Annotated in this window: 71 protein-coding genes, 1 tRNA gene and 2 other annotated features (2 of these 74 cut by a window edge); of the genes, 71 read left to right on the top strand and 1 reads right to left on the bottom strand. The window is 36.7% G+C overall.

All coding sequences use genetic code 11. The annotated features are described in order from the left end of the window. The 7 genes from EB239_RS14030 to radA form a co-directional block, all read left to right on the top strand. Positions 1 to 131, top strand: partial view of a UvrB/UvrC motif-containing protein gene (locus EB239_RS14030; RefSeq protein ID WP_003868421.1) — the 3' end only. It extends 385 nt beyond the left edge of the window; the window shows 131 of its 516 coding nt (coding positions 386-516); its start codon lies beyond the left edge, outside the window; it ends in the stop codon at positions 129 to 131. Positions 132 to 140: 9 nt separating this feature from the next. Then, positions 141 to 1160, top strand: a complete 1020-nt coding sequence (locus EB239_RS14025; protein WP_003870697.1) for a protein arginine kinase — start codon at positions 141 to 143, stop codon at positions 1158 to 1160. Positions 1161 to 1172: 12 nt separating this feature from the next. Continuing rightward, positions 1173 to 3623: an ATP-dependent Clp protease ATP-binding subunit gene (locus tag EB239_RS14020; RefSeq protein ID WP_003870696.1), complete on the top strand. Its 2451-nt coding sequence runs from the start codon at positions 1173 to 1175 to the stop codon at positions 3621 to 3623. A gap of 444 nt (positions 3624 to 4067) precedes the next feature. Continuing rightward, positions 4068 to 5480: a group II intron reverse transcriptase/maturase gene (gene ltrA / locus EB239_RS14010; RefSeq protein WP_129545166.1), complete on the top strand. Its 1413-nt coding sequence runs from the start codon at positions 4068 to 4070 to the stop codon at positions 5478 to 5480. Between the two features lie 127 nt (positions 5481 to 5607). Continuing rightward, complete coding sequence (locus EB239_RS14005) at positions 5608 to 6072, top strand: metal-dependent transcriptional regulator (protein WP_003870694.1); 465 nt, start codon at positions 5608 to 5610, stop codon at positions 6070 to 6072. Positions 6073 to 6167: 95 nt separating this feature from the next. Next, the gene (locus tag EB239_RS14000) at positions 6168 to 7433 is read left to right on the top strand and encodes an Nramp family divalent metal transporter (protein WP_003870693.1); all 1266 of its coding nucleotides are present in this window, start codon (positions 6168 to 6170) and stop codon (positions 7431 to 7433) included. Between the two features lie 46 nt (positions 7434 to 7479). Continuing rightward, positions 7480 to 8841: a DNA repair protein RadA gene (radA, locus tag EB239_RS13995; RefSeq protein ID WP_003870692.1), complete on the top strand. Its 1362-nt coding sequence runs from the start codon at positions 7480 to 7482 to the stop codon at positions 8839 to 8841. 26 nt (positions 8842 to 8867) lie between these two features. On the opposite strand, the gene EB239_RS13990 is transcribed toward radA, so the two are convergent. Then, a complete protein-coding gene (locus EB239_RS13990; RefSeq protein WP_003870691.1) occupies positions 8868 to 9263 on the bottom strand; it encodes a nucleoside triphosphate pyrophosphohydrolase family protein in 396 nt (131 codons plus the stop codon). A 282-nt stretch (positions 9264 to 9545) separates the two neighbouring features. Here EB239_RS13990 and EB239_RS13985 point away from each other — a divergent pair, with 282 nt between their 5' ends. The 64 genes from EB239_RS13985 to truA form a co-directional block, all read left to right on the top strand. Beyond that, on the top strand, positions 9546 to 10649 hold the full coding sequence (locus EB239_RS13985) for a PIN/TRAM domain-containing protein (protein WP_003868426.1): 1104 nt from the start codon (positions 9546 to 9548) through the stop codon (positions 10647 to 10649). A gap of 82 nt (positions 10650 to 10731) precedes the next feature. Continuing rightward, positions 10732 to 11415: a 2-C-methyl-D-erythritol 4-phosphate cytidylyltransferase gene (gene ispD, locus EB239_RS13980; protein WP_003868427.1), complete on the top strand. Its 684-nt coding sequence runs from the start codon at positions 10732 to 10734 to the stop codon at positions 11413 to 11415. Positions 11416 to 11481: 66 nt separating this feature from the next. Further along, positions 11482 to 12726, top strand: coding sequence for a lipase family alpha/beta hydrolase (locus tag EB239_RS13975; protein WP_003870690.1), 1245 nt, complete (start codon positions 11482 to 11484; stop codon positions 12724 to 12726). Then, on the top strand, positions 12719 to 13216 hold the full coding sequence (ispF, locus tag EB239_RS13970) for a 2-C-methyl-D-erythritol 2,4-cyclodiphosphate synthase (protein ID WP_003870689.1): 498 nt from the start codon (positions 12719 to 12721) through the stop codon (positions 13214 to 13216). Before EB239_RS13975 ends, ispF begins: the two co-directional genes overlap by 8 nt. A gap of 44 nt (positions 13217 to 13260) precedes the next feature. Beyond that, positions 13261 to 14973, top strand: a complete 1713-nt coding sequence (locus tag EB239_RS13965; protein ID WP_003870688.1) for a proline--tRNA ligase — start codon at positions 13261 to 13263, stop codon at positions 14971 to 14973. Between the two features lie 93 nt (positions 14974 to 15066). Further along, a complete protein-coding gene (locus tag EB239_RS13960) occupies positions 15067 to 15306 on the top strand; it encodes a hypothetical protein (protein WP_003870687.1) in 240 nt (79 codons plus the stop codon). A 376-nt stretch (positions 15307 to 15682) separates the two neighbouring features. Next, complete coding sequence (gltX, locus tag EB239_RS13955) at positions 15683 to 17140, top strand: glutamate--tRNA ligase (protein WP_003870686.1); 1458 nt, start codon at positions 15683 to 15685, stop codon at positions 17138 to 17140. Beyond that, positions 17138 to 17353: a binding site (T-box leader), on the top strand. Its footprint overlaps the gene before it by 3 nt. Positions 17354 to 17387: 34 nt before the next feature. Then, entirely contained in the window at positions 17388 to 18053 is a 666-nt protein-coding gene (gene cysE / locus EB239_RS13950; protein WP_003870685.1) for a serine O-acetyltransferase, read from the top strand. Continuing rightward, positions 18040 to 19440, top strand: coding sequence for a cysteine--tRNA ligase (cysS, locus tag EB239_RS13945; protein WP_003870684.1), 1401 nt, complete (start codon positions 18040 to 18042; stop codon positions 19438 to 19440). Before cysE ends, cysS begins: the two co-directional genes overlap by 14 nt. Further along, positions 19425 to 19853: a Mini-ribonuclease 3 gene (locus EB239_RS13940; RefSeq protein ID WP_003870683.1), complete on the top strand. Its 429-nt coding sequence runs from the start codon at positions 19425 to 19427 to the stop codon at positions 19851 to 19853. Before cysS ends, EB239_RS13940 begins: the two co-directional genes overlap by 16 nt. A gap of 9 nt (positions 19854 to 19862) precedes the next feature. Continuing rightward, positions 19863 to 20606 (top strand): 23S rRNA (guanosine(2251)-2'-O)-methyltransferase RlmB, encoded by a 744-nt coding sequence (gene rlmB / locus EB239_RS13935; protein ID WP_003870682.1) that lies wholly within the window; start codon positions 19863 to 19865, stop codon positions 20604 to 20606. Continuing rightward, on the top strand, positions 20606 to 21112 hold the full coding sequence (locus EB239_RS13930; protein ID WP_003870681.1) for an NYN domain-containing protein: 507 nt from the start codon (positions 20606 to 20608) through the stop codon (positions 21110 to 21112). Before rlmB ends, EB239_RS13930 begins: the two co-directional genes overlap by 1 nt. Positions 21113 to 21193: 81 nt before the next feature. Beyond that, positions 21194 to 21838 (top strand): RNA polymerase sporulation sigma factor SigH, encoded by a 645-nt coding sequence (gene sigH, locus EB239_RS13925; RefSeq protein WP_003870680.1) that lies wholly within the window; start codon positions 21194 to 21196, stop codon positions 21836 to 21838. A gap of 61 nt (positions 21839 to 21899) precedes the next feature. Further along, positions 21900 to 21975: transfer RNA gene (locus EB239_RS13920), tRNA-Thr, on the top strand. A gap of 133 nt (positions 21976 to 22108) precedes the next feature. Continuing rightward, positions 22109 to 23311, top strand: coding sequence for an elongation factor Tu (gene tuf, locus EB239_RS13915; RefSeq protein ID WP_003870265.1), 1203 nt, complete (start codon positions 22109 to 22111; stop codon positions 23309 to 23311). A gap of 184 nt (positions 23312 to 23495) precedes the next feature. Next, entirely contained in the window at positions 23496 to 23645 is a 150-nt protein-coding gene (rpmG, locus tag EB239_RS13910; RefSeq protein ID WP_004402360.1) for a 50S ribosomal protein L33, read from the top strand. A gap of 29 nt (positions 23646 to 23674) precedes the next feature. Continuing rightward, the gene (gene secE / locus EB239_RS13905) at positions 23675 to 23872 is read left to right on the top strand and encodes a preprotein translocase subunit SecE (RefSeq protein ID WP_003870275.1); all 198 of its coding nucleotides are present in this window, start codon (positions 23675 to 23677) and stop codon (positions 23870 to 23872) included. A 32-nt stretch (positions 23873 to 23904) separates the two neighbouring features. Continuing rightward, on the top strand, positions 23905 to 24429 hold the full coding sequence (gene nusG, locus EB239_RS13900; RefSeq protein WP_003868694.1) for a transcription termination/antitermination protein NusG: 525 nt from the start codon (positions 23905 to 23907) through the stop codon (positions 24427 to 24429). A gap of 46 nt (positions 24430 to 24475) precedes the next feature. Beyond that, complete coding sequence (gene rplK / locus EB239_RS13895) at positions 24476 to 24898, top strand: 50S ribosomal protein L11 (protein WP_003868695.1); 423 nt, start codon at positions 24476 to 24478, stop codon at positions 24896 to 24898. 46 nt (positions 24899 to 24944) lie between these two features. Continuing rightward, on the top strand, positions 24945 to 25637 hold the full coding sequence (rplA, locus tag EB239_RS13890; RefSeq protein ID WP_003870273.1) for a 50S ribosomal protein L1: 693 nt from the start codon (positions 24945 to 24947) through the stop codon (positions 25635 to 25637). Positions 25638 to 25684: 47 nt separating this feature from the next. Then, positions 25685 to 25807 (top strand) — a sequence feature (ribosomal protein L10 leader region). Between the two features lie 13 nt (positions 25808 to 25820). Further along, positions 25821 to 26354, top strand: a complete 534-nt coding sequence (gene rplJ, locus EB239_RS13885; RefSeq protein WP_003870272.1) for a 50S ribosomal protein L10 — start codon at positions 25821 to 25823, stop codon at positions 26352 to 26354. 37 nt (positions 26355 to 26391) lie between these two features. Continuing rightward, a complete protein-coding gene (gene rplL, locus EB239_RS13880) occupies positions 26392 to 26769 on the top strand; it encodes a 50S ribosomal protein L7/L12 (protein WP_003870271.1) in 378 nt (125 codons plus the stop codon). A 226-nt stretch (positions 26770 to 26995) separates the two neighbouring features. Further along, the gene (gene rpoB / locus EB239_RS13875) at positions 26996 to 30715 is read left to right on the top strand and encodes a DNA-directed RNA polymerase subunit beta (RefSeq protein ID WP_003870270.1); all 3720 of its coding nucleotides are present in this window, start codon (positions 26996 to 26998) and stop codon (positions 30713 to 30715) included. A 42-nt stretch (positions 30716 to 30757) separates the two neighbouring features. Continuing rightward, the gene (rpoC, locus tag EB239_RS13870) at positions 30758 to 34312 is read left to right on the top strand and encodes a DNA-directed RNA polymerase subunit beta' (RefSeq protein WP_003870269.1); all 3555 of its coding nucleotides are present in this window, start codon (positions 30758 to 30760) and stop codon (positions 34310 to 34312) included. 95 nt (positions 34313 to 34407) lie between these two features. Next, positions 34408 to 34662, top strand: coding sequence for a ribosomal L7Ae/L30e/S12e/Gadd45 family protein (locus tag EB239_RS13865; RefSeq protein ID WP_003870268.1), 255 nt, complete (start codon positions 34408 to 34410; stop codon positions 34660 to 34662). Between the two features lie 54 nt (positions 34663 to 34716). Next, on the top strand, positions 34717 to 35091 hold the full coding sequence (gene rpsL / locus EB239_RS13860; RefSeq protein WP_003868702.1) for a 30S ribosomal protein S12: 375 nt from the start codon (positions 34717 to 34719) through the stop codon (positions 35089 to 35091). 78 nt (positions 35092 to 35169) lie between these two features. After that, positions 35170 to 35640, top strand: coding sequence for a 30S ribosomal protein S7 (gene rpsG / locus EB239_RS13855; RefSeq protein WP_003870267.1), 471 nt, complete (start codon positions 35170 to 35172; stop codon positions 35638 to 35640). A gap of 51 nt (positions 35641 to 35691) precedes the next feature. After that, the gene (gene fusA / locus EB239_RS13850; RefSeq protein ID WP_003870266.1) at positions 35692 to 37761 is read left to right on the top strand and encodes an elongation factor G; all 2070 of its coding nucleotides are present in this window, start codon (positions 35692 to 35694) and stop codon (positions 37759 to 37761) included. Positions 37762 to 37775: 14 nt separating this feature from the next. Next, positions 37776 to 38978: an elongation factor Tu gene (gene tuf / locus EB239_RS13845; RefSeq protein ID WP_003870265.1), complete on the top strand. Its 1203-nt coding sequence runs from the start codon at positions 37776 to 37778 to the stop codon at positions 38976 to 38978. Between the two features lie 191 nt (positions 38979 to 39169). Continuing rightward, a complete protein-coding gene (rpsJ, locus tag EB239_RS13840) occupies positions 39170 to 39478 on the top strand; it encodes a 30S ribosomal protein S10 (RefSeq protein ID WP_003868559.1) in 309 nt (102 codons plus the stop codon). An 84-nt stretch (positions 39479 to 39562) separates the two neighbouring features. Then, entirely contained in the window at positions 39563 to 40195 is a 633-nt protein-coding gene (gene rplC, locus EB239_RS13835) for a 50S ribosomal protein L3 (protein WP_003870264.1), read from the top strand. Positions 40196 to 40212: 17 nt separating this feature from the next. Then, the gene (rplD, locus tag EB239_RS13830; protein WP_003868561.1) at positions 40213 to 40833 is read left to right on the top strand and encodes a 50S ribosomal protein L4; all 621 of its coding nucleotides are present in this window, start codon (positions 40213 to 40215) and stop codon (positions 40831 to 40833) included. Further along, positions 40833 to 41126 carry a 50S ribosomal protein L23 gene (gene rplW, locus EB239_RS13825; protein ID WP_003870263.1) on the top strand — a complete coding sequence of 98 codons (294 nt, stop codon included), beginning with the start codon at positions 40833 to 40835 and terminating at the stop codon, positions 41124 to 41126. The genes rplD and rplW overlap by 1 nt, the downstream gene beginning before the upstream one ends. 24 nt (positions 41127 to 41150) lie before the next feature. Continuing rightward, complete coding sequence (rplB, locus tag EB239_RS13820; RefSeq protein WP_003870262.1) at positions 41151 to 41978, top strand: 50S ribosomal protein L2; 828 nt, start codon at positions 41151 to 41153, stop codon at positions 41976 to 41978. A 22-nt stretch (positions 41979 to 42000) separates the two neighbouring features. Continuing rightward, positions 42001 to 42282, top strand: a complete 282-nt coding sequence (rpsS, locus tag EB239_RS13815) for a 30S ribosomal protein S19 (protein ID WP_003868564.1) — start codon at positions 42001 to 42003, stop codon at positions 42280 to 42282. A gap of 17 nt (positions 42283 to 42299) precedes the next feature. Further along, the gene (rplV, locus tag EB239_RS13810; RefSeq protein WP_003868565.1) at positions 42300 to 42635 is read left to right on the top strand and encodes a 50S ribosomal protein L22; all 336 of its coding nucleotides are present in this window, start codon (positions 42300 to 42302) and stop codon (positions 42633 to 42635) included. A 13-nt stretch (positions 42636 to 42648) separates the two neighbouring features. Further along, entirely contained in the window at positions 42649 to 43314 is a 666-nt protein-coding gene (gene rpsC, locus EB239_RS13805) for a 30S ribosomal protein S3 (protein ID WP_003870261.1), read from the top strand. A gap of 3 nt (positions 43315 to 43317) precedes the next feature. Further along, the gene (gene rplP, locus EB239_RS13800; RefSeq protein ID WP_003870260.1) at positions 43318 to 43752 is read left to right on the top strand and encodes a 50S ribosomal protein L16; all 435 of its coding nucleotides are present in this window, start codon (positions 43318 to 43320) and stop codon (positions 43750 to 43752) included. Continuing rightward, a complete protein-coding gene (rpmC, locus tag EB239_RS13795) occupies positions 43742 to 43951 on the top strand; it encodes a 50S ribosomal protein L29 (protein WP_003870259.1) in 210 nt (69 codons plus the stop codon). The genes rplP and rpmC overlap by 11 nt, the downstream gene beginning before the upstream one ends. Before the next feature lie 17 nt (positions 43952 to 43968). Beyond that, positions 43969 to 44223 carry a 30S ribosomal protein S17 gene (gene rpsQ, locus EB239_RS13790; protein ID WP_003870258.1) on the top strand — a complete coding sequence of 85 codons (255 nt, stop codon included), beginning with the start codon at positions 43969 to 43971 and terminating at the stop codon, positions 44221 to 44223. A gap of 21 nt (positions 44224 to 44244) precedes the next feature. Next, positions 44245 to 44613, top strand: a complete 369-nt coding sequence (rplN, locus tag EB239_RS13785) for a 50S ribosomal protein L14 (protein WP_003868570.1) — start codon at positions 44245 to 44247, stop codon at positions 44611 to 44613. Between the two features lie 12 nt (positions 44614 to 44625). Next, positions 44626 to 44949 (top strand): 50S ribosomal protein L24, encoded by a 324-nt coding sequence (rplX, locus tag EB239_RS13780; RefSeq protein ID WP_003870257.1) that lies wholly within the window; start codon positions 44626 to 44628, stop codon positions 44947 to 44949. Between the two features lie 24 nt (positions 44950 to 44973). Further along, on the top strand, positions 44974 to 45513 hold the full coding sequence (rplE, locus tag EB239_RS13775) for a 50S ribosomal protein L5 (RefSeq protein WP_003870256.1): 540 nt from the start codon (positions 44974 to 44976) through the stop codon (positions 45511 to 45513). A 16-nt stretch (positions 45514 to 45529) separates the two neighbouring features. Continuing rightward, positions 45530 to 45715 (top strand): type Z 30S ribosomal protein S14, encoded by a 186-nt coding sequence (locus EB239_RS13770; RefSeq protein WP_003868573.1) that lies wholly within the window; start codon positions 45530 to 45532, stop codon positions 45713 to 45715. An 18-nt stretch (positions 45716 to 45733) separates the two neighbouring features. After that, positions 45734 to 46132 carry a 30S ribosomal protein S8 gene (rpsH, locus tag EB239_RS13765; RefSeq protein ID WP_003868574.1) on the top strand — a complete coding sequence of 133 codons (399 nt, stop codon included), beginning with the start codon at positions 45734 to 45736 and terminating at the stop codon, positions 46130 to 46132. Between the two features lie 22 nt (positions 46133 to 46154). Beyond that, the gene (gene rplF / locus EB239_RS13760) at positions 46155 to 46697 is read left to right on the top strand and encodes a 50S ribosomal protein L6 (RefSeq protein ID WP_003870255.1); all 543 of its coding nucleotides are present in this window, start codon (positions 46155 to 46157) and stop codon (positions 46695 to 46697) included. Between the two features lie 11 nt (positions 46698 to 46708). Further along, positions 46709 to 47074, top strand: a complete 366-nt coding sequence (rplR, locus tag EB239_RS13755) for a 50S ribosomal protein L18 (protein WP_012268641.1) — start codon at positions 46709 to 46711, stop codon at positions 47072 to 47074. A gap of 15 nt (positions 47075 to 47089) precedes the next feature. Continuing rightward, positions 47090 to 47593: a 30S ribosomal protein S5 gene (rpsE, locus tag EB239_RS13750; RefSeq protein ID WP_003870254.1), complete on the top strand. Its 504-nt coding sequence runs from the start codon at positions 47090 to 47092 to the stop codon at positions 47591 to 47593. Between the two features lie 27 nt (positions 47594 to 47620). Next, entirely contained in the window at positions 47621 to 48064 is a 444-nt protein-coding gene (gene rplO, locus EB239_RS13745) for a 50S ribosomal protein L15 (protein WP_003870253.1), read from the top strand. Between the two features lies 1 nt (position 48065). Next, a complete protein-coding gene (gene secY, locus EB239_RS13740; RefSeq protein ID WP_003870252.1) occupies positions 48066 to 49322 on the top strand; it encodes a preprotein translocase subunit SecY in 1257 nt (418 codons plus the stop codon). 13 nt (positions 49323 to 49335) lie between these two features. Then, a complete protein-coding gene (locus tag EB239_RS13735; RefSeq protein WP_003870251.1) occupies positions 49336 to 49989 on the top strand; it encodes an adenylate kinase in 654 nt (217 codons plus the stop codon). After that, positions 49986 to 50732 carry a type I methionyl aminopeptidase gene (gene map, locus EB239_RS13730; RefSeq protein WP_003870250.1) on the top strand — a complete coding sequence of 249 codons (747 nt, stop codon included), beginning with the start codon at positions 49986 to 49988 and terminating at the stop codon, positions 50730 to 50732. Before EB239_RS13735 ends, map begins: the two co-directional genes overlap by 4 nt. A gap of 15 nt (positions 50733 to 50747) precedes the next feature. Beyond that, positions 50748 to 51014: a KOW domain-containing RNA-binding protein gene (locus tag EB239_RS13725; RefSeq protein WP_003870249.1), complete on the top strand. Its 267-nt coding sequence runs from the start codon at positions 50748 to 50750 to the stop codon at positions 51012 to 51014. 24 nt (positions 51015 to 51038) lie between these two features. Next, positions 51039 to 51257 carry a translation initiation factor IF-1 gene (infA, locus tag EB239_RS13720; RefSeq protein WP_003870248.1) on the top strand — a complete coding sequence of 73 codons (219 nt, stop codon included), beginning with the start codon at positions 51039 to 51041 and terminating at the stop codon, positions 51255 to 51257. Between the two features lie 15 nt (positions 51258 to 51272). Next, positions 51273 to 51386 carry a 50S ribosomal protein L36 gene (gene rpmJ / locus EB239_RS13715; protein WP_003373491.1) on the top strand — a complete coding sequence of 38 codons (114 nt, stop codon included), beginning with the start codon at positions 51273 to 51275 and terminating at the stop codon, positions 51384 to 51386. Between the two features lie 11 nt (positions 51387 to 51397). Then, positions 51398 to 51766 carry a 30S ribosomal protein S13 gene (rpsM, locus tag EB239_RS13710; protein WP_003868584.1) on the top strand — a complete coding sequence of 123 codons (369 nt, stop codon included), beginning with the start codon at positions 51398 to 51400 and terminating at the stop codon, positions 51764 to 51766. 18 nt (positions 51767 to 51784) lie between these two features. Further along, positions 51785 to 52177 (top strand): 30S ribosomal protein S11, encoded by a 393-nt coding sequence (gene rpsK, locus EB239_RS13705; RefSeq protein ID WP_003870247.1) that lies wholly within the window; start codon positions 51785 to 51787, stop codon positions 52175 to 52177. 12 nt (positions 52178 to 52189) lie between these two features. Further along, positions 52190 to 52810: a 30S ribosomal protein S4 gene (gene rpsD / locus EB239_RS13700; protein WP_003870246.1), complete on the top strand. Its 621-nt coding sequence runs from the start codon at positions 52190 to 52192 to the stop codon at positions 52808 to 52810. A gap of 47 nt (positions 52811 to 52857) precedes the next feature. Beyond that, positions 52858 to 53805 carry a DNA-directed RNA polymerase subunit alpha gene (locus EB239_RS13695; RefSeq protein ID WP_003870245.1) on the top strand — a complete coding sequence of 316 codons (948 nt, stop codon included), beginning with the start codon at positions 52858 to 52860 and terminating at the stop codon, positions 53803 to 53805. 13 nt (positions 53806 to 53818) lie between these two features. After that, positions 53819 to 54157, top strand: coding sequence for a 50S ribosomal protein L17 (rplQ, locus tag EB239_RS13690; RefSeq protein WP_003868588.1), 339 nt, complete (start codon positions 53819 to 53821; stop codon positions 54155 to 54157). 82 nt (positions 54158 to 54239) lie between these two features. Beyond that, positions 54240 to 55073, top strand: coding sequence for an energy-coupling factor transporter ATPase (locus EB239_RS13685; protein WP_003870244.1), 834 nt, complete (start codon positions 54240 to 54242; stop codon positions 55071 to 55073). After that, positions 55064 to 55924 (top strand): energy-coupling factor transporter ATPase, encoded by an 861-nt coding sequence (locus tag EB239_RS13680; RefSeq protein ID WP_003870243.1) that lies wholly within the window; start codon positions 55064 to 55066, stop codon positions 55922 to 55924. Before EB239_RS13685 ends, EB239_RS13680 begins: the two co-directional genes overlap by 10 nt. Continuing rightward, complete coding sequence (locus EB239_RS13675) at positions 55917 to 56723, top strand: energy-coupling factor transporter transmembrane component T family protein (RefSeq protein ID WP_003870242.1); 807 nt, start codon at positions 55917 to 55919, stop codon at positions 56721 to 56723. Before EB239_RS13680 ends, EB239_RS13675 begins: the two co-directional genes overlap by 8 nt. Positions 56724 to 56725: 2 nt before the next feature. Then, positions 56726 to 56845, top strand: partial view of a tRNA pseudouridine(38-40) synthase TruA gene (truA, locus tag EB239_RS13670; protein WP_003870241.1) — the start only. It continues 615 nt past the right edge of the window; the window shows 120 of its 735 coding nt (coding positions 1-120); it begins with the start codon at positions 56726 to 56728; its stop codon lies off the right edge, out of view.

Here is a 56845-nt window from a genome sequence, read left to right as displayed (position 1 = left end):
AAATGAGAGTAAAAAGAGAAATTGAGGAGTTGAAATATCAATTGGAAAAAGCTATTAAAGAAGAAGCTTATGAAAAAGCAGCAGAATTAAGGGATAAAATCAGAGAATTGGAGAAAGAATTAGGAAAGTAGGTGACCGAAATGCTACAGTACGATAAAGATGTGGTATTGTCCAGTAGAATTAGACTTGCTCGGAATATAAAAGATATTCCTTTCCCTACTATTATGACAGAAGAGCAGGGACGAAAGGTTATAGATTTGGTTAGAAAGGCTATATTGGGTAGTAATACTATTTTATCTACCCAATTTGTAGAATATGATATGAAGAAATTGACTCCTATTGACAGGCAATCACTTGTAGAAAAGCACCTTATAAGCCCTGACCTTTCACAGAATACAAAGAGTGGTTATGCTCTTATAAAAGATGACAATACAGTGAGTATAATGGTCAATGAAGAGGATCATCTTAGAATACAATGTATATTAGAAGGATTAAGGCTTAATGAAAGCTGGGATACTGCCGATAAAATTGACGATTTGATTGAAGAAACTATCGACTATGCCTATGATGAAAAGATAGGTTATTTGACTTCTTGTCCTACTAACGTAGGAACAGGGATACGAGCCTCAGTCATGGTTCATCTTCCAGCTCTTACTATCACTGGGCAAATAAGCAATATTTTAAACTCTGTTTCTAAAATAGGTATGGCAGTGAGAGGGATATACGGTGAAGGTACTCAAGCTTTAGGAGATATTTATCAAATTTCTAATCAAGTCACTCTTGGCCAAAGCGAAAGAGAAATAATTGAAAATATTGAAGGAGTAGCAAGACAAATTATCTCTAGCGAAAGAAAAGCTAGAGAGGATTTATACAAAAAACAAAGAATTCAAATAGAAGATAGAGTAGGAAGGGCTTTTGGAATTTTATCTCATGCAAAAGTGATGTCTACAAAGGAATACATGACTTTAATGTCTGACGTGAGATTAGGAACAATTTTAGGAATATTAGATGTGGATATAAATAAAATTGATGTTCTCACTACACATATACAACCAGCTAATTTACAAAAAATTTATGGCATTCAATTAGACCCCTATGAGAGAGATGTTAAAAGGGCAGAATATGTAGTAAGTCAAATAAACAAAAAAGATAATTTATAGGAGGTGTTTGTTATGGCGATGTTTGGAAGATTTACAGAAAGAGCTCAAAAAGCTCTTTATTTGGCTCAAGAGGAAGCGAGGTCTTTTTATCATAACTATGTAGGGACAGAACACATTTTATTAGGATTGTTAAAAGAAGATGAAGGAATTGCAGCAAGAGTTTTAAAAAAACTGGGAGTAACTTATGAAACTACAAGAGAGAAGGTATTGTCTTTGATTGGAATGGGAAATATTCCAGGAGACGTCGTAGGTTATACCCCTCGGGCAAAAAGAGTACTAGAGCTAAGTCTTAGTGAGGCAAGGAGATTTAATACCAGCTATGTAGGGACAGAGCATATTTTGTTAGGACTTTTAAGAGAAGGCGAAGGAGTTGCTGTAAGAATTTTAATGGAACAAGGTATAGATTTCAATAGGGTGAGAGAGGAGATTGTAAAAATGCTTAATGAAGAGCCTGCAGGAGGACCTGCAAAGGCTGCAAAAGTTAAAAATACCAATACACCTACTTTAAATCAATTTGGAAGAGATTTAACTGAGCTTGCAAGAGACGGCAAACTTGACCCTGTAATAGGAAGAGAAAAAGAGATTGAAAGAGTTATACAAATCTTAAGCAGAAGGACAAAGAATAACCCTGTCCTAATAGGTGAACCGGGTGTCGGTAAAACTGCTATTGTAGAAGGTCTTGCGCAAAAGATTGTAGAAGGAGAAATTCCTGAAATTTTGAAAGATAAAAGAGTTGTAACTTTAGACATGGCTTCTATGGTAGCAGGTACAAAGTACAGAGGCGAATTTGAAGATAGGTTAAAAACAGTATTAAATGAGGTTATAAAGGCAGGAAATGTGATACTATTTATAGATGAGATGCACACTTTGATAGGAGCAGGTGCAGCAGAGGGTGCAATAGATGCATCAAATATTCTAAAACCGGCACTTGCAAGAGGTGAAATTCAAGTAGTTGGAGCTACTACTTTGGATGAGTACAGAAAATATGTAGAAAGAGACCCTGCATTAGAGAGACGATTCCAACCAATAATTGTAGATGAACCAACTGTGGAGGAGACTATTGAGATATTAAAGGGCTTGAGAGATAAGTATGAAGCCCATCATAGGGTTAAAATTACTGACGAAGCTTTAGAAGCAGCAGCTAGACTTTCTCACAGATATATTGCAGATAGATTTTTACCTGATAAAGCTATAGACTTAATAGATGAAGCAGCTTCTCGCGTAAGACTAAAGACAGTGACAGCTCCTCCAGAGATAAAAGAACTGGAAGATAAAATCAATGACCTTATAAAAGAGAAGGAAGAAGCGATAAGAACTCAAGAATACGAAAAAGCTGCAAAAATAAGAGATGAAGAACAAAAATTGAGAGAAGAATTAGAAAAATTAAAAGCTAAATGGCAACAAAATTCTCTTTCTAATGAAAAAAGTGTAGGACCTGAAGAAATCGCACAAGTCGTATCTCTGTGGACAGGAATACCTGTTAAAAAGTTAGCTGAAGAGGAATCAGAGAGATTGCTCCACTTAGAGGAGGTATTGCATGAAAGAGTTATAGGACAAGATGAAGCAGTAGAAGCAGTGGCAAGAGCTATAAGAAGGGCAAGAGTAGGCTTAAAAGATCCAAAAAGGCCAATAGGTTCATTTATCTTCTTGGGTCCTACTGGTGTTGGTAAAACAGAACTTACAAAGGCTTTGGCAGAAGCTCTTTTTGGTGACGAAAATGCTATGATTAGGCTTGATATGTCAGAATACATGGAAAGACACACTGTATCTAAACTTATCGGTTCACCTCCAGGATATGTAGGATTTGAAGAAGGAGGACAATTAACAGAAAAAGTAAGAAGAAAGCCCTATTCAGTAATCTTGCTGGATGAAATTGAAAAAGCGCATCCTGACGTGTTTAACATTCTCCTTCAAATATTAGAAGATGGACGACTCACAGATTCAAAAGGTAGAACTGTGGACTTTAAAAATACAGTTATAATCATGACATCAAATGTGGGAGCAGAACTTTTGAAAAAGCAATCTACCTTAGGATTTATGCCTCAAGAAAAAGAAGACAAAGCCTCTTATGACAAAATAAAAGAAACATTGATGGCAGAGTTGAGAAAGACCTTTAGACCTGAATTCTTAAATAGGGTGGATGAGATAATTGTATTTCATCAACTCTCAAAAGAAGATATTGAAAAGATTGCTGATATAATGATTAAAGAATTGAATAATAGACTAAAAGAGAACAACATTAAACTGGAGTTTACTCCTGAAGCCAAAGAGGAAATTATCAAACAAGGATATGACCCCAACTACGGTGCAAGGCCTTTAAGAAGAGTTATACAAAGAATTGTAGAGAATCAATTATCAGAATTGATGTTGCAAGGGGAAGTCAAACCAGGAGATGAACTTATTGTAACTGCTAAAGATGGTAAAATAGACTTTGTAAAAAAAGATGCTGTGCAAAAGGCTTAGCCTCGTGCTAAGTCTTTTTTTTATGTGCGCCCGGCATGGGCGATAACTAGGCGGTGAAAGTCCGCTGTGGGCTTGGTAGTGGGAACCACTAGCCAAGAGCAAGGGTGTCCATCGTGAGGTGGAATCTGAAGGAAGCTTAAGGCAAAATCTCGGTCTGATGAACAAGAACCAGATAAGAGGCTGAATTGGGATGGATGAGTTTGCGTAACAAAACGAAGTCCAACACTACCCGAATCCCATACAGTAAATCTGGCAGATATATGAGATGAAAGTTATCGTTCTTACCCGGGGAGGTCTCAAGGATAAGTCATGGAAGTAAAATCTGAAGTGACAACCCATGCAGTGATGTATGGCTGAACCTTGAGAAGTCAGCAGAGGTCATAGTACTTATCTAGACATGAATAGATAAGGAAGGACCGAACGTTAGGAGGTTTTGGAAATCTTATGGACTCGAAAGATATGCAGAGACTGCAGACAACTCAACAAAGAGGCTATCCGTTGAATAGAGAAATGGAATTTCAAAAGACAACGGAAGTGCATAGTATATCATCGGCGTCGGAAGATGGAAGAAACGAGGTACAAAGATATACCGGCAAGATGCTTGAAATGATAGTAGAACGAGGGAACATGGAAGCAGCATACAAGCGCGTTGTTGCAAATAAAGGAAGCCATGGAGTCGATGGGATGGGAGTAGATGAACTTCTACCGTATCTCAAAGAAAACTGGGCAACCATAAAACAACAACTGCTGGAGGGGAAATACAAACCACAACCAGTGCGAAGAGTAGAAATTCCCAAACCAGATGGAGGAGTAAGACTACTAGGAATACCTACAGTACTAGACAGACTAATACAACAAGCAATAGCCCAAATACTAAATAAAGTCTACAACCATACATTTTCTGATAGCAGTTATGGATTCAGACCAGGACGCAGTGCAAAAGACGCAATAAAAGCCGCAGAAGCATACATAAATGAAGGATACACATGGGTTGTAGATATGGACTTAGAAAAATTCTTTGACAGAGTAAACCACGACATAATAATGTCCAAACTAGAAAAGCGGATAGGGGACAAAAGAGTACTAAAGTTAATACGAAGATACCTAGAATCAGGAGTAATGATAAACGGAATCAAAGTATCAACAGAAGAAGGGACACCCCAAGGAGGGCCATTAAGTCCCCTATTAGCAAACATAATGTTGGACGAACTAGACAAAGAACTTGAGAAACGAGGGCATAAATTCTGCCGATATGCAGATGACTGCAACATATATGTAAAAAGCAGGTCTGCAGGAAACAGAGTAATGAGAAGCATAAAGAAATTCATAGAAAGCAAATTAAAACTAAAAGTCAACGAAGCAAAAAGTGCTGTAGATAGACCATGGAGAAGAAAATTTCTTGGATTTTCATTCTATACAAAAGAAAACGAAGTAAGAATAAGAATCCATGAAAAATCCATCAAAAGGTTTAAGGAAAAAGTAAGAGAAATAACCAATCGGAACAAGGGAATAAGCATGGAAAACAGAATAAAAAGACTAAATCAAATAACAACAGGATGGGTCAACTATTTTGGATTAGCAGACGCGAAAAGCATAATGAAAACCCTTGACGAATGGATAAGGCGAAGACTAAGGGCATGTATATGGAAACAATGGAAGAAGATAAAAACGAAGCATGATAACTTAGTAAAACTAGGAGTAGAAGAACAAAAAGCCTGGGAATACGCCAATACAAGGAAAGGTGACTTAAGAATATCCAATAGCCCAATCCTAAATAAGACTCTTACAAATAAATACTTTGAAAGCATAGGTTATAAGAGTTTATCCCAAAGATATCTAATTGTACACAATTCCTAATGAACCGCCGTATACCGAACGGTACGTACGGTGGTGTGAGAGGACGCTGAATAAAATAATTATTCAGCTCCTACTCGATTTAAAGATAATATATATGCTATTGAAGGATTAAAAAAGGTGTGAGCATATGGAAAAAGATAGGTTTTATACTGTAAGAGGTTACCAAATTCATTCCCAGGAGAGGAAACATCTTACATCAGCTATGGAAGACTATATAGAAATGATTTATAGGGAAAGTCTAAAAAACCCATATATCCGTGTAAATCTTCTCTCTGAACTTTTAAATGTAAAAGCCCCTTCAACTACTAAAATGCTTCAAAGGTTAAAGGAATTAGGATTTGTGGAGTATGAAAAATATGGAGTGATAGGTTTAACAGAAAAGGGCAAAGAAATGGGTAAGTTTTTATTGGATAGGCATTCTACTGTGGAGGAATTTTTAAAAAATTTAGGGGTTAAGGAGGGATTGTTAGAGCAAACAGAATTAATTGAACACAATATATCTATTGAAACGCTAGAAAAAATGAGAAAATTTAATAGGTTTTTGGAGGAAAATCCAGAAATAAAAGAAAAGTATCAGAAAAATAACCCGTAAATGCGGGTTGTTTTTTTATGTAACAGGACAAAAAAGAAACACATATTTTAAATAAGGCAAATAAATTTAGCTTTGTCTAAAATGGGGGGATTTATTTGGAAAATCGTGAGTCCATCATAGCGACTAAAAAATTTTTTTCTCTCCGTGAGACCTTTAAAAAAGTTTTAAAATATTTTGGACCAGCTTTTGTGGTAAGTGTTGCCTATGTTGATCCTGGAAATTTTGCCACGAATATAAGTGGGGGTTCTATATTTAACTACCATTTAATATGGGTGGTACTTTGTAGCAATATTATGGCCATATTTTTGCAAAATATGTCTGCAAAATTAGGAATTGCAACGGGACGCAATTTACCGGAAATGTGTAATTTGATTTTTAAAAGGAAAGTTAATTGGCTTTTGTGGATAGCAGCAGAATTGGCGGCTATGGCTACAGATTTGGCGGAGTTTTTAGGTGGTACTTTAGGATTGTATTTGCTTTTTCACATTCCTCTTATGTATGCAGGCCTTTTGACAGGAGTGATCACATTTATCATTGTTTACTTAGAAAAATATGGTCAAAAGATAGTTGAAATAGTGATTTTTGCTTTAGTTGCTATTATTAGCCTTTCTTATGCTTTTGAGCTTTTTTTGGCAAAACCAGATTGGGGAAAAGTGATGTATCATACTATAATTCCTTCTATACCAAGTGGAGAAGCTATGCTAATAGCTGTGGGAATATTAGGGGCGACAGTAATGCCTCATGTGATTTATTTGCATTCCCAGTTAGTTCAATATAGAAATACAGGAAATACATTAGAAGAAAAGAAGGAACATTTGAGGATGGAAAAGATAGATATTTTAGTAGCAATGAATATAGCATTTATAATAAATGCGGCTATGTTAATAGTGTCAGCAGCTGTTTTTTATAAAAACGGCATGGTGGTTGAGTCTATTGAAGAGGCTCACATGTCTTTAAAACCATTGTTAGGGTCTTTGTCCAGTTGGGCTTTTGGCATTGCACTTTTGGCTTCTGGTTTGTCATCATCTGCAGTAGGTACAATGGCAGGGCAGACTATAATGAAAGGTTTCGTAGGGTTAAATATTCCACTAAATGTAAGAAGACTTATAACCATGATGCCAGCACTAATAATTATTTTATTAGGTATTGACCCTTTGAAAACCCTTATCATAAGCCAAGTAATTTTAAGTTTTGAACTTCCTATGGCTATAATACCAATGCTTTTAATTACTTCTCAGAAAAAGTTTATGGGAGAATTTGTAAACACACCCATTGAAAAAGTCATTGGCATAATTGTGGCTTCTGTTATAATCTTTTTAAATGGGCTGCTTCTGTATTTCACTTTTATGGGAGAGGTTTAAAAGTGTGATATAATTAAAAGAGAATTTTGCGAAAGATGGTGGAGGTATGGCCAAATCAACTACAAAATTTGTGTGTAGAGAGTGTGGCTTTGAAAGCAGTAAATGGATGGGAAGATGTCCTAATTGTGACAGCTGGAATTCTTTTGAGGAAGAAACGATAGAGGATTCAAAAAATTTTAGGAAAAATAAAGATAGATCGCAAATATTTCTTCTCGAAGATGTAACTTTTTCAGAAGAAGAAAGAATAAAGACAGGGATTGAAGAGTTTGACAGGGTTTTAGGTGGCGGAATTGTAAAAGGTTCTCTTGTTTTAATAGGTGGTGACCCAGGAATTGGGAAGTCTACTTTGCTATTACAAGTAGCAGGTAATATTTCTGATAACAGAAAGGTACTTTATGTGTCAGGAGAGGAATCAATTCAACAGATTAAACTGAGGGCAGATAGAATTTTGAAAGAAAAGCAACAAATATATCTCTTGTGCGAAACAAATATAGAAGAGATAGAGAGAAAAATTGATGAGAATAAGCCGGATTTTGTTATTATTGATTCTATACAGACAATGTACACTGAGGAAAGTGAGACAATACCAGGAAGTGTGTCTCAGGTAAGGCAAGTGACTCAAAGGCTGATGGAGATTGCAAAACAAAAAGACATAAGTATTTTTTTGATAGGACATGTTACAAAAGAAGGGGCAATAGCAGGCCCTAAAGTTTTGGAACATATGGTAGACACAGTTTTGTATTTTGAAGGGGATAGGACCCAGTCTTTTAGGATATTGCGGGCTGTAAAAAACCGTTTTGGCGCAACTCACGAAATAGGAGTTTTTGATATGGAGGAGGATGGGCTTTGTGAGATAAGCAATCCTTCTGAATTTATTCTCTCAAATAAGCCGAAAGATGTTTCAGGGACTGCTGTTGTATGTTCTATTCAAGGGACGAGGCCAATTTTAATGGAAGTGCAGTCTTTGATATGTAAGACTACTTTTGGAGTGCCGCGAAGAATGGCCACTGGATTTGACTACAATCGTTTTATATTGCTTTTGGCAGTTATAGAAAAAAGACTGGGCATAAATCTTTCGCAATTTGATGCATATGTAAATGTGGCTGGAGGAATGAAAATTCAAGAGCCAGCTGCTGACCTTGGAATAATTGCTTCATCTCTTTCTGGATATTTTAATATACCTATTCCTGAAGATGTTTGTTTTATAGGAGAGGTGGGATTGACGGGAGAAGTGAGAGGAGTCAGCAATATAGATAAACGAATAGGTGAAGCACAAAAGATGGGATTTTCTCAAGTTTTTATTCCTGAGATGAAAACAAAAGAAATAAAAAAGTTTGAGAATATAAAAATTATTAAGGTAAGAGATATAAAAGAAATTATGGATTTTTTAAGAAAGATAAAACAATAAGCGTCTTCCTAAGGAAGACGCTTATTTTATAACATGTTAAATATGCCTAAAGTGTTTAACTCTTTGTGTTTTTTTAGGAGTATGTCGTAAAAATTAAGTCCTAAAACATTACACAAAGCGATTATGTAAAAGATATTGTTACCTATTTCTGCTTCTATAACTTCTTTACAGTTTTCACAGAGTTGGCCCTCAAGATGGGTTTTGAAATATTTGTGGGCCTCTTCCAAAGTTGCATCCGGGGGAGTTTCTTGTTTGCTAGCATTTATCCTTATGCAACCGCACTCGGTTACTGATTTAGCAACAGCTCTATTTATGCGGGCACTGCTCTCTTGTATTTTTGTCATTATATCCATAATACTTCTATGGCGCAGAAGGTATTCATCTACTGTGTTTTGAAGGTCGTCTACAATAATATCCTTCATTTTTTTGTCCACTCCCGTTCTATGAGTTTTTAAGATTTCTCTTGCTTTTATTATAGACTTAAACCATTACCATGTCAATATTTAGAATGGCATTTAAATACATTATATAGCATTAATGTAATTTTAATCTTTTGTTAAATTGACAATCCATCTACATAAGTAGTATACTGTAATTAACAACCACTTTATACGTGTAAAAATTGTGAAATATTTTTAATTATTCCCCCAAACTGCTTATAATAATGTGAAAAATAGCCAATAATAGAGATAGGAGGTGAAAAAGTGTTGTATAAAATTATAAGAAGTGGAATTGGATTACTGGGAATGGCGGCGGGTTTTGAATTGACAAAGCTTTTGCTAGATCTTGTAAAAGACCAGAACTTTGTGCCTATACAGTTAAATTATTTTTCAACAGTGATAGCTTATATTATAGGTACTTTAATAGGTGGAATCATATTTTATGTCATTTCTCCTAAATTTATAAAGTGGGGGAAAGACTTTGAACAGTGGTTGGAAGCAAAACTTCAGAATATGCCGATTGATGAAATTTTAATAGGAGCATTTGGGTTAATAGTAGGGCTTATTGTGGCTAATTTACTAAGCGCGCCTCTCTATTCTATTTTTATTGTAGGTAAAGTAGTGCCAATTCTTTTGAATTTATTTTTGGGGTATTTAGGCATTAGAATTTCTTTAAAGAAAAAAGAAGATATTTTAAATGTGTTTTCCTTTATGAAAAAATTGGGACCGCAAAAGACTGTTAAAAACGAGTATAGTGGAATCCCAAAAATTTTGGATACCAGTGTAATTATAGATGGCAGGATATTTGACATATGTAAGACAGGCTTTATTGAAGGACCTTTAATAATTCCGGCTTTTGTATTAGAGGAATTAAGACATATTGCGGATTCTTCTGATTCTTTAAAGAGAAATAGGGGTAGACGAGGACTGGATGTTTTAAATAAAATACAGAATGAGTTAAATATCAAAGTGGAAATTGTAGATAAGGAAATTGATGCGGCAGAAGTAGATACAAAACTTTTGAAACTTGCCCAAATGCTAAAAGGCAAAATAATAACTAATGATTATAATTTAAACAAAGTAGCGGAATTTCACAGGGTCCCTGTTTTGAATATAAATGAACTTTCCAATGCGGTAAAACCAATTGTTCTTCCTGGAGAAGAAATGGTGGTGCAAGTTATTAAAGATGGCAAAGAGGCCGGGCAGGGAGTTGCTTATTTGGACGATGGCACGATGATTGTTGTAGACGGTGGTAAAAAATTCATAGGTAATACTATAGAAGTGCTTGTTACTAGTGTTTTGCAAACTGCCGCAGGGAGGATGATATTTGCAAAGCCCAAACAAGCAGAACAAGAAAAGGCTATATGAAAAAACGCAGGGAAACCTGTGTTTTTTTGTGGGGAAATGATATAATTGGAGTGTGCATTATTTTACTTGTGAGGTAGAGAAAATGAATGCAAGTGCAGTTGTAGTGGCGGCAGGTAAAGGCATTAGAATGGGGCACACAGTAAATAAAGTATACCTTACTATAGCAGGTAAACCAGTTTTGTATTATTCTCTCAAAGCCTTTGATGAAATTGATTGGATTAAGGAAATTGTTGTTGTTGTATCAAAGGAAGAAATGGAATATTGCCAAGAAAATGTAGTAAAAAAGTATATTTTCAAAAAACCAATTAAATTAGTAGAAGGAGGTAGTGAAAGGCAGTATTCTGTTTATAATGGAATTACAAATACAAAGGAAGATTGCGAAATTATAGCAATTCATGATGGAGCAAGGCCTTTAATTGAGAAAGAAACAGTTATAAAAGCTTTAAAAGAAGCTTATTTGCATAAAGCAGTAGCATTGGGAGTACCTGTCAAAGACACTATAAAAGTAGTTGATGGGAAAAATTTTATTTTAAATACCCCTGATAGAAAATATTTATGGGCAATTCAAACCCCTCAGGTATTTGAAAGGAATTTGATTATTAAAGCTCATCAAAAGGCACTGGAGGATGGTTTTTTGGGGACAGATGACACAGTATTAGTGGAGAGATTGGGTTATAAGGTAAAAGTAGTTGAAGGGGACTATAGAAATATAAAGATAACTACGCCCGAGGATTTGATTGTAGCAGAGGCTTTTTTAAAAAAATAACGTTTTTCGCGAATCCTCATATAATTTAATAGAGAATTTTCTATTAAATTGTATGAGGGTGATTTTATGGATAACCCTGTAGTTTTTGTACACGGGATGTTTGGTTCTATTTTTACTCCAACTCCTTTAGGGAAAATATGGAGTTTTGGTCCTGCGGCTTATGCTTATAATCCTTTTATAGAAAATTTGGGCAAATTAGGCTTAGTAGAAGGGAAAAATCTATTTATATGTTATTATGAATGGTGGAAAAGTGTGCCGAATTCTGTTGATACCCTTAAACTGACTATTGAAGAGGCAAAAGCTAAGACTGGCAGCCATAAAGTAGATTTGATATGCCATAGCATGGGAGGACTTTTGGCGAGAAGTTATATTCAAAGCGATAAATATCAATTTGATGTGGATAGATTGATATTTTTAGCTACTCCCCATTTTGGAGCGGCAAATGCTTATTATGGTTGGGAAGGGGGTACTGTAGCCCCAGAGGATGATGATTTTATAAACATGCTCTTTAAAGGGTTTTTGTGGATTTTTTCAAAAATAAAAGGAGAGAGTGATGCCATAACTGTTATTAGAAAATATATCCCCTCTGTGAAAGACTTAATGCCTTCTCGCGAATATGGGAATTATATTTTTATGTATCCTACTCGATATGATAAAATTTTGTTTAAAAATATTGAGTATATGAAAGTTATAAATGAATTTTTGAATAGTTTAAATGAGCAAGTAGGAGTTTTATACGACAGAGTCAAGAAAATCTATGTTTTTTCAGGAGATGGAATATATACTAATAAGTTTATTCAAGTAGAAAAACCAGTAAGTGAGATAGTATGGCCAGATGGCAAGCCAGTAGGTGTAATAAGGGACGATAAAGGGGACGGTACAGTCCTTAAAAAGAGCGCGTTAGGGGTAGAAGGAGAAAAATTTATTGTAAAAACAGGTCATATTGGGATTTTAAATGATTCTATTCCTTATTTGCAACAAATATTGGGTGTTAAAGAAAGGCCACAAGTTTCTATTTTAGAAAAAGTTGTATCATATTTGAGCATGATAACAGACAAAAAAATTGTGGTGCTGGACAGAAGTAAAAATGCTACAAGTTATGATATCTTGGGAAAATACACATGGCATCTAAATTTAAAACCTGAAGGAGAATATCGCATTTCTGTAAGAGAGCCTTTTGTTTCGGAGGTATATATTGAGACTAATAAGGGGAATTTTGTAAGAAAGATTAAAACATCTCGCTTTGCAAGAGGTGTAAGCATGAGTTTAGAAGTTGATAAAGAAGGGAATTTTAGAGTAAAGGATGGTTGAAGTGAGAGTAGGGTTGGGATATGACGTCCACAAGTTTGAAAAAGGAAGAAAGTTAATACTGGGGGGAGTAGAAATTCCCCATGATAAAGGTTTGGCAGGCCATTCTGATGCAGATGTTTTGATACACGCCTTAATTGATGCTATTTTAGGAGCAGCTGGTTTAGGGGATATAGGGGAGCACTTTCCTGATACGGAGATAGCCTATAAAGATATTGATAGTAGCCTTTTATTAAAAAAAGTGTTGGCAATAATAGAGAATAAATTCAGAGTAAATAATGTGGATTGTATTATTGTAGCGCAAAGGCCTAAGTTATTTCCTTATAAAGAGCAAATAAGAATAAAATTATCGGAATTATTAAAAATTGAGAAAGAAAGAATAAATGTAAAAGCAAAAACAGAGGAAGGATTAGGTTTTACAGGTAGACAAGAGGGAATAAAAGCCTATGTTATTGTCAGTTTAGAAGAATTAGGTGTTGACATAAAAAAGTAGGTAAAATAAAATTTACTTAAAATTATGTACTTAGGAGGATGAAGATGAGACTATCGCAGCTGTTAGTTCCGACTTTAAGAGAAATTCCTGCTGAAGCTGAAATTCCCAGCCATATTTTAATGTTAAAGGCTGCATTGATGAGGAAATTGGCTTCAGGGGTATATATTTACTTGCCATTAGGACAAAGGGTACTTAGAAAAGTGGAGCAAATTGTAAGAGAAGAGATGGACAGAGCTGGCAGTCAAGAGGTATTAATGTCTGCTCTTATTCCAGCAGAACTTTTGAAAGAAAGTGGAAGATGGGATGTATTTGGCCCTGAGATGTTTAAGCTAAAAGATAGAAATGAAAGGGACTTTTGCTTAGGGCCTACACACGAAGAGGTTTTTACAGACCTTATTAGAAATGAAGTGAAGTCTTATAGGCAGCTTCCTCTTATTTTATATCAAATTCAAACTAAGTTTAGAGATGAAAGGCGCCCGAGATTTGGCGTCATGAGAAGTAGAGAATTTATAATGAAGGACGCTTACAGCTTTGATGTGGATTGGGAAGGGTTGGATAAGTCCTTTAATAAAATGTATGAGGCTTACTGCCGAATATTTGATAGATGTGGACTTAAATATTTGGTCGTAGAAGCTGATTCAGGTGCTATGGGAGGAAAAGACTCAAAAGAGTTTATGGTAATTTCTGGTGTAGGGGAAGCAGTAATAGCTTACTGTGACAATTGTGGTTATGCTGCAAATGAGGAAAAGGCAGAATGCCTTATCAACCAAGAAATAGATGAAGAGATGTTGCCAAAAGAAAAAGTATATACACCAAATGTTAGAACAATTGAAGAGTTGGTTAATTTTTTGGGAATTACTCCTGATAAATTTGTAAAAACTCTTATATACAAGGCAAAGGACAACGTTATAGCAGCATTAGTTCGTGGAGATAGAGACTTAAACGAAACAAAGCTTTTAAATATTTTAGGAATAAGAGAAGAGGAATTAGAATTGGCAGATGCATCAATAGTTGAAAAGGTTACAGGAGCAAAAGTGGGATTTGCAGGACCTATAGGATTAAAAGGAGAAGTAATGATAATAGTAGATAATGAGATTCCGCAAATGAGGAATTTTATAGTAGGAGCAAATGAGACAGATTATCATATTAAAAATGTCAACTATGGTAGAGACTTTAAAGCTGATGTTGTGGCAGATATCAAGAATGTTATTGAAGGAGATAAGTGCCCAAGGTGTGGTTCACTGCTTAAAATTGACAGAGGTATAGAAGTAGGACATATTTTTAAGTTGGGGACAAAGTACAGTGATGCATTAGGAGCTAAGTATGTAGATGAAGAGGGAAATGAAAAGCCAATTATAATGGGCTGCTATGGAATAGGAATTAATAGAACGGTTGCTGCTATTATAGAGCAACACCATGATGAGAAAGGTATTATATGGCCTATGAGTGTTGCACCTTATCATGTGATTATAGTACCTGTGAATGTTTCTAATGAAGCTCAAAATCGAGTAGCCGAAGATATATATGCTGCTTTGCAAAAAGAGGGAATAGAGGTTTTAATAGATGATAGAGATTTGAGAGCTGGTGTCAAATTTAATGACGCCGATTTGTTAGGAATACCTATAAGGATTACAGTAGGGAAAAAAGTAGATGATGGAATAGTGGAAATAAAATTGAGAGAAAAAGAAGAAGCAGAAGAGGTAAAAATTTCTGATGTTGTAGAAAAGGTGAAAAATATTATAAAAGAGAAGATGTGAGGGGTTCCTTGAAAGGAATCCCTTATTTTGCATAAAGAAAGTTTGTATGTGAAAAAATATTTGTCAAAAGGTTGATAAAAAGGAGGGACTCTTGTGAATATTTATATAATGGGTATTAGTGTGGAGAAAAGGAGCGAATTTGGCCCAAAAGTTCAAGAAGTTTTGACAAAGCACGGAGACCAGATAATTGCAAGGTTTGGAATACATGATTCACAAAATGGCAGCGGTTTCATTACTTTGAATGTAAGAGGAGAACAAAAATTTATGGAGGAATTGGCGGAGGAATTAAGTGCTATTCCTACAGTGAAGGTAAAATACATGAATTTAAAATAAAGTTTTTTAAAGCTGACGTTTTGCACCACTTGCTCCGGTGACCTCACAGGCTAAACTAACGCTCGACCTCAGACTCCGGCGGGGTTCCTACGTCAGGTGGCTTCCATGCCTCAGGTGCCCGCCTCCGGCCCCGCCTTCATCTTTCGGTCTCGCTAAGTTTCCCGGCACTCAAATAAACATGTTATATAATCACAAAGCAAAGTAATAGCAAGTTTATTTGAGTGCCGGGCAGTCAAGTCGCGCGCTTTGCGCAAAACGTCACCTAATCTACAAAATTTTACACACACAATTGTCACTTCATCTTTTAAAAAGCGCAAAATTTGTTATAATTAAATCTAGTATAAAGTATTAACTAAAAAAGGATGGAGTGACACACATGAGCAATTTGAGGGTTAGATTTGCGCCAAGCCCAACTGGAGCTATTCATATAGGGAATATAAGAACTGCTTTATTTAATTATCTTTTTTCTAGAAGTGAAGGGGCTACTTTTGTTTTAAGGATTGAAGACACGGACTTAGAAAGGTCTTCAAAAGAGTTTGAAGAATTAATCTTTAAAGAATTAGAGTGGTTAGGTATAGAATGGGACGAAGGGCCAGACAAACCAGGTCCCTATGGTCCTTATAGGCAAAGTGAAAGACTTGAAATTTATCATAAATTTGCCCAGAAACTTATTGAAGAAAAAAAGGCATATAGATGCTATTGCACTCCGGAGGAATTAGAAGAAGATAGAAGAAATGCAGTAGAAAGAGGAGATATACCTCGTTATTCTGGAAGGTGTAGGTATCTTACAAAGGAGCAAGAAGAGGCCTTTATAAGAGAGGGAAGAAAACCTGTAATAAGGTTTATTATTCCTGACGATGAAGTTATAGAGTTTGAAGACATGATAAAAGGAAAAATTACAATAAAAAGTGATACTTTAGGCGGGGACATGGTAATTGTCAAATCAGACGGAATGCCTACTTACAATTTTGCAGTTGTAATAGATGACGCTCTTATGAAGATTACCCATGTCATAAGAGGAGAAGACCATATATACAATACTCCGAAGCAGATACTCATTTACAAGGCTTTAGGATTTGAAATTCCTAAGTTTGCCCATGCGCCTTTAATATTGGGACCAGATAGGACTAAACTTTCTAAAAGGCATGGGAATACTTATATAGGCCAGTATAGAGAATTGGGATATTTGCCAGAAGCTATGTTTAACTTTTTATCTCTTTTAAGTTGGTCACCGGAGGATAATGTAGAAATCATGTCAAAAGAAGAAATAATAAAGAAATTTAATTTCAGAAGGATTCACAGTGCTAATCCTGTTTTTGACATTGAAAAGCTTAATTGGATGAATCAACAATATATACAAAAAAGTTCTATTGAGAGAATTGTTGATTTGGCTATTCCTCATTTAAAAGCGGCAGGATACATTGACGAAATAGATGATGTGATGTATAATTGGCTAAAGGATGTAATATTCCTTTACAAAGATGGACTCCAATATGTGGCTCAAATTACTGAGAAAGCTAAGATGTTTTTCGTAGAAGAAGTTGAGTATACTGATGAAACGATGAAAATATTGAATAGTCCAAATAGTAAAACTGTACTAGAAGCAGTTAAAAAAGCCATAGAGGAAGCTGATGAAATAACAGAGGAATATGTTAAAGATTTGCTTAAAAAATTGCAAAAAGAAACGAATGTAAAAGGGAAAGAATTTTTCATGCCAATCAGAGTAGCAGTAACAGGAGAAGACCATGGACCTGAATTGGTGAAGATTATTCCTCTTTTGGGGAAGGATAAAGTGATAAATAGGCTTAAAAAAGCGATAAATTTAATAAAGTAAAAAGCGATGAGGAGAAGAGTATTGTAACATAAGCCTTCAGAGAAGAGCTACCATAGGCTGCGAGTAGCTCGAGGATATGTTATAAGAAGTGCATCTCCGAGCTGTATCCCTGAACTTTGAGTAGGGGGTTACCGGCCTTTGCCGTTATCTAAAATGAGTGGAGTTTAAAACTCAAGCAGAGTGGAACCACGGGAGTCCCCCCTCGTCTCTGAGATGAGGGGGGTAAATTTTTAAGGAGGTGTTTGGTATGTTTAAAACTTTAAAAGAAGACATCCAAGTTATTTTTGAAAGAGACCCTGCTGCCAAAAGCGTGCTGGAGGTTATATTATGTTATCCCGGGCTCCACGCTATAATACTACACAGAATTGCCCACTATTTGCATAAAAAAGGTTTAATTTTAATTCCCCGGCTTATTTCGCAGTTTAATAGATTTCTCACAGGGATTGAAATACATCCCGGTGCTAAGATAGGTAGGAGATTTTTTATCGATCACGGTATGGGAGTTGTAATAGGGGAGACTACAGAGATTGGTGACAATGTGACAATATATCAAGGGGTAACTTTAGGAGGTACAGGAAAGGAAAAAGGTAAAAGACATCCTACTATAAAAGATAATGTGGTTATAGGAAGTGGTGCGAAAGTATTAGGCCCTATAGTAGTAGGAGAAAATTCTAAAATTGGTGCGGGTGCAGTTGTTTTAAAAGATGTACCACCTAATAGCACAGTAGTCGGAGTACCTGCTCGCTGTGTAAAAAAAGATAATATACGTATAGCTTCTCCATATGTGGTGGATTTAGAGCATGGTAAACTTCCTGACCCTGTGGAAGAGGAATTGCAAAAATTAAGAAAGAGGATTGAAAGGTTAGAGCAAATTTTAATTGAAAGGAAGGAAGAGAAAGATGAAGCTGTATAATACTCTTTCAAGGACAAAAGAAGAATTGGAACCTTTAAATGATAAGATAGTGAACATGTATGTTTGTGGACCTACTGTATATAATTACATCCACATAGGAAATGCGAGGGCTTTTATTGTATTTGATACGGTGAGAAGATATTTAGAATATAAAGGTTATAAAGTAAATTACGTTCAAAATTTTACTGATATTGACGATAAAATAATTAAAAGAGCCCAAGAAGAAAATGTTACTACAAAAGAAGTAGCGGAAAAATATATAGACGAATATTTTAAAGATGCAGATAATTTGGGTATAAAAAGAGCAACAGTTCATCCTAAAGCTACAGAGCATATAGAAGATATAATCGAATTTATAAAGATTTTAATCGACAAAGGATATGCTTATGTGGTAAATGGAAATGTTTATTTTGAAACTGCGAAATTTAAGGATTACGGGAAGCTTTCTCACAAAAATATAGAAGAATTGCAGGCAGGCGCAAGAATTGAGATAAATGAAGAAAAGAAAAATCCATTGGATTTTGTTCTCTGGAAAGCTCAAAAGCCCGGTGAACCTGCGTGGGACAGTCCATGGGGAAAGGGAAGGCCAGGATGGCATATAGAATGCTCTGTTATGTCTACGAAATATTTGGGCAAAACTTTAGATATCCATGCTGGTGGTCCTGATTTGGTCTTTCCTCATCATGAGAACGAAATTGCTCAGAGTGAAACAGCATATGAACAACCATTTTCTAAATATTGGATGCATATAGGGTATTTAAATATAAATAATGAAAAAATGTCAAAATCTAAAGGGAATTTCTTTACAGTAAGAGAAATAACAGAGAAATACAATCCTGAAGTTTTAAGACTTTTTATGCTTATGGCTCACTACAGAAGCCCCATTAATTTTAGTTTAGATTTAATGGAGCAGGCAAATTCTGCTTATGAAAGATTGTTAAATGCAGTGGCCAATTTAAAACATTTGGCCAATGTGTGCAAGGATGGGGGATTAAACGAAGAAGAGAAGAAGTTGATGGAAAAGTTTGAAGAATATAAAAAAGAATTTGAAGAGGCAATGGATGACGATTTTAACACTGCGGATGCCATATCAGTTTTGTTTGAAATGGCAAAAACCTCCAATGCAAATCTCAGTAGAAATTCTTCAAAGAAATTGGTAGAATATATTTTAGATATGTTTTTAAAACTCTCAGAAGTTTTAGGACTTTCTTACAGAGGCGTGGAGACTGAGCTCAATGACGAAGAAATACTTGCATTAATAGAAGAAAGGCAAAAAGCAAGAAAAGAAAAGAATTGGAAGTTAGCTGATGAAATAAGAGATAGACTGAGAGAAAAGGGAATAATTTTGGAAGATACGCCAGAGGGAGTAAGATGGAAAAGAGTATGATGGGGTTTTTAGAAAATTCAGAGTTGCTTACGAAGAAGGGGGTGTTAAGTTTATCCCCCCTTGTTTTAGCTTTTATTGGAGATGCTGTGTATAGCTTATACATTCGCACCATGATTGCAGCAAAAGAAAATCGGTCTGTTAATTTTTTGCACAAAGAGACAGTTAAGTATGTAAAAGCTAAATCTCAGGCAGAATCTGTAAAAAGAATTTATGATTTTCTCACAGAAGAGGAAAAAGACGTAGTTAGAAGAGGAAGAAATGTAAAGTCTAATACTATGCCTAAAGGAGTAGAAGTACAGGCCTATAGGTATGCTACGGGATTTGAAGCTTTGCTAGGTTATTTATATCTTGCAGGAGAATTTGAAAGATTAAAAAACATTCTTGAGCTTTCTGTACAAGTTATTGAAGAATAGGTGATGATTATGGAAGAGCAGAATGTAATTCTTGGTAGAAATCCAGTAATCGAAGCTATAAAAAGTGGGAAGGAAATTGAAAAAATATACATTTCTAAAACAGCAGGAGGAAATATTTCAAAGATAATAAATCTTGCCAAAGAAGCAGGTATTGTAGTTTCTACTACTGATAATGATATTTTAAGTAAATTAGCCGGTAGTCAAAATCACCAAGGGGTCGTGGCTGTAGGTGCTGTATATAAATACTTCGATGTAGATAACCTTTTGGAATATGCTGAACAAAGGAAAGAAAAGCCTTTTTTGTTGATATTAGATGAGATAACAGACCCTCACAATTTGGGTGCGATTATAAGAAGCGCAGAGGCTTTTGGAGTCCATGGGATAATAATTCCAAAAAGGCGGGCTGTAGGAGTAAATGCTACTGTTGTAAAAACTTCTGCCGGAGCAGTAGAACATATGAGAATAGCAAAAGTATCAAATATTAACAATACAATACGAGGTTTAAAAGAAAGAGGCTTATGGATTGTTGGAACAGATGTAAATGCGGGAAAAAGTTTTGAAGAGCTGGATTATGATTTTCCTCTTGCTATTGTAATTGGCAGTGAAGGAAAAGGGGTTTCTAAATTGGTTTTACAAAATTGCGATTTTGTGGTTAAGATACCGATGAAAGGTAAAATAAATTCTTTAAATGCTTCTGTAGCAGCCTCCATTTTGATTTATCAGGTAGTATCAAAAAGAAAAGGTAAGGCGTGATGTCCTTGTACATGTTGGTAGACGGCTATAATGTAATAAACAACTGGCAGATACTAAAAGAAGAAGCGCAAAAAAATTTGGAAGATGCGCGGGACAAGTTAATAGATATGTTGGCTGATTTTAAAGGATATTCGGGGATAAATATAATATTAGTTTTTGATGCAATGTATGTAAAAGGAAGTCTAGAAAAACATGAAGAAATCAATGGTATTGAGGTTGTTTACACAAAAGAAGGAGAATCGGCAGATCACTTTATAGAGTTAAAAGTAGTAGAATTAGCGAAAAAAGAACAGGTTGTTGTGGTAAGTTCCGATTGGACTGTGCAGCAGGTGGTTTTAGCTCATGGTGCAATAAGAATGTCTGCAAAAGAACTTTATGAAGAAATGAATAGATATATTGAAAGACATAAAAAAAGCTATGTGAATACAGTTTATAAAGACAATTTGGAAGAGCGACTTGATAATGAAATAGTAAAAAAACTGCGCAAAATGGCAGAAAACAGTTAAAATTAGCTTGACTACCTTTACCAATATAATGTATAATTATAACGTATAAAGTTGCCGGAATAATAAATGGGGGCGGTATTGGTGAAATCTGGGGCGCAGCAGGATTACTATCAACCATATGACCAAATGGAAGAGGAGGAGGTCGTTTTTAGAGCTCAAAAAGGAGACGAAGTTGCTTTAGAGTACCTTATTGAAAGGTATAAAAGTTTTGTAAAAGCAAAAGCTCGTGCTTATTTTTTAGTAGGTGCCGATAAGGAAGACATTATTCAAGAAGGAATGATAGGCCTTTATAAAGCAATTCGAGATTACAAAAGTGACAAGCTCACCTCTTTCAAAGCTTTTGCGGAATTATGTGTGACTCGTCAAATTATTACTGCAATTAAAACCGCAACAAGACAGAAACATATACCGCTTAATTCTTATGTTTCCCTCAATAAGCCCATCTTTGATGAAGAATCTGATAGGACTCTTATGGACGTTGTTTCTACCCAATGCGTTGCCGACCCTGAAGAGTTAATAATAAGCAAAGAGGAATACGTTAACATTGAGAGCAAGATGGAAGAATTATTGAGTGGATTAGAGTGGGAGGTCTTGGTATCATATTTGGATGGTAAATCATATCAAGAAATTGCTGAAGATTTAAACAGGCATGTTAAATCTATAGACAATGCTTTACAGCGTGTAAAAAGAAAATTAGAAAGATATCTTGAAATGAGAAACAGCTAACTATTGACATTTAGAAGACTTTATAGTAAAATCAAAAATCGGAGTCGTGATATTCCCTTTTGCCCACGTAGCTCAGTAGGCAGAGCGTCGCCTTGGTAAGGCGGAGGTCACCGGTTCGATCCCGGTCGCGGGCTCCAATTTTGTTATTGATGTTTTTTTTTATCATAGAAGTTGTGCTTTTTAATCCTATTAATGTATAAAGGGTTACTTTTATGACACAATTTTAAGAAACACCAGGACAAGTTTATTGAAGTAAAGGAGGAAAAGAGGATGGCGAAGCAAAAATTTGAGAGGAAGAAGCCCCACGTAAACGTAGGGACGATAGGTCACGTAGACCATGGTAAGACGACGTTGACAGCAGCGATAACGATGGTATTATCGAAGGCAGGAATGGCAGAGGCGAAGGGATATGACGAGATAGACAAGGCGCCGGAGGAGAGAGCAAGGGGAATAACGATAAACACGACTCACGTAGAATATGAGACAGAGAAGAGGCACTATGCGCACGTAGACTGTCCAGGACATGCTGACTATGTAAAGAACATGATAACAGGGGCAGCACAGATGGACGGGGCGATATTAGTAGTATCAGCAGCAGACGGACCGATGCCACAGACGAGGGAACACATATTATTGGCGAGGCAGGTAGGAGTGCCATATATAGTAGTATTTTTAAACAAGGCAGACATGGTAGACGATCCAGAATTAATAGAATTAGTAGAGATGGAAGTAAGGGAATTATTGAATGAATATGAGTTTCCGGGGGATGACACACCGATAGTAGTAGGGTCAGCACTTAAGGCATTAGAGTGTGGATGTGGCAAGAGAGAGTGCGAATGGTGCGGGAAGATATGGCAGTTAATGGATGTAGTAGACGAATATATACCGACACCGGAGAGAGACATAGACAAGCCATTCTTAATGCCAGTAGAGGACGTATTTACGATAACAGGAAGAGGAACTGTTGCGACAGGGAGAGTAGAGAGAGGGAAGGTAAAGGTAGGAGACGAAGTAGAGATAATAGGATTGACGACGGAATCAAGGAAGACAGTAGTAACAGGGGTAGAGATGTTCAGGAAGACACTGGATGAGGCGCAAGCAGGAGACAACATAGGAGTATTATTAAGAGGAGTACAGAGGGACGAAGTAGAGAGAGGGCAAGTATTAGCGAAGCCAGGGACGATAAAGCCGCACACGAAATTTGAGGCACAAGTTTACGTATTGACGAAGGAAGAAGGAGGAAGGCACACACCATTTTTCAATGGATACAGGCCACAATTTTACTTTAGGACGACAGACGTTACAGGTGTAATAAACTTGCCGGATGGAGTAGAGATGGTAATGCCAGGGGACCACGTAACGATAAAAGTAGAGTTAATAACACCGATAGCGATGGAAGAGGGTTTGAAGTTTGCTATAAGAGAAGGCGGCCGTACAGTAGGTGCTGGCGTCGTGTCAGCTATCATAGAGTAAAGAGAAGCCGGGTTCAAACCTGGCTTCTTTTGAGTTAAATCAATGCTTTAGCAAACTGTGCAAAATGTCAACTAATGAGCTACCTACAAATCTTTGACACAGACTTTTTGTTTTTGGTGATTGACAAGAAGTTATATTTATGATAAATTTGACTAAGCAGTCGAATCACCGGGAGGTGTAATAATTGAGAGTAAAAATTACATTGGCATGTACTGAGTGTAAGAATAGAAACTATCATACAACAAAAAATAAGAAGAATGACCCTGATAGGTTAGAATTAATGAAATACTGCAAATTCTGCAAAAAGCATACCTTGCATAGAGAGACTAAGTAGTTTTTAAAACTTTAAGAGGATGTGAGGAAATGGCCGGTGAAGGAAGAAAAATTGTCAAGTTTTTCAAAGATGTAAGGGCAGAAATGAAAAAGGTGACATGGCCAAGCAGAGAAACTATGATAACTTATACGGAAATTGTATTAATAGTAGTAGCTCTTTTTACAGTATTCATTTTTTTGATTGACTCAGTTTTTAGTTATCTATTAAAGCTCATTATTAAAGTTTAAAGGAGGTTGGGGCGAGTCCCCAGATGTTGACTATGCCAGAAAAAGAAAATGCAAAGTGGTATGTGGTTCATACCTATTCTGGATATGAAAACAAAGTTAAGGCTAATTTAGAGAAAATTGTAGAGAATAGGAATTTGCAGCATTTAATTCACCAAATCATCGTACCTACGGAAAAAGTTGTTGAGATTAAAGACGGTAAAAAGAAAACTGTCGAGAGAAAGATTTTCCCGGGTTACGTTTTGGTGAAAATGGTTATGACAGATGATACTTGGTACGTTGTGCGAAATACCAGGGGTGTTACAGGATTTGTAGGCCCTGGATCTAAACCTGTACCATTAACTGAAGCGGAAGTTAGAGCTTTAGGTATAAAAGAGATTCCAACTGCAGTTGACCTTAATGTAAAAGATACTGTCAGGGTTATTTCTGGGCCTTTTGAGAATTTTATTGGAGTAGTTCAAGAGATTTATCCAGAAAGACAAAAGGCGAAAGTTTTAATTTCCATGTTTGGGAGAGAGACACCGGTTGAATTTGACCTTGTACAACTTCAAAAAATATAAAAGTAGAAACTCATAAGCTATTTTAATTTGGTAAGGAGGTGTAATCATGGCAAAGAAAGTGGCAGCAGTTGTAAAAATACAGTTGCCAGCGGGAAAAGCTACTCCTGCGCCACCAGTAGGTACTGCTTTAGGACCTCACGGTGTTAATATAATGGCTTTTTGTAAAGAGTTCAATGAAAGGACAGCCAAAGACGCAGGGCTAATAATTCCTGTTGTTATTACAATATATGCAGACAGGTCATTTAGTTTTATAACTAAAACTCCACCAGCAGCTGTGCTACTCAAAAAGGCAGCTGGAATAGAGTCAGGTTCTCCGCAACCTAACAAACAAAAAGTAGGAAAAATTACAAGGGAGCAGCTTAGAGAAATTGCTGAAATCAAGATGAAAGACTTAAATGCTTCTGATATAGAGGCTGCTATGCGGATGATAGCAGGTACTGCAAGAAGCATGGGTATAGAGATTGTATAAAAATAAGTGGGAGGAAAGTCCGATAATACCACAAGGAGGTTAGAAAATGAAACGTGGGAAAAAATATTTAGAGAGCTTAAAGTTATATGACAAAACACAGCAGTATTCCAGTGATGAAGCAATAGATATTGTTTTGAAAACTGCAAAGGCAAATTTTGACGAAACAATTGATTTAGCTGTAAGACTAGGTGTTGACCCAAGACATGCTGACCAACAGGTAAGAGGTACAGTAGTGCTTCCTCACGGAACAGGAAAAAGTGTGAAAGTATTAGTTTTTGCAAAAGGGGAAAAAGCTAAAGAAGCAGAAGCAGCAGGTGCTGATTATGTGGGAGCAGAAGAATTAGTTGCAAAAATTCAAAATGAAAATTGGTTTGATTATGATGTTGTAGTTGCAACTCCTGATATGATGGGAGCTGTAGGGAGATTAGGTAAAATATTAGGTCCAAAAGGATTAATGCCAAACCCTAAATCAGGTACTGTGACTTTTGATTTAGAAAAAGCTATTAAAGAAATTAAAGCTGGTAAGATTGAGTACAGGGTGGATAAAGCAGGTATAATTCACGTTCCTATAGGGAAAAAATCCTTTGGGAAAGAGAAGTTATTAGAAAACTTCAGAGCAGTTATGGATGCTATAATCAAGTCCAAACCAGCAGCCGCAAAAGGACAATACATCAAAAGTGTAGTGTTATCTTCTACAATGGGACCAGGCGTGAAGGTTAATCCTTTAAAGATTTTTTAATAAAAGTTGTTGACAGACAAAAAGATGTAAGGTATAATAAGTGACGTTGAAATTGAATAAAAAGACCGTAGACAGTGGGTGTGCTTTTGCACGTAAATCCCACCGAGGTTTTTAGAAATAAATTCCCAAAAGGGATCCTCGTGTCTACGGGATCCTTTTTAAATTTTTTAAGGAGGTGGGAAGGTGGGCACAGCAAAAGAGAAAAAGCAACAAATCGTAGCAGAGTTTAAAGACAAATTGTCACGAGCACAAACAGTGATTTTTTCAAACTTTAGTGGCTTGACTGTAGAAGATGATACTATATTAAGACGCAAATTTAGAGAAGCTAATTCTGAGTACAAAGTCTACAAAAATACTTTAATGACTATTGCAGCTAAGGAACTAGGCTATGGAGATGATTTAATTAAATATTTTGGAGGGCCAACTTCTGTAGCTTTTGGATATGATGACCCTGTTGCGCCTGCTAAAGTTCTTGTGGAATTTATGAAAGACCACAAGGGAATTGAGTTAAAAGCAGGTCTTGTAAATGGGAAGTTAGTGACAGTTGAAGAAATTAAGGCTTTGGCAGAGCTTCCTTCAAGGGAAGAGCTTGTGGCGAAAGCTTTGGGCAGCATGAAAGCTCCTATTACCAACCTCGTTTTCGTGTTGTCTGGCACGTTGAGAAGCCTGCTTTATGCTTTAAATGCAGTGAAAGAGAAAAAGCAAGCTGAAGCTTGAAAACAAAAATAAAAATTTTAAGATGGAGGTAGAGAAAATGAACAAAGAGGAAATTTTGGAAGCCATAAAAAATATGACAGTTCTAGAATTAGCTGAATTGGTAAAAGCTTTAGAGGAGGAATTTGGCGTATCTGCGGCAGCTCCTGTAGCAGTTGCAGCAGCTCCAGCAGCTGGAGCACCAGCAGCAGCACCAGCTGAAGAAAAAACAGAATTTGATGTTATTTTACAAGAAGTAGGTAGCGACAAGATAAAAGTTATCAAGGTTGTGAGAGAAGTAACAGGCTTAGGACTAAAAGAAGCAAAAGATTTAGTAGAAAGTGCTCCAAAGCCAGTTAAAGAAGGAGTAAGCAAAGACGAAGCAAATCAAATCAAAGCAAAATTCGAAGAAGTTGGTGCAAAAGTAGAAATAAAATAAGGGCAAAAATTTTGCCCTTATTTTTTTATGGGGAATTGTTGACATAAATCTTCACTTGTGCTATTATAATAAATTGCATTAATAGTGGCCTTTTTTATTTGTTAATATATGTATATGTATAAGAGGACGACTGTTGGTGAATAATAATGGTAAAATAGGGTTCTTTTGTGCGCAATCCAAAAGTTGAAAACTTTTGGTAATTTACATTTTTTAAGGGGTGAAATGGATGGTACGTCCTGTACAAGTGGGCAACAAGACAAGAATGAGCTTTGCCAAGATCGACGAAGTATTAGAAATGCCCGACCTTATTGAAGTTCAAAAGAAGTCCTACAAATGGTTTTTAGAGGAGGGATTGAGAGAAGTCTTTAGAGAAATTTCCCCAATAGAGAGCTTTACGGGGAATTTGGCTTTAGAATTTGTTGATTATCGATTAGAAAATAACCCCAAGTATTCAGTAGAAGAATGTAAAGACAGAGATACTACATATGCTGTGCCGATGAAAGTCAAAGTACGCCTTACCAACAGAGAGACTGGGGAAATTAAGGAATCTGAAGTATTTATGGGAGATTTCCCTTTAATGACAGAAAAGGGTACTTTTATTATAAATGGCGCAGAACGTGTAATTGTAAGCCAATTGGTTAGGTCTCCAGGAGTCTATTATGAACAACAATTTGATAAATTTGGGAAAAAATTAATTTCTGCAACTGTAATACCAAATAGAGGCGCTTGGCTAGAATATGAAGAAGATTCCAATGATATAGTATATGTTAGAATTGACAGAACAAGAAAAGTTCCAATTACTGTATTATTAAGGGCTTTGGGTTATAGTACTGATATTCAAATTCTTGACCTTTTAGGGGAAGAGGAAAAATTAAAAGCTACTTTAGATAAGGATACTACAAAATCTGAAGAAGAGGCTTTAATAGAAATTTATAAGAGATTAAGACCAGGAGAGCCGCCTACTGTCGAGAGTGCTAAAAGCCTTTTGTATGCATTATTTTTTGATGCAAAAAGGTATGATTTAGCAAAAGTTGGACGCTATAAATTTAATAAAAAACTTGCGTTAAAAACGAGAATTGCAAACTTAAAGAGTGCAAAAAAGATTGTCAACCCTGTTACAGGTGAGATATTAGTAGAAGAAGGAGAGAAAATTTCAAAAGAAAAGGCAGAAGAAATTCAAAATTGCGGCATAAATGTAGTAGAAGTGTTAGTAGAGGGTAAAGTAGTAAAAGTAATAGGCAATAATACGGTGGATATAAATAAATATCCAATGCCTTATGATGTATCTAGCTTAAATATAAAAGAAGCAGTAAATTTAAGTATATTAAAAGAAATACTTGACAATTTCTCTGATGAAGAGGCGGTAATAAACGAAATAAAAAATAGAATGGATGAACTTGTTCCTAAGCACATTACTAAAGATGACATTATAGCCACTATAAGTTACCAATTAAATTTAACTCATGGAATAGGTTCAATAGATGATATAGATCATTTAGGAAATAGGAGACTGCGGTCTGTAGGGGAATTATTGCAAAACCAATTTAGAATTGGACTTGCGAGATTAGAAAGAGTAGTCAAAGAAAGAATGACAATCCAAGATGTGAATGAAATTACTCCTCAAAACCTTATAAACATTCGCCCAGTTGTAGCAGCCATTAGAGAGTTTTTTGGAAGCTCCCAGCTTTCTCAATTTATGGACCAAACTAACCCTTTGGCAGAACTTACTCATAAGAGAAGAGTAAGTGCTTTAGGTCCTGGAGGACTTAGTAGAGAAAGAGCGGGTTTTGAAGTAAGAGACGTTCATTATTCTCACTATGGAAGGATATGTCCAATTGAGACTCCTGAAGGACCTAATATCGGTTTGATTGGATCTTTGACTACCTATGCTCGTGTAAATGAATATGGATTTATTGAAGCTCCATATAGGAGAGTAGATAAAACTACTGGTACAGTTACAGATGAAATTGTATATATGACTGCAGATGAAGAAGATGAATATATTATAGCTCAAGCTAACGAACCATTAGATGAAAACAACAGGTTTATTAATGAGAAAGTGGTATGTAGATTAAAAGAAGAGATAATAGCTGTACCTCCAACAGAAGTGGACTTCATGGACGTTTCACCAAAACAGATAGTGTCTGTTGCTACTTCTATGATACCTTTCTTGGAAAATGATGATGCGAATAGAGCCTTGATGGGGTCTAACATGCAGAGGCAAGCAGTACCCCTTATAAAACCTGAAGCACCAATAATTGGAACGGGTATAGAATATAAGGCAGCTGTTGATTCTGGTGTAGTAGTATTAGCGAAAAACGATGGAGTAGTGGAAAAAGTCGCTGCTGATAAAGTTGTAATTAGAACAAAGGACGGTAGAAGGGATGAGTATAATTTACTTAAATTTAAGAGGTCAAACCAGGGAACTTGTATAAACCAAAGGCCTATTGTAAATGAAGGAGATGAAGTGAAAAAAGGGCAAGTTATATGCGATGGACCTTCTACTGACCACGGTGAACTTGCACTTGGGAAAAATGTCTTAGTAGGATTTATGCCTTGGGAAGGTTACAACTATGAAGATGCTATTTTGATAAGTGAAGAATTGGTTAGAGATGATTCTTTAACTTCTATTCACATTGAGGAGTATGATGCAGAAGCAAGAGATACGAAATTAGGTCCAGAAGAGATAACGAGAGAAATACCGAATGTAGGCGAAGATGCTTTAAAAGATTTAGACGAGAGAGGAATAATACGTATAGGTGCAGAAGTTACTGCTGGTGACATATTGGTAGGTAAAGTTACTCCAAAAGGTGAGACTGAACTTACAGCTGAGGAAAGACTTTTAAGAGCTATTTTTGGAGAAAAGGCAAGAGAAGTAAGAGATACTTCTTTGCGTGTTCCTCACGGTGAGTCAGGTATAGTAGTAGATGTTAAAGTTTATTCCAGAGAAAATGGTGATGAATTGCCACCAGGAGTCAACCAGATGGTAAGAGTATTTGTTGCTCAAAAGAGGAAAATTTCTGTTGGAGACAAAATGGCAGGGCGCCACGGTAACAAGGGTGTTATTTCAAGGATACTTCCAGTAGAAGATATGCCATTTTTGCCAGACGGTACCCCTTTGCAGATATGCTTAAACCCATTAGGTGTTCCATCCCGTATGAACATTGGTCAGGTTTTAGAAGTTCACTTGGGTCTTGTTGCAAAAGCATTGGGATGGCAGATTGCTACACCTGTTTTTGATGGAGCAACGGAAGAAGACATACAAGAGCTTTTAGCTAAATCGGGTTTTTCTCCGGACGGCAAGGTGCAATTGTACGATGGAAGAACAGGTGAGCCTTTTGATAATAAAGTTACAGTAGGTTATATGTACATGCTGAAACTTCACCATCTTGTTGATGATAAGATGCATGCAAGGTCTACTGGACCATATTCTTTGGTTACTCAGCAACCTTTGGGTGGAAAAGCTCAGTTTGGTGGACAGAGATTTGGTGAGATGGAAGTATGGGCATTAGAGGCATATGGTGCAGCTCACACTTTACAAGAGATTTTGACTGTGAAATCTGACGATGTATCAGGTCGTGTAAAAACCTATGAAGCTATTGTCAAGGGTGAAAACATACCAGAACCAGGTATTCCTGAATCCTTTAAGGTATTGGTTAAGGAACTTCAAAGCTTAGCATTAGATGTCAAAGTTATCACAGAAGATAATCAAGAAATTCCATTAAAAGAATTTGAAGATGATGACGATTCTGATGTGCCAGATGCTACTCTTAATATCAATATAGAAGGCCGCGAAGATACGCCACCAGAAGAAGTGTATGAAGAAAGCTACGAAGAAGGCTTTGAAGAAGAGATTGAAGAACTGCCAGAGGATATTGATTTTGAGCCAGATAGTTTTGATATAGAAAATGACGATTTGATGATTGACGAAGATTTTGACATTTAATTAGTTAAAACCAAAATTTATTGAAGAAAGGAGCGACACTCCTTGTTTCAGTTAAGAAATTTTGAGGCTATTAAAATTGGGTTAGCATCACCTGAAAAAATAAGAGAATGGTCAAGAGGTGAGGTGAAAAAGCCTGAAACTATCAATTATAGAACGTTAAAACCAGAAAGGGATGGCCTTTTTTGTGAAAGAATTTTTGGACCTACAAAAGACTGGGAATGCCATTGCGGTAAATACAAGAGAGTGAGATACAAAGGTGTAGTTTGTGATAGATGTGGAGTTGAAGTTACAAGGTCCAAAGTTAGAAGGGAAAGAATGGGGCACATTGAACTTGCTGCCCCTGTTGCACATATATGGTATGTAAAGGGGATTCCAAGTCGAATGGGGCTTCTTCTTGATATGTCTCCAAGAGCATTGGAAAAAGTGCTGTACTTTGTATCATATGTGGTTATTGACCCCGGCGATACTCCTCTTACTAAAAAGCAATTATTATCAGAAAAAGAATATAGGGATTACCTTGATAAATATGGCAACAGATTTAGAGCAGGGATGGGAGCCGAAGCTATAAAAGAATTGTTACAAGAAATAGATTTAGAAAAATTGAGCAAAGAATTGAGAGCTGAAATACGTGAATCTACTGGCCAAAAAAGGGTAAGAGCAATTAGAAGGTTAGAAGTAGTGCAAGCTTTTATAGATTCCGGCAATCGCCCTGAATGGATGATTTTAGATGTTATACCTGTAATTCCGCCTGATTTAAGACCTATGGTGCAGTTGGATGGTGGGCGCTTTGCAACTTCAGACCTTAATGATTTGTATAGGAGAGTAATCAATAGAAATAACAGATTGAAAAAGCTTTTAGACTTAGGTGCTCCAGATATTATAGTAAGAAATGAAAAAAGAATGCTACAAGAAGCAGTAGATGCTTTGATAGACAATGGCAGAAGAGGTAGACCTGTTACAGGCCCAGGCAACCGACCTTTAAAATCCCTTTCTGATATGCTAAAAGGTAAGCAAGGAAGATTCAGACAAAATCTTTTAGGTAAAAGGGTAGATTATTCAGGTCGTTCCGTTATAGTAGTGGGGCCGGAGCTTAAAGTTTATCAATGTGGTTTGCCAAAAGAAATGGCATTAGAGCTTTTTAAGCCTTTTGTAATGAAGAAATTAGTAGATGAGGGTTTGGCGCAGCATATAAAAAGTGCTAAGAGAATGGTTGAAAAGGTAAAGCCTGAGGTATGGGATGTATTAGAGGAAGTTATTAAAGAACATCCTGTGTTACTAAACAGAGCACCTACACTTCATAGATTGGGTATTCAAGCTTTTGAACCGGTGTTAGTTGAAGGAAGAGCTATAAAGCTTCATCCTCTTGTGTGTACGGCTTACAATGCAGACTTTGATGGTGACCAGATGGCTGTCCACGTACCTCTTTCAATGGAAGCACAAGCTGAAGCGCGATTTTTAATGCTGGCTGCTAATAACATACTCAAGCCCCAAGATGGAAAGCCTGTTATGACTCCTACTCAAGATATGGTATTAGGTTGTTATTACTTAACAGCAGATGAAGAGGGAGTTCCAGGTGAGGGCAAATATTTCTCCAGCCCTGAAGAAGCTATTATGGCATATCAACTGGGATACATTCACATCCATGCTAAGATAAAAGTGAAGATGACAAAAGAAATTGATGGAGTCAAAAAATCAAAAATAATTGAGACAACAGTTGGAAAAATTATATTTAATGAAGCAATTCCACAGGATTTAGGTTATATAGATAGAACTAATCCTGAAACTGCTTTTGACTTAGAAATTAATGATTTAGTAGATAAATCTAAATTGGGGAAAATTTTAGATAGAGTATACAGATTACACGGGCCAACAAAGACAGCAGAAACTCTTGATAAAATCAAAGAGTTAGGTTTCAGATATTCTACAAAAGCAGCTATTACTGTCAGTGTATCTGACATGGTAATACCTAAAGAAAAAGAGAAGCTTCTAAAAGAAGCAGATGAAATGGTAAGTAAAATTGAAAGCCAATTCAGACGTGGTCTCATATCCGAGGAAGAAAGATATGAGAGCGTAATAAGGACATGGAACATGACTACAGAAAAAGTTACAGAAGCTTTGATGGCAAGCTTGGACAAATTTAATCCTATATTTATGATGGCTCATTCAGGAGCAAGAGGAAGTAAAAACCAGATAAGGCAGTTAGCAGGTATGAGAGGTCTTATGGCAGACCCTTCAGGAAGAATTATTGAGCTTCCTATAAGGTCTAACTTTAGAGAGGGTCTTAATGTGTTGGAATTCTTCATATCTACTCACGGTGCAAGAAAAGGTCTTGCGGATACAGCTTTAAGAACTGCAGACTCTGGTTATTTGACGAGAAGATTAGTTGATGTGAGCCAAGATGTCATAGTCAGAGAAGATGATTGTGGAACCGATGAAGGAATTTATGTAGAAGAAATAAGAGAAGGAAATGAAATAATTGAAAAATTAGCTGACAGAATAATAGGAAGAGTTGCGGCTGAAGACGTGGTTGATAATGAAGGCAATATAATTGTCAGAAGAAATGAGTTGATAAACGAAGAGGAAGCAGAAAAAATCGAAAAAGCAGGTATTACAAAGGTAAAGATAAGGTCACTTTTGACATGTAAGTCAAGACACGGCGTATGTAGAATGTGTTATGGTAGAGACCTTGCAACAGGTGAACTTGTAAATATAGGCGAAGCAGTGGGCATTATTGCTGCACAAGCTATAGGCGAACCAGGTACACAGCTTACAATGCGAACATTCCATACTGGCGGTGTAGCTGGTGCAGATATTACACAAGGTCTTCCAAGGGTAGAAGAGCTTTTTGAGGCAAGAAAACCAAAAGGACTTGCTGTAATTTCTGAAATCTCTGGTGTTGTAAGAATCAATGAGTCAAAGAAGAGAAGAGAAGTCATTGTAACAGATGAAGAAAACAATATTTCTAAGACTTATCTCATTCCCTATGGTTCAAGACTTAAAGTTCATGATGGTCAGGTAATACAAGCTGGGGATGAGTTGACAGAAGGGTCTGTAAATCCTCATGACCTTTTAAAGATAAAAGGAATATTTGCAGTACAGACTTACTTGCTACAAGAGGTTCAAAAGGTTTATAGATTGCAGGGTGTTGAAATAAATGATAAGCATATTGAAGTAATAATAAGACAAATGATGAGAAAAGTAAAAGTAGAAGACCCAGGAGATACTTCAATGCTTCCTGGAGAGCTTATAGATATGTTTAAATTCGAAGATGAAAACAAAAAAGCAATTGAAAAAGGATTAAGACCCGCTACTGGAAGAAGAGCTCTTTTGGGAATTACAAAGGCGGCTTTGGCAACAGATTCTTTTTTATCAGCTGCTTCTTTCCAAGAGACGACAAGAGTGCTTACAGATGCGGCTATAAAAGGTAAAGTAGACCCGCTCTTAGGATTAAAAGAAAATGTGATAATAGGTAAACTAATTCCTGCTGGAACAGGTTTGTCACGCTATAGAAATATTTCTGTTGTAAAAAAAGTGAATGACCAACAGGAAAGACAAGATAAAGAAAAAGAAGAAACAGAAGTAAAGGCAAGCAACTAAAGATTGAAACGAAATTCTACTGTTGACAGCTAAACTGCTTAATGATAAAATTATTAAGTGTGTTAAAAACCGCTGTCCTGATGGGAGGAAGGCGAATGGCGGGACAAGATTGCCCTTCTAAGCGGGTGGTTGGAGCGAAGCAGACTCTAAAAGCAATAATGAATTGCAATGTACTTCAGGTCTACATTGCAAAAGATGCGGAAGAACATGTTACTAAAAAAATAAAAGAACTATGTGAGGAAAAATCAATTAGAATAGTGTACGTCGATACTATGAAAGAACTTGGGGTAATGTGTGGTATTGATGTAAATGCTGCCGCTGCAGCGGATATTATAGGTGAAAAGAAATAATTACCCCTTTGAGGGGGTAATTATTTCTTGATTTATTTGGAAGGAGGTGCAAAAATGCCAACAATAAATCAGTTAGTAAGACAAGGAAGAAAGCCAGTAAAATATAAATCTGCTGCTCCAGCTTTAGAGGGTAATCCTCAAAAGAGAGGAGTTTGTGTTGTAGTAAAGACTACAACTCCTAAGAAGCCAAATTCAGCATTGAGAAAAATAGCAAGGGTAAGGCTAACAAATGGTACAGAGGTTACAGCGTACATCCCTGGTATAGGTCACAATTTGCAGGAACACTCTGTAGTTTTAGTAAGAGGTGGAAGGGTTAAAGACCTCCCAGGTGTAAGGTACAAGATTATCAGAGGAGCCCTTGATGCTGCGGGTGTTGCCAATAGAAAGCAAGCTCGTTCAAGGTATGGCGCTAAAAAGCCTAAAAAGTAAAAAAAGATGAAATGGAACTATAAATGTATCTAGTAGAGTTAATTATTGTAAAGTTTTTACACAAAAGGAGGGAAAAGGATGCCAAGAAAAGGTCATGTAGAAAGAAGAGAGGTCCTTCCTGATCCTGTATATAATAGTAAAAAAGTTTCAAAACTAATTAATAAAGTAATGTGGGATGGTAAAAAGAGCTTAGCTCAAAAAATTTGTTATGGAGCTTTTGACATAATAAGAGAAAAGACAGGAAGAGATCCTCTTGAAGTTTTTGAAGAAGCTTTAAATAATGTCATGCCTGTTCTTGAGGTAAGGCCTCGAAGAGTAGGTGGTGCCACTTACCAAGTTCCTGTGGAAGTAAGGCCTGAAAGAAGGCTATCTCTTGGAATAAGATGGCTTGTAGAGTATGCAAGGCAAAGAAGTGGCAAATCTATGATGGAAAAATTAGCAGCAGAAATAATGGATGCTGCAAATAATACTGGTGGAAGTGTTAAGAAGAAAGAAGATACTCATAAGATGGCGGAAGCTAACAAGGCATTTGCTCACTATAGATGGTAAAAGTAGTTTATAGGGGGTAGTGAACTAAGGGACAAGAAAGGAGGATGGAAGATGCCAAGAGACTACAGCTTAGATAAAGTTAGGAACATTGGTATTATGGCGCATATAGATGCAGGAAAAACCACTACTACCGAGCGAATACTTTTTTACACAGGAAAAGTTCATAAGTTAGGAGAAGTCCACGAAGGTACTGCTACAATGGACTGGATGGTACAAGAGCAGGAAAGAGGTATAACTATAACTTCTGCGGCTACTACTTGTTATTGGAAAGGGCATAAAATAAACATTATTGATACGCCGGGACACGTGGACTTTACAGTAGAAGTTGAAAGGTCTCTTAGAATATTAGACGGAGCTGTTGCGGTTTTTTCTGCAAAAGAGGGTGTTGAGCCTCAATCTGAAACTGTATGGAGACAGGCTGACAAATATCATGTTCCAAGAATTGCCTATGTAAATAAAATGGATATAATAGGTGCTGACTTTTTTAATGTAATAAAAATGATAAAGGAAAGATTGGGAGCTAATCCTGTAGCTATACAAATTCCTATTGGAAAAGAAGATACTTTCAGAGGCATTGTGGATTTAATTAAAATGGAAGCCATAATATATGAAGATGATTTAGGTACTGTAATGGATGAGACTGAAATACCTGATGACTTAAAAGATTTAGCTGAGGAGTATAGAGAAAAACTATTAGAGGCAGTTTCTGAGCAAGATGAAACTATTTTAGAAAAGTATTTAGAAGGTGAAGAAATAACTGAAGAGGAGATTCACAAAGCCTTAAGAAAAGGAACTATAAATGGTGAATTAGTACCAGTTGTCTGTGGTTCTTCATATAAAAATAAAGGGATTCAGCCTATGTTGGATGCGATAGTGAGATATCTTCCTTCTCCACTTGATTTGCCACCGGTAAAAGGTATGGCATTAGGCACAGGAGAAGAGATAGAGAGAAAAGCTGATGATTCAGAGCCTTTCTCAGCGTTGGCATTTAAAATTATGGCGGACCCTTATGTAGGTAAACTTGCTTTTTTTAGAGTATATTCAGGGACTTTAAATGCGGGGTCATATGTGTTGAATTCTACAAAAGGTAAAAAAGAAAGAGTAGGAAGAATCCTGCGAATGCATGCAAATCACAGAGAAGAAATTGATGCTGTATACACAGGTGATATAGTTGCAGCCGTTGGACTAAAAGATACTACAACAGGAGATACGCTCTGTGATGAGAATCATCCAATACTTTTAGAATCAATGGATTTTCCAGAACCAGTTATTTCTGTTGCTATAGAGCCTAAGACTAAAGCTGCTCAAGAAAAAATGACTATGGCTTTATTGAAACTAGCTGAAGAAGACCCAACCTTTAAAACATATACTGACCAAGAGACAGGACAGACAATAATAGCTGGTATGGGAGAATTGCACTTAGAGATAATTGTTGATAGGCTAAGAAGAGAGTTTAATGTTGATTGCAATGTAGGTAAGCCTCAAGTTGCTTACAAAGAGACTATCACTAAACCTGTTAAAATTGAAGGTAAATTTATCAGGCAGTCTGGTGGACGTGGTCAGTATGGTCATGTTTGGTTGGAGATGGAACCGGCTCCAAGAGGAGAAGGCTATACATTTGAAAACCGCATTGTAGGAGGAGTTATTCCAAAAGAATATATTCCTGCAGTTGACGCAGGTGTTCAAGAAGCTATGCAAAACGGTGTTCTTGGAGGATATCCTGTTATCGATGTAAAAGTGGCATTGGTAGATGGTTCTTACCATGAAGTTGACTCCTCAGATATGGCATTTAAAATAGCTGGTTCTATAGCATTTAAGGAAGGTATGAAAAAGGCAAATCCTGTTCTTTTGGAACCTATTATGAAAGTGGAGGTTGTGGTTCCAGAAGAATACATGGGAGATATAATAGGAGATATAAATTCACGTCGTGGAAGAGTTGAAGGAATGGAAGCAAGGGCTGGTGCCCAAGTTATAAGAGCATTTGTGCCACTTGCTGAAATGTTTGGATATGCCACTGATTTAAGGTCAAAAACTCAAGGAAGAGGAACTTACACTATGCAGTTCCATCATTATGAGGAAGTTCCTAAAAATATTGCTGATCAAATATTAGAAAAGAAGTAAAGGAGGAAAAGAGGATGGCGAAGCAAAAATTTGAGAGGAAGAAGCCCCACGTAAACGTAGGGACGATAGGTCACGTAGACCATGGTAAGACGACGTTGACAGCAGCGATAACGATGGTATTATCGAAGGCAGGAATGGCAGAGGCGAAGGGATATGACGAGATAGACAAGGCGCCGGAGGAGAGAGCAAGGGGAATAACGATAAACACGACTCACGTAGAATATGAGACAGAGAAGAGGCACTATGCGCACGTAGACTGTCCAGGACATGCTGACTATGTAAAGAACATGATAACAGGGGCAGCACAGATGGACGGGGCGATATTAGTAGTATCAGCAGCAGACGGACCGATGCCACAGACGAGGGAACACATATTATTGGCGAGGCAGGTAGGAGTGCCATATATAGTAGTATTTTTAAACAAGGCAGACATGGTAGACGATCCAGAATTAATAGAATTAGTAGAGATGGAAGTAAGGGAATTATTGAATGAATATGAGTTTCCGGGGGATGACACACCGATAGTAGTAGGGTCAGCACTTAAGGCATTAGAGTGTGGATGTGGCAAGAGAGAGTGCGAATGGTGCGGGAAGATATGGCAGTTAATGGATGTAGTAGACGAATATATACCGACACCGGAGAGAGACATAGACAAGCCATTCTTAATGCCAGTAGAGGACGTATTTACGATAACAGGAAGAGGAACTGTTGCGACAGGGAGAGTAGAGAGAGGGAAGGTAAAGGTAGGAGACGAAGTAGAGATAATAGGATTGACGACGGAATCAAGGAAGACAGTAGTAACAGGGGTAGAGATGTTCAGGAAGACGCTGGATGAGGCGCAAGCAGGAGACAACATAGGAGTATTATTAAGAGGAGTACAGAGGGACGAAGTAGAGAGAGGGCAAGTATTAGCGAAGCCAGGGACGATAAAGCCGCACACGAAATTTGAGGCACAAGTTTACGTATTGACGAAGGAAGAAGGAGGAAGGCACACACCATTTTTCAATGGATACAGGCCACAATTTTACTTTAGGACGACAGACGTTACAGGTGTAATAAACTTGCCGGATGGAGTAGAGATGGTAATGCCAGGGGACCACGTAACGATAAAAGTAGAGTTAATAACACCGATAGCGATGGAAGAGGGTTTGAAGTTTGCTATAAGAGAAGGCGGCCGTACAGTAGGTGCTGGCGTCGTGTCAGCTATCATAGAATAGCATCATATTTTTGTGCTAATAGCAGCTGCTATTAGCACAAAAATATTGATATGTCAAGTCTTGCAATGATTTAGAACTTGAGATAAAATATTAAAGCTGGTGTCGCAGGTAAGATTTTTTTTTGACAATAAAACGCCTGGATATGTGGATATAGAAAAGTGTTGAGGATTGATAGAAGGAGGGAAAGTAAAATGCCCAAGCAAAAAATTCGCATACGTTTAAAGGCTTTTGACCATGCTATTTTAGATCAATCGGCTCAAAAGATAGTGGAGACTGCAAAGAGGACAGGTGCAGAGGTTTCTGGACCTATTCCATTGCCAACAGAAAAAGATATTATAACTATTTTAAGAGCTCCTCACAAATATAAAGATTCAAGAGAACAGTTTGAGATAAGAACTCATAAGAGATTAATTGATATTTTAAATCCAACACCTAAGACAGTAGATGCTCTTATGAGATTAGATTTACCATCTGGTGTGGATATTGAAATAAAACTGTAAAAGGTAATAAGGAAAGAAACAAAAAAATAAAAAAAGAAATTAAGACGCAAAAGCGTCCGCTGATTTCAGGAGGTGGATAAAAGAATGAAAAAAGGTATTTTAGGTAAAAAGCACGGTATGACACAAATATTTAATGAAAAAGGAGAAGTAATTCCTGTCACAGTAATTGAAGCAGGTCCTTGTGTTGTCGTACAGAAAAAAACAGTGGAGACTGATGGATACAATGCTATTCAAGTTGGTTTTGGAGATGTTAAAGAGAAAAGACTTACAAAACCTTTAATAGGGCATTTTAAAAAAGTAGGAGTGCCTTTTAAGAGATATTTAAGAGAATTTAAGTTAGATGACATAAGTGGATATGAAGTAGGTAGCGAAATAAAGGTAGATATTTTTAAACCAGGAGATAGAGTAGATGTAACAGGTATTTCAAAAGGTAAAGGCTTTGCAGGTGTTGTAAAGAGATATGGCGCTAATAGAGGACCTATGTCTCACGGTTCCAAATATCATAGAAGAGTAGGTTCGATGGGTGCTACCACAGACCCAGGAAGAACTTTTAAAGGCAAAATTATGCCTGGGCATATGGGACATGAAAGAGTAACTATACAAAACCTCGAAGTTGTAAAAGTTGATCCTGAATTAAATTTATTGTTAGTAAAAGGATCAGTGCCAGGACCTAAAGGTTCCTTGCTCATTATAAAAGATTCCGTGAAGAGCAAGTGATGAAAGGAGGAAGAAAGATGCCTAAGGTAGCGGTTTACAACGTAAAAGGGGAACAGGTAGGAGAAATAGAACTAAAGGATTCAGTTTTTGGCGTGCCAGTAAATGTTCCTGTTATGCATGAAGCAGTGCTAAATTATTTGGCGAATCAAAGGCAGGGTACCCATTCGACCAAAACCCGCGGCGAAGTTCGTGGTGGTGGAAGAAAGCCTTGGAGACAAAAGGGAACAGGAAGAGCACGTCAAGGAAGTATAAGAGCTCCTCAATGGATTAAAGGTGGTATTGTCTTTGGACCAAAGCCAAGAGATTACAGCTATAAGTTACCTAAAAAAGTAAAAAGATTAGCTTTAAAATCTGCTCTTTCATCTAAAGTTAGAGATAACGAGATAATTGTATTAGATGAATTCAAATTAGATCAGCCAAAGACTAAAAAAGTTGTTGAACTCCTTAAGAATTTTAATGTTGATAGCGCGTTAATAGTGGTACCTGAAGGGGAAAAGAACGTAGAACTTTCAGCAAGAAATATACCAGGTGTTAAAACTTTATATGCTAATTATTTGAATACTTATGATATTTTAAAATACGACAAGTTTATCATAACAAAGGATGCCGTGGGCATAGTCGAGGAGGTGTACGCCTAATGGAGGCACGCGACATTATAATACGCCCAGTAATAACTGAAAAAAGTATGAACCTCATGAGTGAGAGAAAATATACTTTTATTGTGGATAAAAGAGCAAATAAAATTCAAATAAAGAAAGCTGTAGAAGACATATTTGGGGTCAAAGTGGAAAAAGTATATACAATGAATTACAAAGGAAAGCCAAAGAGAATGGGAAAATATGAAGGAAGGACAGAAGCTTACAAAAAAGCAATAGTGAAGCTTACTCCAGATAGTAAAGGTATCGAATTCTTTGAAGGGTTGCAGGCATAATTTTAAGTTTAAGGAGGGAAAGAAATGGGAATAAAATCTTTTAAGCCGACATCTCCCGGCAGACGTCAAATGACGGTATTAACTTTTGAGGAAGTTACTAAGGATAAGCCAGAGAAATCCTTAGTTGTTACTTTAACTAAATCGGGTGGAAGAAATGTATACGGGAGAATTACTGTCAGACATCGTGGTGGCGGACATAAGAGAAAATATAGGATTATAGATTTCAAGAGAGATAAGGACGGAGTACCAGGAAAAGTTGCTGCTATTGAGTACGATCCAAATAGAACAGCTTATATTGCACTTATACATTATTTAGATGGGGAAAAAAGATATATCATTGCTCCTTATGGACTAAAAGTGGGAGATATAGTAGAATCTGGTGAAAATGTAGACATTAAGGTAGGAAATGCTTTGCCTTTAAGGAATATTCCTGTAGGTACAATAATCCATAACATCGAGCTTATACCAGGAAAAGGTGGACAATTAGTGAGAGCGGCAGGTACAGCGGCACAGCTTATGGCTAAAGAAGGGGATTATGTTCAAGTTAGAATGCCTTCAGGAGAAATTAGATTGATAAAGGCTGACTGTCGTGCAACCATTGGACAAGTATCAAATTTAGACCATGAAAATGTAAAGATAGGTAAAGCAGGAAGGTCAAGATGGCTTGGAATAAGACCAACTGTTAGAGGTTCAGCTATGAATCCGGTTGACCATCCACATGGTGGTGGTGAAGGTAAAGCGCCTATCGGACATCCAGGGCCACTTACACCATGGGGCAAGCCTGCATTGGGTTATAAGACACGTAAGAAAGGTAAAGCTTCGGATAAATTCATTATAAGAAGACGCAAATAGTTAGTGAAAGGAGGTCAATGCCTTGAGCAGATCTGTAAAAAAAGGTCCCTATGTTGATCCAAAACTTCTTAAAAAGATTGTTGAAATGAATAAAAAGAATGAGAAAAAAGTAATTAAAACATGGTCAAGGAGCTCGACAATTGTGCCAGAAATGGTTGGACATACAATAGCTGTTCATGACGGCAGAAAGCATGTACCTGTTTATATAACTGAAGCGATGGTAGGGCACAAGTTAGGAGAATTTGCTCCTACTCGAACCTTCCACGGACATGCTGATACTGAAAAAACTTCCAAAGTTAAATAGGCAAAGGAGGAGATAACGTGGAGGCAAGGGCAATAGCCAGATATGTAAGAATTTCGCCTCGAAAGGTAAGATTAGTTCTTAACCTGATTCGTGGCAAGCATGTGGATGAAGCCTTAACTATTTTAAGGTTTACTCCAAAAAGAGCCTCAGGAATAGTTGCCAAGGTTCTTAAATCAGCCATTGCTAATGCTGAAAATAACCATGGAATGAATAGAGATAATCTGTATGTAGCAAAGGCTGTGGCAGATGAAGGCCCTACAATGAAGAGAGTTTTCCCAAGAGCGATGGGAAGAGCAGATATTATGAGGAAGAGAACCAGTCATATAACGATAGTCGTGAAGGAAAAAGAATAAAGGAGGGATATGCGTGGGCCAAAAGGTACATCCATATGGACTTAGAGTTGGAGTTACACAAGATTGGCTAGCTAAATGGTATGCGGATGACAAAGATTTTTCAAAACTCTTAATAGAAGATATTAAAATAAGAAACTATATAAAAGAAAAACTGTATTCAGCTGGGATTCCTAAAATAGTTATTGAGAGAGCGTCCAATAGGATAAAAATAGATATTCATGCTGCAAAACCAGGAATGGTAATTGGCAAAGGTGGAGCAGGTATTGACAAGTTAAGAGAAGAATTGGAAAAAATGACTAATAAGACAGTTATCCTTAATATTGTGGAAGTCAAAACTCCTGAACTTAGTGCACAACTAGTAGCTGAGAATATTGCAGCTCAAATTGAAAAAAGGATATCCTATAGAAGGGCTATGAAACAAGCCATAGCAAGAGCGATGAAATTAGGTGCTAAAGGTATTAAAATTGCTTGTTCGGGTAGATTGGCTGGTGCAGAAATTGCTCGTACTGAAAGGTATCATGAAGGAGTTGTACCGCTTCAAACTTTAAGAGCGGATATTGACTATGGCTTTGCAGAGGCAAATACTACTTATGGGAAAATAGGAGTAAAAGTTTGGATAAATAAAGGAGAGATACTGCCACAGCCTAAAAAGCAGGTAACCGCGGAAGGAGGTAAGTAAAACATGTTAATGCCAAAAAGAGTGAAATACAGAAAACAACAACGGGGCAGAATAAAAGGAAATGCTACTCGTGGTAATACCCTGACTTATGGAGAATATGGGTTGCAAGCGCTGGAACCTGGTTGGATTACAGCCACCCAAATTGAGGCAGCAAGGGTTGCAATGACGAGGTTTATAAAAAGAGGCGGAAAAGTGTGGATAAAAATTTTCCCTGATAAGCCGGTTACTAAAAAACCTGCTGAAACTCGTATGGGTTCAGGGAAGGGGTCACCAGAATTTTGGGTAGCAGTTGTAAAGCCAGGTAGAGTTCTTTTTGAAATAGGTGGAGTATCAGAAGAAGTTGCAAAAGAGGCTTTAAGGCTTGCAATGCATAAACTGCCTATAAAGACAAAGTTTTTAAAACGTGAAGAATTGGGTGGTGAAGATAATGAAAGCTAAGGAAATAAGAGAACTTACCAATGAGGAATTGCTTCAAAAGCTTTCGGACTTAAAAGCAGAGCTTTTTAATTTGAGATTTCAACTTGCTACCGGCCAATTAGATAACCCTATGAGGATAAGAGATGTAAGAAAAACAATTGCGAGAATAAAGACAATTTTGAGAGAGCGAGAATTGGGTATTAGGCAAAATAAAGCATAAGGAAGGAGGGCATTCACTTGGAAAGAGGCCACAGGAAAGTTAGAATTGGAACAGTAGTAAGCAATAAAATGCAAAAAACTATTGTAGTTGCTGTAGAAGACAGAGTAAGACATCCTCTTTATGGAAAGACAATAAAAAGAACCAAAAAGTTCAAAGTTCACGATGAAAATAATGTATGCAATGTTGGAGATATAGTAAAGATAATGGAAACAAGACCACTTAGCAAAGAAAAAAGATGGAGATTAGTTGAAATAGTTAAAAGAGCTGAGTAATTTGAAAGGAGGTAAACTCAAATGATTCAACCTCAAACTCGATTGAAAGTAGCAGATAATACAGGTGCAAAAGAAATTATGTGTATTCGCTTGGAAGGCGGTTCAAATAGAAAGTTTTCAAATGTAGGAGATGTAATAGTTGCTTCTGTAAAAAGTGCAACACCCGGTGGTGTTGTGAAAAAAGGTGAAGTTGTTAAAGCGGTAATCGTAAGGACAAAGAAAGGAATTGCTCGAAAAGATGGCACTTATATAAGATTTGACGATAATGCTGCGGTTATTATAAGGGATGATAAACAACCAAGAGGTACTCGTATTTTTGGACCAGTTGCAAGAGAATTGAGAGAAAAAGACTTCATGAAAATTATTTCTTTGGCTCCTGAAGTGCTTTAAGGAGGGTGGAAAATGGCACAGAATAAATTGCACGTAAAAAAAGGAGATATGGTTGTTGTAATTTCAGGTAAGGATAAAGGTAAGAAAGGCAAAGTATTGCAAGCCTTTCCTAAAGAAGGCAAAGTAATTGTGGAAGGCGTTAATGTTGTGACAAAACACAGGAAATCGACAAATCCGCAAAAACCAGGTGGAATAATTCACCAAGAAGCGCCAATTTACAGTTCGAAGGTTATGCTCTATTGTGAAAATTGTGGAAGAGGAGTTCGCTATGGGGTAAAAGTCCTTGAAAATGGCGAAAAAGTACGTTACTGCAAGAGGTGCAATGAAACGCTATAATTATAGAAAGGAAGGAGGCTCATTATGTCAAGGCTGAGAGAAAAATACGAAAAAGAAGTTGTGCCAGCGCTGATGGAACGTTTTGGCTATAAAAATATAATGCAGGTTCCTAAAGTTGAAAAAGTTGTTATAAATATAGGTGTGGGTGAAGCAAAAGAAAATCCTAAGGCGCTGGAAGCAGCGGTCAATGATTTGACAATGATTGCGGGACAAAAACCAGTTATTACAAGAGCTAAAAGGTCAATCGCAAATTTCAAAATTCGTAAGGGAATGCCAATTGGAGTAAAAGTTACTTTGCGCGGAGAAAGAATGTATGAATTTATGGATAAACTTTTCAATATAGCTTTGCCTCGTGTGAGAGACTTCAAAGGAGTTTCTCCTAATTCTTTCGATGGAAGAGGGAATTATGCTTTAGGAATCAAAGAACAATTAATTTTTCCTGAAATTGACTATGATAAGATAGATAAGATAAGAGGAATGGATATAATTATTGTTACAACTGCTAAAACCGATGAAGAAGCGAAGGGATTGTTAGAACTTTTAGGTATGCCATTTGCAAAGTAAAGGAGGGTAAAATTATATGGCAAGAAAGGCTTTGATAGTAAAGCAGCAAAAGCCTCAAAAATACAAGACAAGAGAATACAATAGGTGCAAAATTTGTGGCAGACCTCATGCATACTTGAGGAAATTTGGCATGTGCCGTATATGCTTCAGAAAGTATGCCCATCAAGGAATGATACCAGGTGTTAAAAAAGCAAGTTGGTAAAAGAGGGGAGGTAGTACAATGGTAATGACAGATCCTATAGCAGATATGCTAACTCGAATAAGAAATGCGAACATTGCAAGACATGAAACAGTAGAAATACCTGCTTCAAACATGAAAAGGGCTATTGCAATGATTATGCTAAAAGAAGGGTTTATAAAATCAGTAGAAGAAATAGACGATGGAAAAGGTGGTATTCTCAAACTAACATTAAAGTATGGCCCTAACAAAGAAAGAGTTATATCTGGTTTGAAAAGAATAAGCAAACCTGGTTTGAGAGTATATGCAAGGCACGATGAATTGCCAAGAGTATTAGGAGGATTGGGTATTGCAATTATTTCAACATCAAAGGGAATCATGACAGATAAAGAAGCAAGAAAAGCAGGAGTTGGAGGAGAAGTTATTTGCTACATTTGGTGATTTCAATAAGGAGGTGTGGTCAGTGTCTAGAATTGGTAGATTGCCAATAGAAATACCAAAGGGAGTAGAAGTTAAAGTAAGTCCTGATAATGTAGTAACTGTAAAAGGTACAAAAGGCACTTTAGAAAAAAAGTTTCCGCCGATTGTAAATATAGAAGTAAAAGATAATCAAGTAATTGTAACTCGAAATGGCGACGATAAAGAAGAAAGAGCAATGCACGGAACTACAAGAGCAATAATAGCAAATATGGTAAAAGGCGTAACTCAAGGCTTTGAAAAAACATTAGAGATTGTAGGGATAGGATATCGTGCAGCAAAACAAGGGAAGAAATTAGTGTTAAATGTTGGATACTCTCATCCGGTAGAAATAGAAGAAGAGCCAGGGATTGAAATTGTTGTAGAAGGTAATAACAAAATAATTGTAAGAGGAGCCGATAAAGAAAAAGTAGGTCAAGTTGCTGCAAACATCAGAAGAGTCCGTGAACCAGATGCTTATCAGGGCAAGGGTATAAGATATGCAGGAGAAGTTGTGAGATTAAAAGAAGGTAAAACTGGTAAGAAGTAAGGGGTGAGATGATGATTACAAAACCAAATAGGAACGAATTAAGAAAAAGACGTCATTTAAGAGTAAGAAAAAAAGTTTTTGGAACACCAGAAAGACCACGTCTTAATGTTTTTAGAAGTTTGAAACACATTTATGCGCAAATTATCGATGATACTAAAGGGCATACTCTTGTCCATGCTTCTACGTTAGATCCTGAACTTAGAGGCATTGCAAAAGGAGCAAATAAGCAGTCTGCTAAATTGGTAGGAGAGCTGATTGCAAAGAGAGCTTTAGAAAAAGGCATAAAAGATGTTGTATTTGATAGGGGCGGCTATATTTATCACGGTGTAGTAAAAGAATTGGCTGATGCTGCACGGCAAGCGGGATTAAATTTCTAACAAGGAGGGAAATGAATGGCTCGAGTTGATTGGACAAAGTTAGATTTAAAAGAAAGAGTCGTAAGCATAAATCGTGTTGCAAAAGTTGTGAAGGGCGGTAAGAATTTTAGATTTAGCGTCACAGTTGTAGTTGGAGACGCCGATAAAGGCTATGTAGGAGTAGGAAGAGGTAAAGCTGCAGAAATTCCAGATGCAATTAGAAAAGCTATAGAGGATGCAAAAAAACACTTAATTAAAGTTCCAATTGTAGGAACTACTATTCCTCATGAAGTCATAGGGGAATTTGGCGCTGGAAAAGTACTCTTGAAACCTGCCAGAGAAGGTACTGGTGTTATTGCAGGAGGACCTGTTCGCGCAGTGTTAGAGTCTGCAGGCATAAAAGACGTTTTGACTAAGTCACTTGGGTCTTCTAATGCAACTAATATGGTTTATGCTACAATTGAAGGGTTAAAAGGACTTAGAACAGCAGAAGAAGTAGCGAGATTACGCGGAATTCCAGTAAGCCAACTGTTTGAATAAACACAAAAGCATATAGGAGGTGCAAAGATGAGACTGCACGATTTAAAACCAGCTGAAGGAGCAAGACGTGAAAGAAAAAGAGTAGGAAGAGGAATAGGTTCTGGACATGGTAAAACTTCAGGCAGAGGACAAAAAGGGCAAAAAGCAAGAAGTGGCGGTGGAGTGCGTCCGGGTTTTGAAGGAGGCCAAATGCCACTTACAAGAAGACTCCCAAAAAGAGGTTTTACTAACATATTCAAAAAAGAATATGCAATTGTAAATGTTGGAACTTTAGAAGAAAGGTTTGAGGATGGAGCGGTAATTACTCCTGAAGTTTTAATAGAAAGTGGTATAATTAAAGATGTAAAAGATGGGGTTAAGATATTAGGTGACGGAGATTTAAGCAAAAAATTCACTGTTAAGGCTCATAAATTCAGTCAAAGTGCCATTGAAAAAATACAAGCCGTTGGGGGAAAGGCAGAGGTGATTTAAAGTGTTTCAAACCCTTGTCAATGCTTGGAAGGTTGATGATATAAGAAAAAGGATACTTTATACTTTAGGAATGCTAGTGATATTTAGATTAGGGTCCCATATTCCTGTGCCAGGAGTTGACCCAAAGCTGATTGCTCAAATACTTGGTCAAGGGCAATTGTTCGGATTTTTTGACATAATATCCGGTGGTGCTTTTCGAGAATTTACGATTTTTGCCATGAGCATTGTGCCTTACATTAACGCTTCAATTATAATGCAACTTTTGACAATAGCAATTCCCTCTCTTGAACAAATGGCAAAAGAAGGGGAAGAGGGAAGAAAGAAAATTGCTCAGTATACCAGATATTTAACAGTTGTACTTGCCTTGATACAAGCTATAGGAATGACAATTGGGCTAAAGAGAGCAGTTATCAATCCTACATTTTTTAACTTGACGGTCATTGTTATAACTTTGACGGCAGGTACTGCTTTTCTGATGTGGTTAGGTGAAAAAATTACTGAAAATGGAATAGGCAACGGAAGTTCATTAATAATTTTTGCGGGGATAATTTCTAGGATTCCTAACATGATATATCTGACAAGTGAATATATTCAAGCAGGTACTGCTAATATTTTTGGTGCTATTGCTTTTGTAGTTGCGGAGCTTATAATGATAGTATTGATAATTCTAGCAACAGAAGGGCAAAGAAGAATTCCGGTGCAATATGCCAAAAGGGTTGTTGGCAGAAAAGTTTATGGTGGCCAAAGTACTCACATTCCTATAAGAATAAACATGGCAGGGGTTATTCCTATTATATTCGCTCTTTCACTATTACAGTTTCCGCAACAATTAGCAACCTTTTTCCCACGGTCGTCATTTTACAACTTTGTGCAAAAATGGCTTAGCACAAGTGGGCTAATATACAATATTTTAGATATATTATTGATAATAGGATTTACTTATTTCTATACAGCAGTAATCTTCAATCCAGTAGATGTCTCAGATAATTTAAAAAAATATGGTGGATTTATTCCTGGAATAAGGCCAGGGAAACCAACTACAGACTATCTTACAAGGGTATTGAATAGAGTTACTTTTGTAGGAGCATTATTCTTAGCATTTATTGCTACAATGCCAGTAATTTTAATGAATGTAACGGGGTTACAACTTTACTTTGGAGGTACAGCACTTTTAATAGCAGTTGGTGTGGCACTTGATACTATGAAACAAATTGAGGGACACCTTATCATGAGGAACTATCAAGGATTTTTGAAATAAAGGGGGAGGATTTATGAGAGTAATACTTTTAGGACCCCCAGGTGCTGGCAAAGGGACACAAGCTGTGAAAATTGCTAAGGAGTTTGACATTCCTCATATTTCGACAGGAGATATTTTTAGACAAAATTTAAGAGATAATACTGACTTAGGGAAACTAGCAAAAGAATACATGGACAAAGGCTTATTGGTCCCCGATGAGGTTACGAATAAAATAGTGGAAGATAGATTAGAAAAAGATGATTGCCAAAAAGGGTTTTTGTTAGACGGATATCCAAGAAATGTAACACAAGCGGAAGAATTGGATAGATTTTTGCAGCAAAAAGGAACCTATCTTGATTGCGTTCTAAACATTGAAGTTGAGGAAGATGCTTTGATAGAAAGGATTACTGGCAGGAGAGTATGTCCTAATTGTGGTGCTACTTATCACATAAAGACTTCTCCTCCTGCAGTTGACAATGTATGTGACAAATGTAGCACAAAACTTATACAGCGTTCCGACGATAAGTTAGAATCAGTTGTGAAAAGACTAGAAGTTTATGAAAGTCAAACTAAGCCTTTGATTGAGTATTATACAAAGAAAAACATTTTAGTGAATATTGATGGAAATAAATCGGTAGAAGAAGTATTTGAAGATATAAAAAAGGCTTTGGGAGACAGAGGCAAATGATATATATCAAGTCTAAAAATGAGATTGATTTGATGAGAACAGCTGGCAAGGTAATAGCAAATCTCTTTGAGGTTTTAGAAAGGGCAATTAAGCCAGGAGTTACGACGTTAGAGCTTAATAGAATTGCAGAAGACTTTATAATAAAAAATGGCTGTAAACCTGCCTTCAAAGGTTTATACGGTTTTCCTGCTAGTATTTGCGCTTCAATAAACGAAGAAGTAGTTCATGGGATACCAAGTTTAAGAAAACTTAAAGAAGGCGATATTATAAGTATAGACCTTGGAGCTACCTATAAAGGGTATAATGCAGATGCAGCAAGAACTTTTCCTGTTGGAGATATATCGAAGGAAGCACAAAAATTGATTGAGGTCACAAAAAATAGCTTTTTTGAGGGTATAAAATACGCGAGAGAAGGGAATAGGTTATCTGATATTTCTCACGCAATACAAACTTATGTAGAAAGTCATGGCTTTTCAGTAGTAAGAGAATATGTTGGACATGGGATAGGTATAAAAATGCATGAAGATCCACAGATTCCTAATTTTGGTCCTCCTGGAAGAGGGCCTAGATTAAAAAGAGGTATGTGCCTTGCTATAGAACCGATGGTAAATGCGGGACATTATGCAGTAAGGACATTAGAAGATAATTGGACAGTAGTGACTGTTGATGGCAGTTTATCAGCCCATTACGAAAATACTATTGTTATTACGGATGGGGACCCAGAAATACTGACCATTTTATAAGAGGTGAATTTATTAATGGAAGACTTGCAAATTGGTCAGGTAGTGAGGAGCAAAGCAGGTCGCGACAAAGGCAGAGTTTTTGTAGTTGTAGGAAAGTTTGATGACCAACACGTTCTTGTAGCTGATGGGGACCTTCGAAAGATAGAAAAACCTAAGAAAAAAAAGTTTAAACACCTTCAAAGATATAATGACGTGATTTGGCAGATTAAAGAAAAAATTCAAAAGGGCGATAAATTAACTAATGAAGAAATCAGAAAATTTTTAGAACCTTATAAATCCTAAGTCAATAAGGAGGAATGGATATCCTTGGCAAAAGATGATGTTATTGAAGTTGAGGGCACAGTGATAGAGGCTTTACCAAATGCTATGTTTCAAGTACAATTAGATAATGGGCATAAAGTATTAGCCCATGTATCCGGAAAACTGAGAATGAATTTTATACGAATACTTCCAGGAGACAGGGTGACAGTAGAATTGTCTCCTTATGACTTGAGTCGTGGAAGAATAGTATGGCGTGGAAAGTGATAAGGAGGGTGCGAGATGAAGGTGAGACCATCTGTAAAACCTATTTGCGAAAAATGTAAAGTTATAAAAAGAAAAGGTAGAGTTATGGTAATTTGTGAAAATCCAAAGCATAAACAAAAACAAGGCTAGGAGGTGTGAAAATGGCGAGAATTGCAGGCGTTGACTTGCCAAGAGATAAACGAGTGGAAATAGCTTTGACATATATATATGGTATTGGCCGTTCTCGTTCAAATGAGATACTTGCTAAAGCAGGTGTAAATCCAGACACAAGGGTCAAGGATTTAACAGAAGAAGAAGTTTCTAGATTGAGAGAGATAATTGATAAAGAATACAAAGTTGAAGGCGACTTAAGAAAAGAAGTTGCTATGAACATCAAAAGGTTAATGGATATAGGATGCTACAGAGGAATAAGGCATAAAAGAGGACTACCCGTAAGAGGACAAAGAACAAGGACTAATGCTAGAACGAGAAAGGGTCCAAGGAAAACTGTTGCTAAGAAGAAGAAGTAAGAATAAGGAGGGGAAATAATGGCTAAAAGAGTAAAAAGAGCTGGCAGAAAACGCGAGAAAAAACACGTAGAAAGAGGAATTGCCCATATTCATTCTACGTTTAACAATACCATTGTGACTATAACGGATCCTGCTGGAAATACAATTTCTTGGGCAAGTGCTGGTACAATAGGCTTTAAAGGCTCAAGAAAATCAACTCCCTTTGCAGCACAAATGGCGGCAGAATCAGCAGCTAAGGCAGCAATGGATCATGGAATGAAAACAGTTGATGTTTATGTTAAAGGACCTGGTGCAGGTAGAGAAGCAGCAATAAGGGCTTTACAGGCTGCTGGCCTTGAAGTGAGTCTTATAAAAGATGTGACTCCGATTCCTCACAATGGCTGCAGACCACCTAAGAGGAGAAGAGTATAAGGAGGTGCGATTATGGGAAGATATATAGGACCAACTTGCAGATTGTGCAGAAGAGAAGGCATGAAATTATATTTAAAAGGAGATAAATGCTATACAGACAAATGTCCTGTTGCAAGAAGAGGATATGCACCAGGACAACATGGACAAGAAAAGAAAAAACTCACTAACTACGGCATGCAACTACGAGAAAAACAAAAACTCAAAAGGTACTATGGCGTTTTAGAGAGACAATTTGTCAGATATTATGAAGAAGCAGAGAGAATGAAAGGAATCACAGGAGAAAATTTGTTACAACTTTTAGAAAGACGTCTTGATAATGTAGTGTATAGGTTGGGCTTTGCAGCATCTCGGCCACAAGCGAGACAATTGGTAAGCCATGGTCATATAGAAGTAAATGGTAAGAAAGTTGATATACCATCTTTCTTAGTAAAGCCAGGAGATGTAATATCTGTGAGGGAAAAGAGCCGTTCAATGGAATTAATAAAGAATAATTTAGAAGTATCAAGAAATGTACCTGATTGGTTAGAACTCAATAAAGATGCTTTTGAAGGTAGAGTAGTTTCATTGCCAAGAAGAGAACACATAGATCTGCCTATCCAAGAGCACTTGATTGTTGAGTTGTATTCTAAGTAATGATATAATCGGTTACCCTCATAAAACAGTTAAAAGGAGGGTTCACAGTGTTTGAAATGATTGAACCAAAAATAGAGATTGTTGAGCAGTCGGAAGATGGGACGTATGGGAAATTTGTAGTGGAGCCTTTAGAAAGAGGATATGGCATAACTCTTGGGAATTCCTTAAGAAGAGTACTTTTGTCCTCTCTTCCTGGTGCTGCTCCTAAATCTGTCAAAATAGATGGAGTATTGCATGAATTTTCAACCCTACCAGGAGTTAAAGAGGATGTAGTAGAAATTATACTTAACCTTAAAGAAGTGGCAGTTAAATTGCATTCAGATGAACCGGTGGTAGGGCGCATAGATGTAGAAGGAAAAGGAGAAGTTACTGCAGGTCATATAAAAGGCAGTGCTGATATAGAAATTTTAAACCCTGACCATCATATAGCTACTTTAAGTGATGATGGTAAACTCCATATGGAGATTGTGTTTGTCAAGGGAAAGGGTTATGTGCCTTCAGATAAAAACAAAGAGCCTAACCAACCGATAGGCGTTATTCCAGTTGATTCTATTTTTACACCAGTAAAAAGGGTAAGCTACAATGTAGAAAATACTCGTGTAGGCCATGTTACAGACTATGATAAACTTACTTTGGAAGTATGGACAAATGGAACTATAACGCCAAAAGAAGCTATTAGTATGGCTTCTGATATGTTGATTAAGTACTTCCAAAAGTTTATATCTTTTACTGGCGAATACAAAAGTTCAGATATTTTTGTGGACAAACCTGAGAAAAAAGTCGAGAAACCTCTTGATATGACAATTGAAGAATTAGACTTGTCTGTTAGGTCCTATAATTGTTTAAAGAGAGCTGGAATAAATACAGTACAAGAGCTCACTCAAAAGACAGAAGAAGAGATGATGAAGGTCAGAAATTTGGGTAAAAAATCTTTAGAAGAGGTTAAACAAAAACTCGAGGCATTAGGACTTAGCTTAAAAAAGGCAGACGAATAAAGGAGGGTTGAAGGTGGGTTACAGAAAATTAGGCCGTCCTTCTGACCAGAGGAGGGCTATGCTTAGAAATTTAGTCACAGACTTTTTGAAATATGGTAGAATAACTACAACAGAGGCACGAGCAAAAGAGGTTCGCAGCATTTCTGAAAAAATGATTACTCTCGGTAAAAGAGGCGATTTACACGCAAGAAGGCAGGCTTTAGCCTATATCTTAGATGAAAGTGTAGTAAAGAAGTTATTTGACGAAATAGCACCAAAATACAAAGACAGACAAGGTGGTTACACGAGAATTTTAAAGCTTGGGCCTCGCAGAGGAGATGGCGCACCATTAGTAATTATTGAATTAGTGTAAACAATCGAAGGGGTTAAGTTTGGTGCTGCAACTTAATCCCTATTTTTCATAAAGGAGTTTAACTTAAAAGAAGGTGTCCTTAATGGAACACATAATAACTACACAAAATTTATCTTTTGAATATCATGCCGAAGAACAAACTCGACACCTAGTTTTAAAGGATATAAATTTACAGTTTGAAAAAGGGCAGTTTATAGGGATAATTGGTCATAATGGGTCAGGTAAATCAACACTTGCTAAACACTTTAATGCACTTTTATTGCCGACAGAGGGAAAAGTACATGTAAAAGGAATGGACACCAAAGATACAAATCATTTGTGGGATATAAGACAGACTGCTGGGCTTGTTTTTCAAAATCCAGATAATCAAATAGTTGCTACTATTGTTGAAGAGGATGTAGCTTTTGGCCCAGAAAATTTAGGTATTCCACCTGATGAAATAAGAGAAAGAGTTGAATACGCCCTTAAAGCGGTAGGTATGTGGGAATACAAAGATTATCCTCCTCACATGCTCTCAGGTGGACAAAAGCAAAGAGTTGCCATTGCTGGGATAATTGCAATGAAGCCAGAGTGCATAATTTTAGATGAGCCAACGGCAATGCTTGACCCAATAGGAAGAAGGGAAGTCATTTCTACCATAAAAAAGCTCAACAAAGAAGATGGGATTACTGTAATACTCATAACACATTTTATGGAAGAAGTAGTAGATGCAGATAGAGTTATTGTAATGGATAATGGAAAAGTAGTGTTAGATGGTACTCCTAAAGAAGTATTTAAAGAAGTTGCTCTTTTAAAAAAGATTGGCCTTAGTGTGCCCCAAGTTACAGAGTTGGCATACCAATTGAAGAGAGAAGGCTTTGACGTCCCTTTAGATATTTTAACAGTAGAAGAAATGGTGGAATTTTTATGCCGATAAAAGTAGAAAATTTAAGCTTTGTGTATAATGAAGGGACGCCATATGCTACTGTTGCTTTAAATAATGTTACTTTTGAAATACAGGATGAAGAGTTCGTGGGAATCATCGGGCACACAGGGTCGGGTAAATCTACGTTAATACAACATTTAAATGGGCTTTTAAAACCCACTTCAGGGAAAATATATATAAATGGAGTAGATATAACAGACAAAAAAGTCAGTTTGAAAGATGTACGAAAAGAAGTAGGATTAGTTTTTCAATATCCTGAATATCAACTTTTTGAAGAAACCATTTTTAAAGATATAGCCTTTGGTCCTACTAATTTGGGACTTAGCGAAGAAGAAATTGAAAAAAGAGTATATGAAGCAATGGATATTGTTGGAATCAGTAGAGAATTAGCAGATAAATCCCCTTTTGAAGTATCAGGTGGCCAAAAACGTAGGATTGCGATAGCAGGAATATTGGCGATGAAGCCTAAAATTTTGATATTAGATGAACCTACTGCAGGCCTTGATCCAAAGGGGAAGGAAGAGATTTTAAACAAAATTAAAGAAATTCATGATAAATATAAGATGATAACAATTTTGGTATCCCATAGCATGGAAGATATAGCTAGATTTGCAGATAAAATAATTGTGATGAACAAAGGAAGAATAGAAATTATTGGGACTCCAAGGGAAGTATTTAGAGAAGCTGAAAAATTAGAAAAGATGGGATTAGGGGTACCACAAATAACTTCTCTCGCAAGAGAATTACAAAAAAAAGGCGTAGCAATTCCAGAAGATATATTAACAATTGAAGAAGCAAAGGAATATATAATTCGTTATCTCAGGGGGACTAAAAATGTTTAGAAATATAACTATTGGGCAATATATCCCTGGTGATTCGGTAGTTCATAAGTTGGATCCGAGAATCAAAATAATTATCACTTTTATATTTATAGTGGCCATATTCTTTATAAATAAACTTTCAGGTTACCTTTTTGCGGTTCTTTACCTTTATTTGGTAATAGCAATTTCAAAAATTCCTTTTAGCTATATTTTAAAAGGATTAAGACCAGTTATTATAATTCTTTTACTGACGGTGAGTTTAAATATGTTTTTTACCCCTGGGGGAACGATATTGTATACTTTAGGACCCTTGAAAATTACTACTAGTGGGTTGCGATTAGCTGTATTTATGGGGTTAAGACTCATATTTTTGATTATCGGTACTTCACTACTTACTTTAACTACTTCTCCTATCTCTTTGACAGATGGAATAGAGCATATTTTAAAACCCTTTAGTCGGATAGGGATACCGGCTCATGAATTAGCAATGATGATGACAATTGCTTTAAGATTTATACCTACATTAATAGAAGAAGCAGAAAAAATCATGAAAGCTCAAATGGCAAGAGGAGCCGATTTTGAAAGTGGCAATATAGTAAAAAGGGCAAAAGGACTAGTGCCTCTTTTAGTACCTCTATTTATTAGTGCTTTTAGAAGAGCTGACGAATTAGCAGTTGCCATGGAATCTCGGTGTTATAGAGGCGGGCAAAATAGAACGCGAATGAAACAGCTTAAAATCCAACCGAGAGATTATCAAGCTTTAGCTGTGACCTTGATAATGGTATTGCTAATTGTATGGAATAGAGTTTGGACGTGGTAAAAATGAGAAACGTAATGATTGTAGTAGAATATGACGGGACCAATTATCACGGTTGGCAATACCAAAAGAATGCAGTGACAGTTCAGGAGGTATTGCAAAAAGCAATAAAAAAGGTAACAGGG

This window comes from Thermoanaerobacter ethanolicus JW 200, assembly GCF_003722315.1.
GTDB lineage: Bacteria > Bacillota > Thermoanaerobacteria > Thermoanaerobacterales > Thermoanaerobacteraceae > Thermoanaerobacter > Thermoanaerobacter ethanolicus.
The sequence above is the reverse complement of the archived record's forward strand: the minus strand, read 5'-3'. Positions and strand labels throughout refer to the sequence as shown.

Bases quoted from the DNA above. Each gene is read 5' to 3' on its own strand.
- EB239_RS14025 (WP_003870697.1), top strand. From the start codon at position 141: ATGCTACAGTACGATAAAGATGTGGTATTGTCCAGTAGAATTAGACTT.
- EB239_RS14020 (WP_003870696.1), top strand. From the start codon at position 1,173: ATGGCGATGTTTGGAAGATTTACAGAAAGAGCTCAAAAAGCTCTTTAT.
- ltrA (WP_129545166.1), top strand. From the start codon at position 4,068: ATGGACTCGAAAGATATGCAGAGACTGCAGACAACTCAACAAAGAGGC.
- EB239_RS14005 (WP_003870694.1), top strand. From the start codon at position 5,608: ATGGAAAAAGATAGGTTTTATACTGTAAGAGGTTACCAAATTCATTCC.
- radA (WP_003870692.1), top strand. From the start codon at position 7,480: ATGGCCAAATCAACTACAAAATTTGTGTGTAGAGAGTGTGGCTTTGAA.
- EB239_RS13990 (WP_003870691.1), bottom strand. From the start codon at position 9,263: ATGAAGGATATTATTGTAGACGACCTTCAAAACACAGTAGATGAATAC.
- ispD (WP_003868427.1), top strand. From the start codon at position 10,732: ATGAATGCAAGTGCAGTTGTAGTGGCGGCAGGTAAAGGCATTAGAATG.
- EB239_RS13975 (WP_003870690.1), top strand. From the start codon at position 11,482: ATGGATAACCCTGTAGTTTTTGTACACGGGATGTTTGGTTCTATTTTT.
- ispF (WP_003870689.1), top strand. From the start codon at position 12,719: ATGGTTGAAGTGAGAGTAGGGTTGGGATATGACGTCCACAAGTTTGAA.
- EB239_RS13965 (WP_003870688.1), top strand. From the start codon at position 13,261: ATGAGACTATCGCAGCTGTTAGTTCCGACTTTAAGAGAAATTCCTGCT.
- gltX (WP_003870686.1), top strand. From the start codon at position 15,683: ATGAGCAATTTGAGGGTTAGATTTGCGCCAAGCCCAACTGGAGCTATT.
- cysE (WP_003870685.1), top strand. From the start codon at position 17,388: ATGTTTAAAACTTTAAAAGAAGACATCCAAGTTATTTTTGAAAGAGAC.
- cysS (WP_003870684.1), top strand. From the start codon at position 18,040: ATGAAGCTGTATAATACTCTTTCAAGGACAAAAGAAGAATTGGAACCT.
- EB239_RS13940 (WP_003870683.1), top strand. From the start codon at position 19,425: ATGGAAAAGAGTATGATGGGGTTTTTAGAAAATTCAGAGTTGCTTACG.
- rlmB (WP_003870682.1), top strand. From the start codon at position 19,863: ATGGAAGAGCAGAATGTAATTCTTGGTAGAAATCCAGTAATCGAAGCT.
- EB239_RS13930 (WP_003870681.1), top strand. From the start codon at position 20,606: ATGTCCTTGTACATGTTGGTAGACGGCTATAATGTAATAAACAACTGG.
- tuf (WP_003870265.1), top strand. From the start codon at position 22,109: ATGGCGAAGCAAAAATTTGAGAGGAAGAAGCCCCACGTAAACGTAGGG.
- secE (WP_003870275.1), top strand. From the start codon at position 23,675: ATGGCCGGTGAAGGAAGAAAAATTGTCAAGTTTTTCAAAGATGTAAGG.
- nusG (WP_003868694.1), top strand. From the start codon at position 23,905: ATGCCAGAAAAAGAAAATGCAAAGTGGTATGTGGTTCATACCTATTCT.
- rplK (WP_003868695.1), top strand. From the start codon at position 24,476: ATGGCAAAGAAAGTGGCAGCAGTTGTAAAAATACAGTTGCCAGCGGGA.
- rplA (WP_003870273.1), top strand. From the start codon at position 24,945: ATGAAACGTGGGAAAAAATATTTAGAGAGCTTAAAGTTATATGACAAA.
- rplL (WP_003870271.1), top strand. From the start codon at position 26,392: ATGAACAAAGAGGAAATTTTGGAAGCCATAAAAAATATGACAGTTCTA.
- rpoB (WP_003870270.1), top strand. From the start codon at position 26,996: ATGGTACGTCCTGTACAAGTGGGCAACAAGACAAGAATGAGCTTTGCC.
- EB239_RS13865 (WP_003870268.1), top strand. From the start codon at position 34,408: ATGGCGGGACAAGATTGCCCTTCTAAGCGGGTGGTTGGAGCGAAGCAG.
- rpsL (WP_003868702.1), top strand. From the start codon at position 34,717: ATGCCAACAATAAATCAGTTAGTAAGACAAGGAAGAAAGCCAGTAAAA.
- rpsG (WP_003870267.1), top strand. From the start codon at position 35,170: ATGCCAAGAAAAGGTCATGTAGAAAGAAGAGAGGTCCTTCCTGATCCT.
- fusA (WP_003870266.1), top strand. From the start codon at position 35,692: ATGCCAAGAGACTACAGCTTAGATAAAGTTAGGAACATTGGTATTATG.
- tuf (WP_003870265.1), top strand. From the start codon at position 37,776: ATGGCGAAGCAAAAATTTGAGAGGAAGAAGCCCCACGTAAACGTAGGG.
- rpsJ (WP_003868559.1), top strand. From the start codon at position 39,170: ATGCCCAAGCAAAAAATTCGCATACGTTTAAAGGCTTTTGACCATGCT.
- rplC (WP_003870264.1), top strand. From the start codon at position 39,563: ATGAAAAAAGGTATTTTAGGTAAAAAGCACGGTATGACACAAATATTT.
- rplD (WP_003868561.1), top strand. From the start codon at position 40,213: ATGCCTAAGGTAGCGGTTTACAACGTAAAAGGGGAACAGGTAGGAGAA.
- rplW (WP_003870263.1), top strand. From the start codon at position 40,833: ATGGAGGCACGCGACATTATAATACGCCCAGTAATAACTGAAAAAAGT.
- rplB (WP_003870262.1), top strand. From the start codon at position 41,151: ATGGGAATAAAATCTTTTAAGCCGACATCTCCCGGCAGACGTCAAATG.
- rplP (WP_003870260.1), top strand. From the start codon at position 43,318: ATGTTAATGCCAAAAAGAGTGAAATACAGAAAACAACAACGGGGCAGA.
- rpmC (WP_003870259.1), top strand. From the start codon at position 43,742: ATGAAAGCTAAGGAAATAAGAGAACTTACCAATGAGGAATTGCTTCAA.
- rplN (WP_003868570.1), top strand. From the start codon at position 44,245: ATGATTCAACCTCAAACTCGATTGAAAGTAGCAGATAATACAGGTGCA.
- rplX (WP_003870257.1), top strand. From the start codon at position 44,626: ATGGCACAGAATAAATTGCACGTAAAAAAAGGAGATATGGTTGTTGTA.
- rplE (WP_003870256.1), top strand. From the start codon at position 44,974: ATGTCAAGGCTGAGAGAAAAATACGAAAAAGAAGTTGTGCCAGCGCTG.
- EB239_RS13770 (WP_003868573.1), top strand. From the start codon at position 45,530: ATGGCAAGAAAGGCTTTGATAGTAAAGCAGCAAAAGCCTCAAAAATAC.
- rpsH (WP_003868574.1), top strand. From the start codon at position 45,734: ATGGTAATGACAGATCCTATAGCAGATATGCTAACTCGAATAAGAAAT.
- rplR (WP_012268641.1), top strand. From the start codon at position 46,709: ATGATTACAAAACCAAATAGGAACGAATTAAGAAAAAGACGTCATTTA.
- rpsE (WP_003870254.1), top strand. From the start codon at position 47,090: ATGGCTCGAGTTGATTGGACAAAGTTAGATTTAAAAGAAAGAGTCGTA.
- rplO (WP_003870253.1), top strand. From the start codon at position 47,621: ATGAGACTGCACGATTTAAAACCAGCTGAAGGAGCAAGACGTGAAAGA.
- EB239_RS13735 (WP_003870251.1), top strand. From the start codon at position 49,336: ATGAGAGTAATACTTTTAGGACCCCCAGGTGCTGGCAAAGGGACACAA.
- map (WP_003870250.1), top strand. From the start codon at position 49,986: ATGATATATATCAAGTCTAAAAATGAGATTGATTTGATGAGAACAGCT.
- EB239_RS13725 (WP_003870249.1), top strand. From the start codon at position 50,748: ATGGAAGACTTGCAAATTGGTCAGGTAGTGAGGAGCAAAGCAGGTCGC.
- rpmJ (WP_003373491.1), top strand. From the start codon at position 51,273: ATGAAGGTGAGACCATCTGTAAAACCTATTTGCGAAAAATGTAAAGTT.
- rpsM (WP_003868584.1), top strand. From the start codon at position 51,398: ATGGCGAGAATTGCAGGCGTTGACTTGCCAAGAGATAAACGAGTGGAA.
- rpsK (WP_003870247.1), top strand. From the start codon at position 51,785: ATGGCTAAAAGAGTAAAAAGAGCTGGCAGAAAACGCGAGAAAAAACAC.
- rpsD (WP_003870246.1), top strand. From the start codon at position 52,190: ATGGGAAGATATATAGGACCAACTTGCAGATTGTGCAGAAGAGAAGGC.
- EB239_RS13685 (WP_003870244.1), top strand. From the start codon at position 54,240: ATGGAACACATAATAACTACACAAAATTTATCTTTTGAATATCATGCC.
- EB239_RS13680 (WP_003870243.1), top strand. From the start codon at position 55,064: ATGCCGATAAAAGTAGAAAATTTAAGCTTTGTGTATAATGAAGGGACG.
- EB239_RS13675 (WP_003870242.1), top strand. From the start codon at position 55,917: ATGTTTAGAAATATAACTATTGGGCAATATATCCCTGGTGATTCGGTA.